Here is a 55398-nt window from a genome sequence, read left to right as displayed (position 1 = left end):
CGCTGGATCTCGTCAAACTTCAGGCCGAAGCGTGCGAGGTATTTGGTCAGCCGGTCCGCGTCGTTGCTGCTTTTCTTGCCGAGCCGGGAGCGGGCGAACAGTGCCCGTCCCGCACTGCTGGCGCTGGGGTGCTCGCGGCAGACTTTCAGAACGGCGGCAAGCTGGGCCTGATCGAAGAGATCCAGCTCTGCCGCAGCTTCTGCTCCCAGTGCGGCAGTGAGAATATCACCGGCTGCGTCTTCCTGTGCTGCCCCCGCCCATGCCGCCTTCAGGCGTGCCACTTCCGCGGCAACCTCCTCCACGGTGATGCGTCCTTGCGGGGCGAGGGTGGCCATGCGTGTCACCGAGGCGGAAAGGTCGCGGAAATTGGCGCTCCATGCCGCAGCCGGAGAGGAGGCGAATGCGAGATAGCGCTCGCGGGCTTCCTTGTTGAAGGTGACGTTCTGCCCCTCGCGCTCCAGAAAGCGGCGCAGCTCGAAGTCGAGGTTGGGCTCGATGTCCTCTGTCCGGTCACGCAGGGCGGGAAGCTGGAAGGTCCACAGGTTGAGCCGGGCCAGCAGGTCTTCCCGGAAGCGCCCCTTGCGCACCTCCTCGCGCAGATCCCGGTTGGTCCCGGCGAGAAGTTGGAAATCGGCCGACACTTCCTTGTCCGCGCCAACTGGCAGGAAGCGCTTTTCCTCGATGGCGCGCAGGCACATGGCCTGTTCGTCCAGTCCCAGTTCGCCAATCTCATCCAGAAACAGCACACCCTTGTCCGCCGACATGAGCAGGCCCGCCCGCTCGGACGAGGCGCCGGTGAAAGCGCCTTTCACGTGGCCGAAGAGGGCGGACATGGCCTGATCACCCCGCAGCGTGGCGCAGTTCACCTCGACAAACGGACCGCTGACCTTGCGTTGGGCCTTCTTCAGTTCATAGAGCCGCCTGGCCAGCTGGGACTTGCCCGCGCCCGTTGGCCCGGTGAGAAGCAGCGGCGCGCTGGAGCGCATGGCGACACGCTCGATCTCGTCGATCATCCGGTTGAAAGCGGTGTTGCGGGTCGAGATGCCGGACTTGAGGAAGGAGGCGGCTTCCGCCTGTTCCGAAGCAAAACGGGTGGCGATCTCGTCATAGCGCGAAAGGTCGAGGTCGATGATCGTGTGTGAGCCGGAGTAGTCCTGATCCGGCTCCCTGTCGCGCGGCGGGGAGAGTTGCAGCAGCCTTGCGGGAATGATGCGCGCTTCCGTCAGCAGGAACCAGCAGATCTGCGCCACATGGGTGCCCGTGGTGATGTTGACGAGATAGTCCTCCGCGTCCGGATCGAACGGATAGGCGCGGGCAAAGTCGCGCAGCTTTGTATAGACCTCAGAGAAATCCCATGGGTCTGACAGGTTGATGATGTTCTGCCGCACTTCGGTGGCGGGAGACACGGTGTCGATGTCCCGGATCACGGTCTGGGCCAGCCGGTCGAAATGGCTGTCGTGAACCAGCTCCACCCTGTCGAAGAAGAGGCCCGGCTGCTGCGTCAGGGCGACATTCGGCCGCCACCGCTTCCAGCGGTCGCCGCGGCCGCCCATGTCGAGGGTGGTTCCGAGGATGCTGATGGCAACGCGGCGTTTCATGATTTCTCCAAAAATATAAGTCTTATATTTTTATATACACTCTGATGGGTGTCTGGTTCCAGAGGGAATTTGCTCCGGACACTTGGGTAATTTTTTATCTTCATTAATTTCAATGGTTTATTGGATTTTCTGCGCTGTTTTCCAGCGTCTGGCACGAATTGGCACGATGCTTGAAATAGAGAGGGCAGTTACGAATTGATGAGGTGCTGCCATGGTGAACAAGGCAATCTTCAAGACCTATTTCGGTCAGCTTCTGCGCAAGACTGATACGGTCAATCACGCAGGCGCTCCGGCCCATGCCTTGAGTGCACGTGAAGCGCTGGCCCAGTACGCAGTGACCGGTACCTTCAGCGATACTTTCTACGCACAAGCGCAGGACCAGCTGGAGGATCTGCTCAAGCACGCTGCCGAAGCTGATCCGGAATTTCTGGCAAGGCTTGCCATCTATGCGGCGGAACAGGGCCACATGAAGGATATGCCGGTGATGCTGCTGGCGATCCTGTCGGGCCTTGAGAGCGATGCCTTTTCGAAGGCATTCCCGCGTGTGGTGAAGAGCGGCAAGATGCTGCGCGGTTTCGTGCAGGTCATGCGGTCCGGTGCTGCCGGGCGCAAGTCGCTCGGAAGCCGCCCGAAGCGGATGGTGCGTGCATGGCTTGAGAGCCGTACGGATGAGCAGCTGCTGCAGGCGATGACCGGCAACGATCCGTCGCTGGCCGATGTGATCCGCATGGTTCACCCCAAGCCTCAGGATGCAGCGCGTGCGGCATTCTATGCCTGGGCCATCGGCAAGCCCTATGACGTGTCGGCGCTGCCGGCGCCCGTGGCGGCTTTCGAGGCCTTCAAGCGCGATACCAGCCTGCCGCTGCCGCCGGTGCCGTTCCAGATGCTCACCTCTCTCCCTCTGACGAAGGAGCAGTGGGCGGAGGTTGCACTCAACGGCTCCTGGCAGATGGTGCGCCAGAACCTCAACATGTTTGCCCGCAAGGGGGTGTTCGAGGTGCCGGGCGTGGCAGAGCAGATTGCTGCAAGGCTCGCTGATCCGGCTGCCGTCCGCAGGGCACGCGTCTTCCCCTACCAGCTGCTGGTGGCGTGGAAGATGGTGAGCAAGGACGTGCCTGAGGTTGTTGCCGATGCGCTGCAGGATGCGATGGAGGTTGCCATCTCCAGCGTGCCCGAGGTGCCGGGCAATGTGGTGATCTGTCCGGACGTGTCCGGGTCCATGGGTTCGCCCGTGACCGGTTACCGTCCGGGCGCCACCTCCGTCGTTCGCTGCATCGATGTGGCGGCCCTCGTGGCTGCCTCCTTCCTGCGGAAGAACCGGAGGACCCGCGTGCTGCCCTTTGCCGAAGAGGTTGTTCCGCTTCACCTGAACTCCAGGGACAGCGTGATGACCAACGCGTCGAAGCTGGCGGCCATCGGTGGCGGCGGGACCGACTGTTCCGCGCCGCTGCGGCAGCTGGTGAAGGAAAGGGCGCGGGTGGATCTGGTCGTGTTCGTCTCGGACAACCAGTCCTGGATGGATGCGGGTGGCGGCGGCCAGACAACGGGCATGATGGCGCAGTGGACCCGTATCCAGCGCCACAACCCGGCTGCGCGGCTCGTGTGCCTTGATATCCAGCCCTATGTCCAGACGCCTGCGTCTGGTGCGGATGTGCTGAATATCGGCGGCTTCTCGGATGCCGTTTATGGAGCCATCAGCCGTTTTGCGGCCGGAAACTCCGGTCCGGAGGCATGGCTCCGCCAGATCGAGGCCATCGATCTTTGAGAATGCCCTGCGCCGCTGGTAACGGCGCAAGGTGCCGTGACGGATGCCGGATGGAACTACAGACTGTAACTCTCCAGGTCGCGGGTTCGAATCCCGCCGGGGCCGCAACCTTGTGGTCCTGTAGCTCAGCGGTAGAGCAGGCGTTCCTCCACCCCTAGCCGTCACGGGCCCAATTTGACACTGCATGGCGGATGCCGGAAGAAACTACATCGGTAACCCTTCGGGGCGGTGGGTTCAAATCCCTCATGTCATCCGGCCGCAAGGCTGGCTGTCAGAGTTTCTCCAATCTTGCCGCCATGTGCGGACTGCAGCGGCGAATGCCGAACGGAACTACAGCTGCCACCCTAGGATGGTTCAATGGGTTCGACTCCCATTCTGGCATCGCTCTCTGGCATGGGCGGGACCATCCGCGTTTCGTTCTCCCTTGTCGCCGCTACGCCCTGCTGCCGGTTCTCCGGCGGCAGGGCAGCAGCCCAGAACACGCGAACATGACAAACAGAAGGACTGCAAAGGCAGGAAAGATCATGACCGGTATCGTGAGTGGACAGGACCTCATCAACGCAGGCATGCCGCAGGGCAAATGGTTCCGCCCGGCGCTGGACGCCGCCAATCAGGTTCTGCGCAATGGTGGAACGATGGATGCGGCGCTCGAGGCTGCCCGCGCCTTCCAGCCCGGGCCTGTTCTGCCGTTGCAACTGGCGGGCAGCGTTCCGCTCCACATGAACATCCGGGCGGAGAATGATCTTGAAGAGGACAATATCGCCAAGGTGCAGGCGACCATGCAGGTGCTTGCGCGCACGCCCGTGGTGAAGGCTGCGGCGGTGATGCCCGATGCCTGTCCGTCCGGTCCCTCCGGGACCATTCCGGTTGGCGGGATCGTGGCGTCCGAGGCCATTCATCCGGGCATGCATTCGGCCGATATCTGCTGCTCCATGGCGATTTCGATCTTCCCGGGAACGGACCCGAAGGCCTTGCTGGATGCCATCCATTCGGTGACCCATTTCGGTCCCGGCGGACGTCCTGAGGATCAGCGGCTGAAGCCTTCGCAGGCAACGCTCGCTGCCTTCCAGAACAACCCCTATCTCGAAGGGCAGACGCTGGGCATCGGCATCGGGCATTTCGGAACGCAGGGCGATGGCAACCACTTCGCCTATGTGGGCACGATGAAGTCCACGGGCGAAACCGCACTCGTCACCCATCATGGCTCGCGCGGGCCGGGTGCCCGGCTCTACGAGCGCGGCATGTCGGTGGCGAACCGGTTCCGTCAGCTTCTGTCGCCGGAAACCCTGCAGCAGAATGCCTGGATTCCGGCTGATAGCGAGGAAGGCGAGACCTATTGGGCAGCGCTCCAGATTATCCGCACCTGGACGAAGGAAAACCACTTCGTGCTGCATGACATGGCGGCAGAGAAGCTTTCGGCCAAGGTGTCTGACCGGTTCTGGAACGAGCATAACTTCGTGTTCCGCAAGTCCGATGGCCTGTTCTATCACGGCAAGGGCGCTACGCCCGCCTTTGATGGCTGGGCGGCGGATGCGGGCGGTCTGACGATCATTCCCCTCAACATGTCGGAACCGGTGCTGATCGTGCGCGGCTCGAATGCGGCCAATGGCCTCGGCTTCTCGCCGCATGGTGCGGGGCGCAACCTGTCACGCACGGCGCATATGCGCCAGCTGGCGGAGGAATGTGGTGCCGATGCAAGGGGGCTCAGCCCTAACAACATCGCGGACATCATGGCCCGCGAGACGAAGGGGCTTGATGCCCGGTTCTTCTGCGGAAAGCCGGACGTGTCGGAACTGCCGGGTGCCTACAAGTCTGCGGCCAGCGTGCGGGCGCAGATTGCCGAATACGGTCTTGCCGAGGTGGTGGACGAGGTGATCCCGTTCGGCTGCATCATGGCGGGGGACTGGCAGAAGGACGCGCCCTGGCGCAAGCGCCGCCGCGGATGAGCTTTGATATGGCGGCTGGCGTCACTGGTTGATGCCAGCCGTATTCACATCGCCCTCCTGTAGCCACCTGAGGGCAATGGGCCAGAGGGTGGGGCGGAAGCGGGTGTGGAAAAAGTTGAAGTGGCCGATGGGTTCGCCGCCGCTGTGCTGCGGGCCCAGGCGCAGATGCTGCCGGGGGCTGGCGCTGTAGCAGGCTAGCAGCCGCTCCAGCGCCTCCGGCGTGCCGAAAGGGTCGTCATCAAGACCGATGGCGAGCAGCGGCGCGGTGATCCTTGCAAGACGGCGTGTCAGGATCTCGCCCTCCCGCTCGCCGCCAATGAACATGTCCTGCCGCAGGTGCTCGGCAAGCTGCGGCCCCATGCGGCTCCAGTCACGCACCACGCCTGCGGGCGTATCCTCCAGCCAGCCAAGGCGCTTGCCCGGAAAATAGCCGAAGAGCCGCGTCACCAGCGGCATGAACACGTGCCATTTCAGATACATGCGGCGGCGCTGCTGCGGATCGTAATCGCGCCAGTAGGCATGCTGCGCGCCGACAGTCAGCAAACGCGCGGCCCTGCGGGCGGAGGGGGCAAGGCCGATGGCCAGTCCGCCGATGGAATGGCCGATGAGATGCAGCGGCTGGCCCGGCCATTGCTGTTCCACCAGCTGCAGCCCTGCTTCCACGTCCAGATCGCCCCAGTCGGCCCAATCCGCCTGAAAGCCGCGCAAGCTTGCGGGCCGGGAAAAGCCGATGCCGCGATAGTCGAGCGTCAGCACCTCGAAACCATGCTCATGCAGATAGCCGGCAAAGCGCCCATAGTAGCTGCAGCGTACGGAGGTGGCGGGGGCGATGACGGCAACGGGACGGCGCGGATCCGGGACCGGATGGCGCCAGACGAGCCCGCCGAGCGGCACCCCATCGGGGGCACGCAGGCGAATACGTGCACCCTCTTTGGCGGCAGGTGCCGGCCGTATGATCTCCTGATGCTGCGCTTGGCAATTGTGCAAGGCCGGGTCTCCGGTTTGAAATTGCGGTCAACCGCAAGTCTCCGCCTGAAGCTTCTGCCTGTCGATTGACCATAGCTGCGGGAGGACTGAAGAGCATTCACTTGCGCTGGGCTGCATTGCGGGTTCCTCTCAGGGTGAGGAAACCTGTCAGGACGAAGCAATATGAAACCGGTTGTGACACTTGCCACCCTGCCGATGGAAACACAGGCCCATGGGGAGAGCTTTGAGGCGCGCAAGGCGGCGGTGGCCGCGCCGCTGGGCGCCACGCGGCTCGGCGCGCGCTATGTCGAGATCCCGCCCGGCAAAAAGGGCTGGCCCTATCACTGCCATCTGGCCAATGACGAGATGTTCGTCATCCTCTCCGGCCGCGGCATCTTGCGCTACGGCGAAGAGGAATTTCCGTTGGCGGCGGGGGATGTAGCCGTCTGCCCTGCCGGCGGGACAGAGACCGCGCATCAGCTGATTGCGGGGCCGGATGAAGCGCTGCGCTATCTGGCTATCAGCAGCATGCATGATCCCGACATTGTCGAATATCCCGACAGCGGCAAGATGGCGGTCTATGCCGGGGCCGCGCCGGGCGGCGATGCCAGGGCGCGCCGTCTTGCGCTCACCTTCCAGCGCCCTGCCGCCGCCGGATACTGGGATGGCGAGGACTGAGCATGCTTGCCAGGTTGCCGGCGCGTCCATCTCGCCGGGACCAGGCTTCAGCCGGCGCGGCGCAGATCGCCGGTTTCCGCCAGCAGCCATGTCCTGAGGTTGCGGATGCGCCGGTCGCGCTCCAGCGCAGGCGGATAGCACAGGTAATAGCCGGCCTCTGCCGCCACCCGGTGGGGAAAGATCAGGGACAGCCGCCCGGCGGCAATGTCCTCAGCCGCCAATTCCGGCCCGGCAAAGGTGATGCCCGGGCCATCCAGCGCCGCCTTGAGGCTGAGGCTGGTGGAATCGACGGTGATGATGGCGGCGGGCTGCACCGGGCCGCCGGGCAGGGAGGCATTCCAGCGGGCAAAGCCCTCGTGCCGGTGGCCGGAGATGAAGAGCGTGCTGCGGCTGACAAGCGCGCGGGCATCCTCTCCGGCTGTTCCCCGGCCCAGCAAGGACAGGGTTTCGTCGAAGAGATGTTCGCTCACCGTGCCGGTCCAGTGCCCCTTGCCATGGCGCACGGCGGCGTCGGCGCTGCCTGCGGCCAGATCGGCCACCTCCTGCGTGGTCTGCAGTTCCAGTTCAAACCCCGGCCGGGCCGCCGGATAGGCGGCAAGGCGGGGCAGTAGCCAGTGGGCGGCAAAGCCGGGCGGCAGCGACAGGCGCAAGGGGCCGAGCTTGCGCCCGGTCTGCAAGCTGCCGACGCTCTCTGCGATCTGGCGGAAGCCTAGGGAAAGCCCCGGGGTCAGCATCCGCCCGGCCTGCGTCAGCTCCAGTCTTGCGCCCGTCCGGCGCAGCAGTTCCACGCCCAGGCTGTCTTCCAGCAGGCGGATCTGGTGGCTGACAGCCGAGGGCGTGACGCCGATTTCTGCAGCGGCACCCTTGACCGAAAGATGCCGCGCCGCCGCCTCGAAAGCCCTCAGGGCATTGAGCGGAACGGGAAGGCGCACGGGGCCGCCGTGCAAGGCCTTGTTATCCTGCTGCATGGCTCTGATCCTGTCTCCGGTTCTGTTTGCTGTCCCGGAAGGAGGATCGTAGAGTTCGTGACACTCGTGGTAAAATGCAAAAGCGTCACGTGACGCAATTGGAGAGTGCCGATGCGCCTCAAGTCGCCCTGGAAGCCGCGCCTGTCCGGTGAAGCGCAATTGCCCTGCGACAGGCTGGCGGCGGCGCTGGCGGAAGACATTCTGGATGGAAAGCTGGCCGCAGGCGAGCGGTTGCCGCCGCACCGGGATCTTGCCTGGCAGCTGGGTATCGGGCTTGGCTCCGTGACCAAGGCCTATGGCATTCTGGAGCGGCGCGGCCTTGTTCATGCGCTCAAGGGCAGCGGCACTTTCGTGGCGGACACTGGCGGGCGCAAGGGGGCGGTGATCGACCTGTCGCAGAATGCTCCGCCCGCCGTCATGAGCGAACGCCTGCTCTCCCGCACGCTGACCGCTCTGGCCCGGCAGACTGAGCCGGCCCTGTTCAATTCCTATCCGCCGGTGCCGGGGCATGTGCGCTTCCGCACCGGCCTTGCCCGCTGGTTCGGGCGGCTGGGCACGGAGACCGGTCCCGGCCGCTTGCTGCTGACCGGCGGGGCACAGCACGCGCTCACCGTGTGCCTGTCGATGCTGTCCGGTCCGGGCTCCCTGCTGCTGGTGGAGGCGCAGACCTATCCCTGTCTGCTGACACTCGCCCGGTACTCCGGAGTGCGGCTGGCGGCCGTTGCCATGGATCATGAGGGCATGATGCCGGAAGCGCTGGACCGTGCCTTGCAGGCAGCCGGGCCGGATGTGCGGGCCTCGGTCTATCTGATGCCGACCATGCAGAACCCGGTGGCCACCTGCATGAGCCGCGCCCGGCGCGAAGATATCCTGGCAGTCTGCCGCCGCCACGGGGCGTTGATCATTGAGGATGATGTCTATGCGCTGGGCGCCGATCCCGCATTGCCGTCGCTCACCAGTCTGGATCCGGAGCGGGTGTTCTACATCAACAGCCTGTCGAAGACGCTCAACCCTTCGCTGCGCATTGGCGGGCTGGTGGTGCCTGCCGCCTGGCAGGAGCGGGCGGAAGCTTGCCTCTATGCCAATGGGCTGATGATCTCGCCGTTGAGCTGTCTGGTGATGGAGCACTGGATCATGGATGGCACGGCTCAGACCATTTGCGATGCCATCGGCGAAGAGGCGGCGCGCCGCCGGGTGCTGACGGCCAGCATTCTGGGCGATGCGCTGCCGCCGCACCCGAACCTTGGCTATCACGTGTGGCTGCCGATGGCAGATCAGGAGGCGCAGGCGCTGGCGGCGGCTGCCCGGGCACTGGGCATTCTCGTCACCGATCCGCTGGCAACCGCCGCCGTTCCGGAGAACGGGGCGGCAGGCGTGCGGCTGTGCATCGGCGCCCCGGCGCAGGCGGAGCTCGAAAGCGCGCTCAAGGCCATTGCCGGGCTTCTCGCCAATCTGCGCGGAGCCATTGCCGGGCCGCTGGCCTTTCAGGCATGAGATCCGGTTCTAGTCCGGCAGCTCCGCACAAAAGGCCTCCAGCAGCATCCGCCCCTGCGGCCAGTCTTCAAGGCCGCTGGCACCATTGATATGCCCGAGGGCGCCAGCCTCGATAAGGCCTGTGCCCCACTCCCGCGCACGGCGCCGGGCATGGTCCGGTGTGCCATAGGGATCATTGGCGCTTGCGATGATCAGTGCCGGAAAGGGCAGGGGCAGGGCTGGCGGGTTGGCAAAGCTCGCCGCTTCCCTTGCCGGGAAAGCAGGCCCGTCCGGATCCGGCACGGCCACGAGAAAGGCGCCGCGTACCTTGCTTCCCAGCAAGCGGGCGGCATGGGCGACGAGCAGGCAGGCCAGGCTGTGGGCAACAAGCACGGGCCGGGCTGGCGCCTGCAAGACGGCCGCATCCAGAGCCATTGTCCAGTCCTCCAGCTCTGGCGCGTCCCAGCTTGAGGGCCGGAAGCGGCGGAAGGATGTGTCCGCCGCCTCCCAATGGCTTTGCCAATGGGCTTCGCCGGAGCCGCCGATGCCGGGAAGGATGAGTTTGGGAAGAGTGTTCAGGGTTGCCATTGCGCAGTGCTCTCCGCATGAGACCGGAACACCGAGCATAAGCTTGTGCTTCACGCGGCAAAGTGACGGGTTCTCAGCTGGCGGCCTGCATTTCTCACGTTTCGCTGTACCAGAACCGGGGCAGCAGGGCGCAGAATGAGAGGGCGGTTAGCTGGACCAGTCCGTGGGCTTGTGAAAACCGGCCGAAATGGCGGGCGAGCGGAACACCGCACAGCCCGGCCGCAATGGCAGCGTCCAGAAGCAGAAACAGAAGCAGCATGCCCGCCCCGGCTGCTATGGGATGCCGCCGGATCGCCCGGTCCTGCCAGCCGCTGGCGAGCATTGCAAGGCAGAGAGCCAGAAAGACCGCCGCCTCCAGCAAGGCGCCGGGCAGCGGACCCGCATGGGCATCAAGCCAGAGGGCGCGGGTGAGGCCGGTGGCGATGTAAGCGGCGGACAGTGGCAGGCCATAGGCAAGAACGGCCTGCAGGCCATGCCCGGTCCTGTTCGGCGCCAGCCGGTCCATGGGTCAGCTCTCCCTTCATCCCGCCTTGGCCGGGGGCAGCAGCAGGCGGCGGGCATAACCGGCGGCAAAGGCGAGATAGGCCCCGGCCCAGGCGAGAGCCGCCGTGTCCAGCAGCGCGCGTGCCGCGTCTCCGGCGTGCGGCGAGGCGACGCGGGCGATCGTGCCCAGGATGACCAGCGCAAAGATGGCCAGATCCAGCCTGTCCGCTGTCAGCGGATGGCCCGAGTGGCCCCGGCTGGCGCGGGTCATGACGGCCAGCGTCATGATACCGATGGCGCCCGCCGTCCACAGATGCACAGATGCCGTTGCATCGCCAATCTGCGGCAGCAGCACGGCGCAAGGCACAGCCAGAAAGCCGAGGGCAAGAATGAGGTGGCCGATATGGAGGATCAGCAGCAGCGGCTCACGCCTTGCCGCAAACCCGCACCAGCGTGTCAGCCGCCAGATCTGCCCCGCTCCCGCCAGCAGCATGAGGACGGCCGTTGCCAGAGCGTCGGGTAGCACGGTCCAGAGCGCAAGCGCGGCGCCACTCAGCACCATCACCGCAGCGTCTGCCTTGTTGAAAATGACCGGCAGTTTCGCCGCCTTGCGGGCGTTGAGCCAGTTGCGGGTAAAGGCGGGGATGATGCGCCCGCCGATCATGAGAATGAGCAGGATCACCAGCGACAGGCTGGCCCTGAGCGAGACATCTGCCACGCCGGTCTGTGCGGCTTCCAGATGAAAGCCGAGGTCCGCCAAGGCCAGCAGGCCGATCACGGCGACGATCTTCAGATTGCGCAAATTGCGGGCGGCGATCACCTCCCGTGCCATCACGGCGGCGAGGGCGAGGGGGAAGAGCACATCCAGCACGGCCACCGGAAGGGGCCCAAGACCGGCGCCGCATGTGACGGCCACCCGCCCCGCCAGCCACAGCAGTACCAGCGCCAGCAGCAGCGCGCCCGAAACCGGTGGACGGCTGGTCCAGTTGGCCACCGCCGTCAGGCCAAAGCCTGCGATAATCGCCATCACGCCGCCGAAGATCAGCGTGTGCACATGCCAGTCCCTTGGCACGAACAAGGTGGGCAGGGAGAAGAGGCCTGAATAGACCGGCACCCACATCAACACGGAAGCTGCCATGGCAAGGGCACCAAGAAAGAAGAACGGCCTGAAGCCGCCGGAAAGCCAGTGCGGACTGGTCATGTGATGATCTCCCTGGCGGTGCCTTGCGGGATTTTGAATGCGTCTCAGCAACTGCGTTCTGTGGGGACAGCCGGTCAGGCACCTGTTTCTCTGTCCCTTAAAAACTGCCGGATTTGCACTTCAGGTTCGGACATCGCCCGCAATGATGCATTTGCTTTCCGGCAGGGTGCCTCCGCCCCCCTCCCCCTGGTGGGGAGGGGTAAGGGTGGGGGCTCTGAGCCTGCAAGGACTTGAAAAAATGGATCTTTTCCTGAAGCGGCCTCAAGAGGAACCGCTGCCCCTAGTCAATGAGTTGCCTGCCAGACGGAAAGGCTTTCCCCCCCACCCCCTTGCCCCTCCCCACCAGGGGGAGGGGAGCTGAAACGCCGTGCCTGAGTGACCAGACTGTGGACGTTCCCCCAGCCGTCACCGGCTTCAAGCACGATGTGTGCACGCAGGACCTCGAGGATGGTTGAAAGGCCATGCCGTCAGCCGTTCAAAGCCCGCCGAGCAGGGCTTCGAACTTCTTGCCGGCCTTGCCGGGTGTCTTGACGGTCTTGGCGGTTTCCAGATTGACCGGGGCGCCGACGATGACGGCGGCGACCATGCCCATGCCCAGATGCGGCTTGCACTTGATGCCGTAGACGCCTTCCTCAGTGAAGGTGACGGTGACGTCCTTGCCCATCTTGCCGACGAAGGGTTCGGCGCCGTCCGGCAGCATGCCGGGGATGGTTTCAGCGTTGTGGCCGGCATCCGTCGCCTTGAAAGTGACGGTGTCGCCGGGAGCGATGGTGATCAGTTCCGGCTCGAAGACCATGGCGCCGGCCTCGCCCTTGTTCAGCATCTTGACTTCATGATCGGCCGCTGCGGCGATACCGGTGAGGCTGAGGACCGTGGCCGTGGCGAGGATGAGGGACTTCATGGACATGATACTCTCCAAAGTTGAATTTTAAATTCAGGTATGTGGAAGAAATAGCCTCCGGCACGGCGGGCGACGTTGAGCCAGGTCAAACTGGATGACGGTTGTTGTGCGCTGCACAGGCTTTGCGCGGGCGGTGCCGGCTGGAGAGAATAAGTGCCGCTGCGTAGAGGCCGAGTGCACCCATGGTGAGCCAGCCGGATGCATTGCGCAGGCCGTCCTGTTCCAGCAGATTGCCCGCCACCCGCAGCGCCGTTGCACCCTGCAGAAGCGCAAGCGGCAGGTAGAGCGCGGCCGAATAGCGGATGCGCAGGCCTGCGACGGCGGGCAGGATGATGGGGGCGTGGGCAAAGACCATGGACAGCACGAAACCGAGGCCTATGGCATGCAGCGCAATGTCGTGTCCCGCCGCGGACGTTCCCGGCGGCAGCATCAGCAGCGCCGCTGCGGCTACAAGCAGCCAGCCATAGCCGCACAGAAGGGCGGCGGCGGAATAGCGGGCAAGGCCTTCGCCCCTTATGGTGATCAGCGCCACGTCATTGACCGTCAGCCACAGGGCAAGTCCGGCGAGTGCCGTTCCCGTCAGCCAGGGCGTTCCGGCAAAGGGCTCACCCGTCAGCAGCCCGAGGCAGAAGACGGCGACCAGCAGGACCAGCAATCCGGCCTGCAGAGGCCCGCGCTGGCGCAGGCGCGACAGTTCGATCCGTTCGGCCGTGATGGTGAGGATGAGGAAACCCAGCCAGATATAGGCAGCAAGGGCCGGGTCGCCGGTGAGAAGCCACACGCCCGTGCCGATGGGCCAAAGCACTGCGGCCACCAGCAAGACGGCGCTGAACAGGGTGTGCAGCGCCAGCGCCGCCTGCGCGCTCAGCACGGCAAGGCCTGCCCCGGCAGCGAGGAAGGCGAGGGCGGCTGACTGCGGTTCGAACCAGATCAGGACGGCCCCGAACCCAGACACAGCGGGAACGGCGAGGGCTGCAGCCGAGCCTTGCGCCACCGCCCGCTCCAGCGCAATCAGGGTGCCGAAGAAGCCGCAGAGCATGAAGACCGAATGCCGGTCCGAAACTGAAAGGGCAAGATCGAAAAGCCCCAGCCGCGCCAGTCCGGCGCCAAGGCCGGTGACAAGGCTCGCCAGCGCCAGCACGGCGGTGAGAAGGCGGATTGCTTGCACCATGGAGCGGGGCATGGTCAGCTCCACAGCCTTGTCCGCAGCTGCTGCCACAGGCCGGCCCCGGTATCAGAGGCGGGCACAGGGTTTTCGCCGCCGAAGCGCTGGCGCACATGCGGGGCGGCGAGGTCCGGCGTCCAGCGGAAGGCGCGGTCGAGCGTGACTTCCACTTCCGTCTGCGGCGCGGCAATCTCCTCCACTGCGATGGCTGCGGTTTCGGCGATCAGCCCGCCCAGCGGACAGGTGGGCGTCGTCATGCCAAGGGTGATGCGGATGCGGCCGGGCGTGCAGGCAATGTCCCGGACAAGCCCGAGATCCACGATGCTGACGCCCAGTTCCGGATCATCGACGGTGGTGAGGGCTGCGAGGATGGAAGCTTCGCCGGTCATGAGACAATGACTCCTGCGGATGGATATTGCAGGAAGTGTGTGGCAGTTGCTGCTCCGCCTCTTTGTGCAGGCACAAGCTTTGACGCAGCTTGTCAGCCGTCCTGCCGTGGAGCGCCCGGCTGCATTGCGGCCAGAAGCTCAAGGCTTGCCACCCCTTGCGCGGCGGCAGCGGCAATCTGGCGGAAGGCATCGGCGAGAACGGCAAGATCGGCGGCATCCAGTTCGGCCGCACCGGGGGATTCAAGGTCCTGCAGATAGGGCAGGAAACCGGCCAGCTGGCGGGTGCGCTCCCTTGCGCTTTCCAGCAGGCGGCGGCGGGTGCGGCGGATTTCGAATTCGGTGAAGACGGCGACCGTCCGCTCCACCTCCTCCTGACAGGCACAAGGCAGGCCCATGTCCTGCAGAACATGGGCGAGCCGCTGCAGCAGGGCGGTGTCTGCCGCAGCGGCCTGGGGCTTGAGGTCCGGCTCTAGAAACCCAGCCATTGCCGCACTCCCGTTTCCTCGCGCACCAGCCGGATGCCGAGGTTGGCGGGCGGCACGCCCACCGAGCAGGCCCCGGCCTTGGGGTCGCGGAAGAAGGTTGTCATCAGCGCCCGGTGGCGGCCTTCGGCCACCCGGATGCCGCAGTTCTCCGTCTCCCGCACCTCTCCGCCGGGCAGCACATGGTGGCGGCGGTAGCAGGTGGACGTCCATTCCCAGACATTGCCGGCAAGATCCAATAGGCCATGCTCATTGGTGCCGAAGTGTCCGGCCGGCATGGGTTTGGGGTCGATTTCTTCCTGCAGTTTCGATTCAATATCGTAGACCGCAATCCAGCGCCTCGACGGGTTGGCCGGGTCGCTGATCTCCGTATAGGCGTCGTCCTTGAAGCGCGATCCGGCGGCGAGCGCCCATTCGCGGTCGGTCGGCAGGCGCCACGTCTCTCCGGTCTTGGCCGACAGCCAGGCGGCATAGGCTTCCGCATCGATGAAATTGACGCCGGTGACCGGCAGATCCGGCGCGCCCTGTGTGCCGAGCGCTAGGCAGGCGCCGTCGGCCACGCAGGCATCATAGGCGCCGCGCGTCACCTGCGCCCGCATGATGGTGAGCGGGGCTTCCAGCGTCAGCGGCACACGCGGGCCGTTGACCGGCGTGCCCCGGTCCAGAAACTCGCCGGGCTCCCGGTAGGCGAGGGCGGCCTCTTCCAGCCTGACCGTCTCCGGTGCGGGATGCGGGGCCTTTGGTGCGGCGGCAAAGCCCTGCAGCAGAGTTAGGAGGGCAAGGCCTGCAACGGCGGCGCTGGTGTATCTGATCAAGGTCATGGATGACCTCCTGATCGCCAGAGAGGGAGAGAAGAGGGAAGCTGCGGCAGCCCGGAGAGGCGGGCTGCCGCAGCAGGCTGTCAGTTGCTGGGGATCGGGCCGGGGGCCGAGACCTGCATCATCAGGTCATTGTCCCAGTCGCCTTCCACCTTGAAGTGGGCCGCTGCCCCCAGTTCCATGGCCTCGATGAGGTTGTGGTTCACATAGGCGTAGATGCCCGGCTGCAGGAACTTGTAGGTCGCCACGGCGGCGCTGCCGCCTGCCACGAACCACGTCTCCAGCCCCTTTTCCGGCGGATTGTCGAACTTGCCGCGCTCCCAGACATGGTCGCCGTGGCCGCCGATGAGATGCGGGCGGGTGTCCCGGTTGGCCGAGCTGTGGATCATCAGCACGGTCTCGCCGACATTGGCCTTCATGGCCTTCTCGCCCGTCAGCGCGCCAACGGCGCCGTTGAACACGACATGGGTGGGCACCAGCCCCTTCATCACCTCGACCGTATCGGCATAGGCCTCGCCGGGGCTGTCATAGTCCACGTATTTTCCGTTCTCGTCTTTCGGCACGTAGAGATCGAACTCGCCGATGGTATAGGCCCGGTCATAGTGGATCGGGTTGCCTGCCTCATCCTTCAGCCCGTCACGCGGCAGCACCAGAATGGTGCCCGACATGCCGCTGACCACATGCCAGGCGACCATGCCCGTAGGCGCGCAGTGATAGACGAAGGCACCGTTCTTCGTGGCCTTGAAGCGCAAGGTGGCCTGTTCGCCGGGGTTGACGAAGGTCAGCTGCGCGCCGCCGAGGGCACCGGTGGCCGAATGGAAGTCGATGTTGTGCGGCATCGAGTTGGTTTCGGGGTTGATCAGCGTCAGCTCGACATAATCCCCTTCATGCACCACCATGGTCGGGCCGGGCATCGAGCCGTCGAAGGTCATGGCCTGGAAGGTGGTGCCTTCGCCGTCGATGACGATCTTCTTTTCCTCGATCGTCATGGTGAACTGGACGACCTTCGGTCCGCCCTTGGCCACCTGATCATGTTCCATGACGAAGGGCGGGGCGACGAGTTTGGCTTTCACGCGCTCGAGGCCAACGGTCATGTCGGTCTGTGCGGCTGCGGCCTTCAGCGTGGGGTTGGGGCCTTCTTCCGCATGGAGCGGCGCTGCGATCAGAAGGGCGATGGCGGCTGCACCACACAGGGCTTCACGGCGGGTCAACATGGCATTTCCTTTCATTCAGGTTGCCTTGGGTGTTGACTGGATTACAGAACAAAGGGCAGTAGAGGTGTTTGCGAAAAGGCAAACAGTGCAGCGGTGGTTGCCAAGGATGCCATTTGGTCGCAGTTGATGAAACAAGTCATTGCTGCGGCTTTGAAAAGTGATCTGGAGAAATTCAATGGCCGTGCATCGACTGGATCGCTCGCTCATTCGCAATCTAAGTATTTTCCAGTACATGAGTGATGCGGATCTTGATAACGTCCTTGCCATGGCCAGCGTGCGGCAGCTGCCGGATGGGGCCACGGCTTTCATGCAGGGCATCGAGGCGACGGAGTTCTTCTGCCTGCTCAGCGGCCGGCTGAAGGTGATCCAGACCACGCCGGACGGCCAGCAGGTGGTGGTGCGGCACGTCAATCCGGGCGATATCTTCGGCATCGCGCGGGCGATGCGCCGTCCGGATTATCCGGCAACGGCCACCGCCATCGTCGACAGTCTGGCGCTGGCCTGGCCCTCGAACCAGTGGGAGGCCTTCATCGCCCGCAGCCCGACGCTGGCGCTCAATGCGCTGCAGACCGTGGGCCAGCGCCTGCAGGATGCGCACACGCGCATTCTGGAGCTTTCGACGGAAGAGGTGGAGCGGCGCGTTGCCCATGCGGTGCTGCGGCTGGTGCGTCAGGCCGGCAAGAAGACGGAAGAGGGCATTCTCATCGACTTCCCGGTGACCCGGCAGGACATTGCGGAAATGACCGGCACGACGCTGCACACGGTCAGCCGGGTGATGACGGCCTGGGAGGCCAAGGGGCTTGTCCAGTCCAGCCGCAAGCGGGTTGTGGTGGTCGACCCGCACCGGCTTTACCTGCTGGCTGAAAGCAGCGGCGACTGAGCCCGGCCGGGCAGAGGCGCTCCGGAGTTTGTTCCCCGACAAGGAAGGCAGCATGCGAAGCTTCTAGCTGTTGAGGCCTCAACCTCTGTCATGGAGCCTCTGATGACCCTTTCCGCTGTCCAGCACGATCCTGTTCCTCCGGTCACCGTCGACCTGCGCCCCCTGCCGCGCCCGCAGCGCCACATGCTGGTCTTCCGCCAGTTCGAGGCGCTGATGCCGGGCGAAAGCTTCGAGCTGATCAACGACCACAATCCGCTCGGCCTGCTGCATCAGTTCGAGCATTATCTGCCGGGCCAGTTCACCTGGACCTACCGGGTGGAAGGTCCCGCCGACTGGCACGTCATCGTTGGCCGCCTGCGGGACGGCGAAGTTGCCGAGGTGGATCACAGCCATTCGGACAGCTGCGGCTGCGGCTCTTCTGGCCGGGGCGGCTGTGGCTGAGACAGGAATACCGTTGGCCCGGTCCGCCAGTGCGGGCCGGGTTCAGCGCAGCTGCGGGCCCTGGCGCATGGCCGGGGGCAAGGGATGCTGGCCGAAGTCGACGAGGCTGCGGCGCAGAATGGTTCCGGCGGCATCGGCGATCAGCGTCAGGCGCTTGTTGCCGTGGAAGAACAGGCAAGCGAACCGGCCCTCGTCTTCATCGCGCCCCTCATGCAGACGGCAGGTGATGCCCCCCGCCCGCATCAGGCGCAAGGCCTCTTCCGGCGGCATCTGCAAGCCGGCGGCGATATCCTTCAGGTCGATTTCCGGTGCTTCGCGTGTCATGGCATCTTTCCTCTGGTGCCGAGGATAGCCCGGTTCACGTCGCTCAGAAACTCCTCAAGCGGCACATGGTGCTCCTCGCAGGCCTCCCGCACATCATGCAGATGGGCAATGGGGCAGCCGATGCACCGCATCTTGCGGCGGATGAAGACGGGGATGGTTTCCTTGTAGGTCTCCATCATCCCGTCCAGGATGGTTTCCGCGCAGATCGGGCCCCTCAGGATCGTGACCATGTTTCTGCCTCCCTGGCTGATGCGAGGCTTCCTTCGGGTGGATGCCTGCAGCCTTCATGCTGCGCCTGCAGGCGGCGGGTGACGTTGCGCGGGCGCAAAGTTTCAGCTTGTTGCAAGCTATCCCACCAGCTGCCGGTAAATGGCTGGAAGCGCCGAGGGCAGACGGTCCGGATGGGTGATGATGGCATAGGCGCCCCGGCCGAAGAGCCAGGGGAAATAGTCCCGCGCCTCTTCGTCCACCGTCACGCCGAACACCTTGAGCCCTTGCTTGCGTGCTTCCCGGATGGCCGCGCGCGTGTCCTCGATGCCATAGCGGCCTTCGTAATAGTCGATGTCATTCGGTTTGCCGTCGGTCAGCAGCAGGAGCAGCCGGTGGCGCTGCGGGCGCTGGGCCAGTTGTGCGCTCACATGACGGATGGCGGCGCCCATGCGGGTGTATTGCCCCGGCTTCAGCCCCTCGATCCGCCGCAGCACCCGATTGTCCACGGCATCGCCGAAGGCCTTCACCGTATCCACCTGTACGGCGCTGCGGCGGCGGGAGGTGAAGGTGAAGATGGCATGCTCGTCCCCGCAGGCATCCAGCCCTTGCGTCAGAGCCAGAAGCGCGGCCTTCTCCACGTCGATCACCCGGTGGGTGCCGAGCGAGGCATCCGTCGACAGGGATACGTCCATCAGCACGGCCATGGACAGGTCCCGTTCGATGGCCCGCCCGGCGAGAAAGAGGTTTTCCGAGCCCGCACCACCGGCCTTGCGGTCGGCGGCAGCGCGCACCAGAGCCGAGAGATCAAGGTCTTCGCCATCCGGCTGGCCATGCAGCACAACGCGGCGCGGGCGCAGTGCCTCGAAGTGGCGCCGCACGGCCCGGATCTGGCGCTGCATCTCCCCCGTAGGCTGCCAGCCTTCGCTGTCTTCCTTGGCCCGTCCGGCGATGACCCGGCAGTGATCCGGGCGCAGCATCTGCTTTTTCCAGTCCCATTCGGGATAGGTCAGGCCCGATGTGAGGCTGGTTTCTTCGGCCTCTGCCGGGGCCAGGTCGAGGTCCAGCTTCAGCCTTGCGGCCGTGCGCTGGCGGTTGCTGCCGATGGTCAGGTCGCTCATGTCTTCGGCGGCCTGTCTGGCGCCGTCCTCATCGTCCTCATCGACGCGGCGGTTCACGTTGACCATCTCGGCCAGCGAGAAGATCGTCTCGAAGCGGTGGAAGCAGAGCGGATCGCCCCGGTCGCTCTGATCGGTCTGCCGCCGCTCGGCCTGCCGCCGGCGCGCGTCGGCGGAAACGGATCGCCCGTTTGCCTCGTCCCGTTCGTCAGGCTGGGCCGCGCCTGCGGTCAGGCGGATTTCGCCGAACAGGGGCACCGGCAGGAAAGGCCGGTAGCCGCGCGGGGCATGGAACTGGCGAAGGTCGGCATCCGGTTCCTCGATGACGGCAAGAAGGCTGGTGTCCGGCGGGCGGCGGCCGCCGAGAAGGGCGCAGATGGCCTCTTCCAGCCTTGCTTCCACGGGCGGCAGGCGGCGTTCGGGCCGGACGGAAAGTGCAGCGGCGCGCAGCCGGTGAAACAGGGCCCTCAAGCCCGGCCATGTGTTCAGCGCTTCCCGCGTGGCGGCAACGGCAGCGCGCAGGGAGAGAAGGTCGCTGACGAAGAGATCCTCATGGGCGGCCACCGGCTCCGCGTGGGCAAACCAGGCGGCGAGCCACTCGTAGAGCGCGGCATTGTCTTCCTTCTGCGGAAAACAGTCGATCACCGGCGGCAGACGCAGCGCTGCGGTGTCCAGAACGGCACGTTCCAGCTTTTCCTGTCCCAGTCCCATGCGGCGCAGCAGGCTGAGCCGGTGGCCGGATACGGCGGGGGCCGCTTCCGCAATGCGGATGGCGCCGCTGCCGCCAAAAGCCCGGAACAGCACGCCGAGCCGCAGGCGCATGTCTGCGAGCGGCACGCCCGCTTGCGGGTAACGGGGCTGGGTGGTGAGGCTGCCCACCAGCGCGTGCCAGTGGGAGCCGACGAATTCCTCCGGTTCGAAGATCGACATGTCTCACCCCAGTGCGAGTTCCGCCACCCGTGCCAGCGCCGCCTGCACATCGGCATCATCGCTGAGCGGCTGCAAGAGGGCAGCTTCCAGCGCGGCGGCGGGTTTCACGCCTGCGCGGATCAGAGTGGCGGCATAGACGAGAAGCCGGGTGGAAGCGCCTTCCTCCACGTCCTGGCCCTTCAGATCGCGCAGGGCATTGGCGACGCGCACCAGCGGCACGCAGCGGTCCTTCGGCAGGCCGCTTTCGGCCGAGACGATGGCCGCTTCCGTGTCCGGATCGGGATAGCCGAACTCCAGCGCGATGAAGCGCTGGCGGGTGGAGGGTTTCAGGGCCTTCAGCACATTCTGGTAGCCGGGATTGTAGGAAATCACGAGCATGAACTCCGGCGGGGCGCTCAGCATCTCGCCGGTGCGCTCCAGCGGCAGAATGCGCCGGTCGTCGGTGACGGGGTGCAGCACCACGGTCACATCCTTGCGCGCCTCCACCACCTCGTCGAGATAGAGAATCGCGCCCTCGCGGATGGCGCGGGTCAGCGGCCCATCGGCCCAGACGGTTTCCCCGCCCTTCAGCAGATAGCGGCCAGTGAGGTCGGCGGCGGTCAGGTCGTCGTGACAGGCAACCGTATAGAGCGGGCGGCCAAGGCGTTCGGCCATATGGGCGACGAAACGGGTCTTGCCGCAGCCGGTCGGCCCTTTCAGCAGCACCGGCAGGCGGTTGCGGTAGGCCTGCTCGAACAGCAGGCATTCGTTGCCGGAAGGGGCGTAGAAGGGCGCAGCGGATGCTGCTGGCATGGAGTGCGGGACGGTCATGAAGATCTCCTTGCTTGCGTCTCTGGGCTCGCGTCTCTGGGCTCACGGCTTTGGGATCACGGCTCTGGCGTGAAGGGGGCTCCGGGCGCGGCCCACCACCGCGCCCGGAGCAAGGCTCATTCTGCAGGCTGGACTGCTGTCTGAGCCTTTCGCTGGGCGGCCACCCGCCGGTCACGGACAGGGCCGAAGACGGACCAGAGGAACATCAGCGCTGCAATCAGCACCAGCACGCCGGAGCCGAGGCGCACCCAGTAGAACGGGGCGATCTCGTCCTGCACGTCCATGTAGGACATGCCCATCACCCGCTGCAGATGCACCTGCACCGCACCGGCGAAGGTGAGGGCAAAGGTCATCACCATCATGGCGCCGCTCATGATCCAGAAGGAGATGATGTTCAGCGTCTGGTGATAGGGCGCCTTGCCGCGCAGATAGGGCATGGCATAGCTGATGAGTGCGAGGTTCAGCATCACATAGGCGCCATAGAAGGCGAGGTGCCCGTGTGCGGCCGTCACCTGCGTGCCGTGGGTGTAGTAGTTCACGAAAGACAGGGTGTGCAGGAAGCCCCAGACGCCGGCCCCGAAGAAGGCGCCCACCGTGCAGCCCAGCGACCACAGCATGGCCGCCCGGTTCGGATGGTCCTTGCGGCCCTTGAACACCATGGAAAAGGCGAAGATGACCATGGCGAAGAAGGGGGCAATCTCAAGGGCGGAGAAGATCGATCCCACCCACTGCCAGTAGCCCGGCGCGCCGATCCAGTAGTAGTGGTGGCCGGTGCCCAGCAGCCCCGAGAACAGGGCAAGGCCGACGATGGAATAGAGCCACTTCTCGATCACTTCCCGGTCGACGCCGGTCATCTTGATCAGCAGGAAGGCAAGAACCGAAGCCATCACCAGTTCCCACACGCCTTCCACCCACAGATGGACGATGTACCACCAGTAGACCTTGTCCAGCGACAGATTGTCCGGCGCATAGAAGGCAAAGAGCCAGAAGACGGCGATGCCCCAAAGGCCCAGCAGCAGCACGCTGGTGACGGCGGTGCGGCGGCCCTTCAGCACGGTCATGGAGACGTTGTAGAGGAAGATCAGCGCCACCACGACGATGGCGATCTTGATCCAGAGCGGCTGCTCCAGGAACTCGCGCCCCTCATGGATGCCCTGCGTATAGCCGATGACGGCGGCAAGCGCGCCGAACATCAGCAGGCCAAGCTGGATATAGGCCAGAAGCGGGCTTTCGATGTCCCGTTCCACCTCTTCCGGCACCAGATAATAGGCGCAGCCGAAGAAGCCCATCAGCAGCCACACGATCAGCGCGTTGGTGTGGATCATGCGGATGATGTTGAAGGGCATCAGTTCGGACAGGGTGTTCGGCAGCACATAGACCGTGCCGGCGAGAGCGCCCGCGGCGATCTGCACGCCGAACAGGATCATGGCACAGACGAAGTACCAGTAGGCCACTCTTTGGGAAGCGTATTTCATGATTGTCCCTCCTCAGCCCGCGTCATTGGGCGGCCAGCCCTGGGTGTCGATGCGGCTGGTCCATTCGAGGAAATCGACGAGGTCGTTCAGTTCCTGATCGGTCAGGTGAAACTGCGGCATCTGGCGGCGGCCCTCGATGCCGGAAGGCTGGGCCTGCATCCAGGCAATCAGCCCCTCGCGGGCGGCCTGCGGATCGTCCTTGCCGCCATAGCGGACCCAGACGTTGCCGACTTCAGGCGCGAAATAGGCGCCTTCGCCGAGGATCGAGTGGCAGTTGACGCAGGCGTGCTTTTCCCACACGTGCTTGCCGCGGATGACGCCCTCGGTCAGTGTTGCCTCGTCCGTGGACTTGGTGACGATGTGCCAGTGGCTCTGGGCGGTGAGCCCGACGAAGACAAGGAAGAAGAAGATCGACCCGCCGTAGAAGATGTTGCGTGCGGCCGATTTCGTGAAACGCCCGGCAGGCGGCCGGTGCGGTTCATGAGGTGATGACATGCTGTGGTCTCCCGTTATTGGCGATTGCCAGCGGTGGGCTCACAGCTAAGGTCTTCGGGGGCGGGGGACGTTGTTGCGGAACAAACTTCAGCGTCCTTGCAGGTTGCATATCACTTTGCGCGGACGCAAACTGGCCACTCGCCCGCAATGCTAAGCCTTATCCCGCAGATGATTTTCAAGAGGGACAGACCCCATGCCCCTGCCCAAGATTGCCATTGTCACCGTCTCCGACCGGGCGAGTGCGGGCACCTATCAGGACCTCAGCGGACCGGCCATCTTCGACTGGCTGAAGGAAGCGGTGCTGCCGCCGTTTGAAGTGGTGTGCCGGCTCATTCCGGATGGTGCGGACAGCGTCGCGGCAACGCTTCAGGCGCTGTGCGATGTGGAGCGCTGCAGTCTCATTCTCGTGACGGGCGGAACGGGCCCAGCACCGCGCGACCAGACGCCGGAAGGCGTCAGCCTCATTGCCGAGCGGCATCTGCCGGGCTTCGGCGAGACCATGCGCCGGGCCAATCTTGCCGAAGTGCCGACGGCGATTCTCTCCCGTCAGGAGGCCGTGACGCGCGGCGCCAGCCTCATCATCACGCTGCCGGGCAAGCCTGCGGCCATTGCCACCTCGCTCAATGCCATCTTTGCCGCCGTTCCCTATTGCCTCGACCTCATCGGCGCAGCCCGAATCGACACCAACCCGGAGGTGGTCGCGGCCTTCCGTCCCAAGGGGGCGTGAACTTCCCGTCCGCCAGATTGATGCGCATCAACCTTCGGGGGCAGGAGGGCTGCTAAGCCTTGCCGGTCTTTTGCAGTCTTTTGCCCGGGCCCTCATGCGCACGCTTCCTCCCTTTCCCGATCTCCGCTCCTTCCTTGGCTGGTGTGCCGGGGAAGGCACATTCCGGCGCATTGCCTCGCCTGTCGCTCTGGCCGAGGAAATGACGGCGGTGCACCGGCAGGTGCTGCTGAAGGGCGGGCCGGTGCTGCAGTTTGACCAGCCGGTGCATGCAGACGGGCGGATCAGTCCGGTGCCGGTCGTCGCCAATCTCTTCGGCACGCGGGAGCGGGTGGCGGCGGGGCTGGGCGTGGGGCTTACGGATATTCCGGCGCTGGGCCAGTTTCTGGCGGCCCTGCGCAATCCGGTGCCGCCGGACGGGGTGCGGGATGCGCTTTCGCGCTGGCCGCAACTGGCCGCTGCCCTGCGCAACCGGCCGAGGCTGACCAGCCGTGCACCGGTGCAGGACGAGGTGATGAAAGAGCCCGATCTCTCGCTTCTTCCCGTGCAGACCTGCTGGCCGGAAGACGGCGGGCCGCTGGTGACCTGGCCGGTGGTTCTGACCCGACCGGAAGGTTCTTCGCTGACGGATACGGCCGCCTATAACGCAGGGGTCTACCGGGCGCAGGTGCTGGACAGCGGCAGGATGATCCTGCGCTGGCTCGCCCATCGCGGCGGTGCCGCCCATCACCGCAGCTACATGAACGCTGATGCCGGGCGCGGCAAGCCGATGCCGGTGGCGGTGGTGCTGGGGGCCGATCCCGCGCTGTTGCTGGGGGCTGCCTTGCCCCTGCCGGAAACCGTTTCGGAACTTGCCTTTTCCGGGGTTCTGCGCGGCGCGCGCACCCGTCTTGTGCCTGCCCGTACCATCCCCATGCTGGTTCCGGCGGATGCGGAGATCATCATCGAAGGCTGGGTGCAGCCGGGCGATACGGCGCCCGAAGGCCCCTTCGGCGATCACACGGGCTACTACAATTCGGTCGAGCCTTTTCCCGTCCTGACCGTCAGCGCCATCACCCACCGGCGCGATCCGCTGTATCTCTCCACCTGGACCGGCCGTCCGCCGGATGAGCCCTCGGTTATCGGCGAGGTCTTCAATGATCTGGCCCTGCCGGTCATCCGCCAGCAAATCCCGGAAGTGCGCGATCTTTGGCTGCCGCCGGCTGCCTGCTCCTACCGCATGGCCGTGGTCAGCATCGCCAAGCGTTATCCGGGGCAGGCGCGGCGGGTGATGATGGCCCTGTGGGGCATGCTGCCGCAGTTCAGCTACACCAAGATGGTCGTGGTGGTGGACGAGGATATCGATCCGCGCAATTGGGATGACATCGCCTGGGCGCTCGCCACCCGTTATGATCCGGCCCGCGACAGCATGATCCTCGACCGCACGCCGATGGATTACCTCGACTTTGCCTCACCCCTCGATGGACTGGCGGGCAAGATCGGGCTTGATGCCACGGTGAAGACCGGCTCTGAAACCCAGCGCCCCTTTGGCAAGGTGATGAAGCTGAGCGCTGCGGCCGAGGCTGCCGCTCAGCGCATTCTGGCGGCGGAGGGCCTGTCATGAGCCACGTGGTTCTGGGCGTCTCGGGGGCATCGGGCGCGGCATTGGCTCTGGCGGCGGCGCGGGAACTTGCGGCCCGGTCCATCCGCTTCGATCTGGTGACGAGCCCGGCAGCGGAGCGCACGCTGGCGCTGGAATGCGGGGCAGGCGCATTGGAAGGCCTCTCCGCTCTGGCTGCCTGCCGCCATCCGGCTGATGATGTGGGCGCGCGCATTGCCTCCGGTTCCTTCCCCGTGGACGGCATGATCGTGGCGCCCTGTTCCATGCGCAGCCTTGCGGCCATTGCCCATGGGCTGGATGACAATCTGCTGGTGCGTGCGGCCTCGGTGCAGCTGAAGGAGCGCCGCCCGCTGGTACTGCTGGCGCGCGAAGCCCCGCTCACGCTCGCCCATCTGCGCAACATGACGCTGGTCACCGAAATGGGCGGCATCATCCTGCCGCCGGTTCCAGCCTTCTATCTGCGCCCGGCAGGCCTTGACGAGGTGACCGCCCAGATTGCCGCCCGCGCCATCGATCTCCTGCGCCTCGGCCCGCCGCGTGCGGCGGCGTGGACGGGGGCAGAGGCGCGGCCTACACATGACGAGGTCAGGGCCGCTGGCGCTGGCGGACTGCGGAGGACTGAGGAATGAGTGCTGTTCTTGGCGCCGGCGAGTTCATTCTTGCCTTCATGGTGTTCCTGCTCGCACACCGGATACCAACCATTCCGGTGGTCCGCTCAACATGTGTCGCAACACTGGGGCCGCGCGGCTTCACCCTGGCTTATTCGGCACTTTCCCTGCTGCTGCTGGCCTGGGTGATTGGTGCGGCCGGGCGTGCCCCTTACGTGCATCTTTGGGACACGGTTCCAGCTCTCGCCTATTTCGCGCTCGCCCTGATGCTGGCCGCGTTCCTGATTGCGTCGCTTGCGCTCGGGCGCCCAAATCCGTTTTCCTTCGGGGGCATGAACAACGGGCAGTTTGATCCCGCGCTGCCGGGCATTGTGCGATTGACGCGCCATCCGCTGCTGGTGGCGCTTGCGCTCTGGTCGCTTGCGCATCTCGTGGTCAAGGGCAATGCCGCGCATGTGCTGATGTTCGGCAGTTTCCTTGCGTTCTCGTTTCTGGGCATGCGCATGCTGAACCGGCGCAAACAGCGGCAGATGGGCGGGCGCTGGCAGGATCTTGATTCAGCCGTTGCCGCAAGGCCTTTGCTGGCTTGCCTTCTGCCGCTGCGGGAAACGGTGCTGAGAGGCTGTGTGGCCGTCGCGCTGCTTTACCTGATGCTGCTGCTGCATCCGGTCCTGTTCGGCGTTGATCCGCTGCATGCCTATTTTCTGGGGTGAAAGAGGCTGCAGTCCCCGGCTGCCTCAGGACGATGGATCGTCGATAAGGGGCGCGGGCCTTGCAAAGCGCTCCAGCTCTGCGCGCTTTTCGATCACCACGCGGCTGCCGTCGATATGCACGCCATAGGGTGACAGGGCCTTGATGGCGCGGGACATGTTCTCCGGCGTCATGCCGAGGAGAGACGCAAGCTTCCGCTTCTCCAGGTCAAGCACATAGGCATCGGCACCGTTGCGGGCGGCACTTTCCTGCAGAATGTAATTGGCAAGCCGCTCCAGCGAGGTTCGCAGTTTCAGCGTCTTGGTGTGCTTGATCGAGGCCCGGTAGCAGGTTGCAAGCTCACGCACGACCGCACGGGCGAAACCGCTGTCGGCATCAAATATGCGGCGCACGTCCTCGGAAGGCAGCATGACGATGCGTGAGCGCTCAAGGGTTTTCGCCGACATCAGATAAGGCGCGTTGCGGATGGTGGCTGCCAGGATGAAGGTTGAGACCGGCCGCACGATGCTGATTGTCGTCTCCTTGCCGGACCATGTGGCGTAAAGCTCGACGCTGCCGTCAATGATGACATGTAGAAAATCGCTGCTGTCGCCTTCATGGATCAGATCCACCAGAGGCGGGAAGGACTGCACATAGGCGCCACGCATGACGGCTTCGAAATTTTCGTCCTGCATGCTGTGGAACAGGTCGAGTTGCCGGATTTCGTCCAGATAGGCTGTTTTCATGTCGCGCCTCAATTTTCTTCGCAAATAGTGTCTCGTTGATTGATAATTGTCAATCACAATGTCAAACTAAAATTATTGGTCTGTATTAAATCGTCAATTGCATGTATTAATAGTTTTTGTTTCTCGTTTATTTTGGCCTTCTTGTGAAGTGTTTTGATGCAGGTCAAGTTTATGATCTGCAGTCATTGGCAGTCTCCCCTCGGCATCACGACGCGAATAGATGCCGGAACCGGGAGAGTTTCCTGTGATTACATCCCCCTCCGTAACGGGTGGGGCGCAGAATCGTGCGCTTGCACTCAGTACCATCGCCTTCACGGCCTGCTTTGCGGTCTGGACGATCTTTTCCATCATCGGTGTGGCCATCAAGACCGAGCTGGGTCTCTCCGAGTTCCAGTTCGGCCTGCTCGTGGCGACGCCGATCCTCACCGGCTCGGTTACGCGCCTGTTCCTCGGCGTCTGGACCGAGAGATTCGGCGGGCGGCTGGTGTTTTCCGCCCAGATGCTGCTGACGGCAGCGGCCACCTGGATCCTGACCTTCGCCAGCACCTATCCGATGTATCTGCTGGCCGCGCTCGGCATCGGCCTTGCCGGCGGCTCCTTCATCATCGGCGTTGCCTATGTCTCGCGCTGGTATGATGCGGGCCATCAGGGCACGGCGCTCGGCATCTTTGGCGCGGGCAACGTGGGGGCGGCGGTCACCAAGTTCATCGCGCCCTTCGTCATGGTGGCCTATGGCTGGCAGGGTGTTGCCCATGTGTGGGCGGCAGGTCTGGCGCTCATGGGCATCGCCTTCTATCTGCTGGCGGAAGATGACCCGCAGCTGGTGGCGCGCCGCAAGTCCGGTGTGAAGGCACCGTCCCTTGCCGAGCAGTTTGCGCCTCTGAAGAACCTGCAGGTCTGGCGCTTCTCGCTCTATTACTTCTTCGTCTTCGGCGCCTTTGTCGCGCTCGCCCTGTGGATGCCGCATTATCTCATCTCCGTCTATGGCGTGGATGTGAAGACGGCCGGCATGGCGGCTGCGGCTTTCTCTCTGTCCGCCTCCCTGTTCCGCGCCTATGGCGGACACCTGTCGGACCGCTTCGGCGCACGGTCGGTCATGTACTGGACCTTCGGCTTCTCGCTGGTCCTCCTGTTCATGCTGTCCTATCCGCCAACGGACTACGTTATTCGCGGCAAGGACGGGCTGATCACCTTCTCCACCCAGATGGACCTGTGGCCCTTCGTCATCACCATGTTTGTCCTCGGCTTCTTCATGAGCCTCGGCAAGGCGGCGGTGTTCAAGCACATCCCGGTCTATTATCCGCAGCATGTGGGCGCGGTCGGCGGCCTGGTCGGCATGATCGGCGGCCTCGGCGGCTTCATCCTGCCGATCATCTTCGGCGCGCTGCTGGATGTCACGGGCATCTACACCAGCTGCTTCGCGCTCCTCTTCCTGCTTGTGGCCGTGTCGCTTGGCTGGATGCACATGTCGATCCGCCGGATGGAGCGTGCAGCCCATGGCGCGGAACTCGACAAGCTGCCCGCCCTGCCGGAAATGCAGGAAATCCACCAGCCGGACCGCACCGTCATGAAGAAGGTGCTGGATGACTGGCGGCCGGAGGACCCGCAGTTCTGGCAGGAAAAGGGCCGCGCGATTGCCCGCCGCAACCTGTGGATCTCGATCCCCGCGCTGCTGCTGGCCTTCTCGGTCTGGATGGTGTGGTCCGTCGTGGTCGCCCGGCTTCCGGCCATCGGCTTCAACTTCACGCCCTCGCAGCTGTTCTGGCTGGCGGCCCTGCCGGGCCTCTCGGGGGCAACGCTGCGCATCTTCTACAGCTTCATGGTGCCGATCTTCGGCGGGCGGCTGTGGACGGCGCTGTCGACGGCCTCGCTGCTGCTGCCGGCCATGGGCATCGGCTATGCGGTGCAGGACCCCTCGACGCCTTACCTCATCTTCCTGGTGCTGGCGCTGCTGTGCGGCTTCGGCGGCGGCAACTTCGCTTCCTCCATGGCCAACATCGCCTTCTTCTTCCCCAAGGCGGAGAAGGGCAACGCGCTGGCCCTGAATGCCGGGCTCGGTAACCTCGGTGTCTCGGTCATGCAGTTCCTGGTGCCGGCCGTCATCACCACGGGTGTCTTCGGTGTCCTTGGCGGGGCGCCGCAGACCCTGAGCGATGGCACGCAGCTGTTCATGCAGAACGCCGGTTTCATCTGGGTGCCCTTCATCCTGGCGGCCACCGCTCTGGCCTGGCTTGGCATGAATGATATCGCCGATGCCAAGGCCAGCTTCCGCGAACAGGCCATCATCTTCTCGCGCAAGCAAAACTGGCTGATGTGCATCCTCTACACTGGCACCTTCGGCAGCTTCATCGGCTATTCGGCGGGCTTCCCGCTGCTGACCAAGCTGCAGTTCCCGGAGGTGAATGCGCTGCAGTTCGTCTTCCTCGGGCCGCTCGTCGGTGCACTCAGCCGCGCTGGTACGGGCTGGATCAGCGACCGCTTCGGTGGCGGGCGGGTGACGCTGTGGACCTTCGCAGGCATGATCATTGCCGTCTTCGGGGTGATCAGCTTCCTGCCGCAAGGCGGTGAAGGCGGCAGCTTCACGGGCTTCTTCGCCTGCTTCATGGCGCTGTTCTTCCTCACCGGTGTCGGCAATGCCTCCACCTTCCAGATGATCCCGGCCATCATGGCCTCGGAAATCCCCCGGCTGATGCCGGAACTGGATGAGGCGAGCCGCCGCCGTCAGGTGGAGCGGGAAAGCGCTGCCATCATCGCCTTCACCAGTGCGGTTGCGGCCTATGGCGCCTTCTTCATCCCCAAGGCCTACGGCACCTCCATCGAGATGACCGGCGGTCCGGTGGCCGCGCTCTGGGGCTTCCTCGCCTTCTACGTGATCTGCCTCGTCATCACCTGGGCCGCCTACACCCGGCCCGGCGGGCTGCTGCACGCCATCGAAACCCGCCGTGCGGCGCCCCGTGCCGCCCACCCTGCATGACCGGTCCTGAAAGGAAAGCCAGATGAGCCATCTGCTCGACCGATTGAACTTCTTCCAGTCCAGACAGCTGGACACCTTCTCGGAAGGCCACGGCCAGACGACGCGCGAAGACCGCGGCTGGGAAGAGACCTACCGGAACCGCTGGCGCCACGACAAGGTCGTGCGCTCCACCCACGGGGTCAACTGCACGGGCTCCTGCTCGTGGAAGATCTACGTCAAGTCCGGGATCGTCACCTGGGAAACCCAGCAGACCGACTATCCCCGCACCCGGCCGGATCTGCCGAACCATGAGCCGCGCGGCTGTGCGCGCGGCGCTTCCTACAGCTGGTATCTCTACTCGGCCAACCGGGTGAAGAACCCGCTGATCCGGGGCCGCCTGATGCGCGCCTGGCGGGAGCTGCGCAAGACCATGAGCCCCGTTGCAGCCTGGACGAAGCTGCAGCAGGACCCGGTGCTGCGGGCAAGCTATGTCACCACGCGCGGCAAGGGCGGCTTCGTCCGTGCCTCCTGGGACGAGGCGACGGAGATCATCGCCGCCGCCAATGCCTATACCGCAAAGACCTGGGGCCCGGACCGGATCTTCGGCTTCTCGCCGATCCCGGCCATGTCCATGGTCAGCTATGCCGCCGGCTCGCGCTACCTGAGCCTGCTGGGTGGCACCTGCATGTCCTTCTATGACTGGTACTGCGACCTGCCGCCCGCCAGCCCCATGACCTGGGGCGAGCAGACGGACGTGCCGGAATCGGCCGACTGGTACAATGCCGGCTTCCTGCTGCTGTGGGGCTCCAACGTGCCGCAGACCCGCACGCCGGATGCGCATTTCTACACGGAGGCCCGCTACCGGGGTGCCAAGTCTGCGGTCATCTGCCCGGACTATTCGGAAGCGGCCAAGTTCGGTGATGTGTGGCTTGCGCCCAAGCAGGGCACGGATTCTGCGCTCGCCATGGCCATGGGCCACGTCATCCTGCGCGAGTTCCATCTCGACCGGCAGGCGGAGTATTTCGAGGATTATGCCCGCAAATACACCGACATGCCGATGCTGGTGCGGCTGGAGGAAAAGGACGGGCGGCTGATCCCCGGCCGGTTCCTGCGCGCCGATGATTTCGACGGCAAGCTGGGCGAGACCAACAATCCGGACTGGAAGACGGTCGCCTATGACCGCAAGTCCGGCCGGATGGTCGTGCCGAATGGCTCCATCGGCTTCCGCTGGGGCGAAACGGGCGTCTGGAACCTTGAGGAACGGGCCGGGGGCGAAGACACGGACCTGCGCCTGTCCTTTGTGCTGGAAGAGGATCAGGATGATGTGGTCAGCGTCGACTTCCCCTATTTCGGCGGCAAGGCCAGCGGGCCTTTCGAGGTCTGCCAGCATCCGGATGTGCTGACCCGCGCGATTCCGGTGAAGCGGCTGAAGCTGGCGGATGGCGAGGCGCTGGTGGCGACGGTGTTCGACCTGTTCTGCGCCAACTACAGCCTCGACCGTGGCCTTGGCGGCAGCTGGGCAACTTCCTCCTATGACGAGGACATGCCCTGCACCCCGGCCTGGGCCGAGCGCATCACCGGCGTGCCGCGCGACAAGATCATCCATGTGGCGCGGGAGTTTGCCCGCAACGCGGAGAAGACCCGTGGCAAGTCCATGGTCATTCTGGGGGCCGGTCTCAATCACTGGTACCACATGGACATGAACTACCGCGGCATCATCAACATGCTGGTGATGTGCGGCTGCGTCGGCCAGTCCGGCGGCGGCTGGTCGCATTATGTGGGGCAGGAGAAGCTGCGTCCGCAGACCGGCTGGGCACCGCTTGCCTTCGCGCTCGACTGGGCCCGCCCGCCGCGCCACATGAACTCCACTTCCGCCTGGTATGCCCATACGGACCAGTGGCGCTACGAGACGGTGACCGCCTCCGAAATCCTCTCGCCCACGGCACCTGAGGGTGACTGGAATGTCAGCCTCATCGACTACAACATCCGCGCCGAGCGGATGGGCTGGCTGCCATCCGCCCCGCAGCTGAAGCAGAACCCGCTGGAGGTGGGCCGTGCTGCGATGGCCGAAGGCATGGAGGCAAAGGACTATGTGGCGCGCGGCCTCAAGGATGGCTCGCTGCAGATGTCCTGCGAGGACCCGGATGCGCCGGAAAACTGGCCGCGCAACCTCTTCGTCTGGCGCTCGAACCTGCTGGGCTCCAGCGGCAAGGGGCACGAATATTTCCTCAAGCACCTTCTGGGCACCGATCACGGCGTGCTCGGCAAGGATCTGGGCGAGGAAGGCGGCGTCAAGCCGGTGGAAGCCGTCTGGCACGGCGAGGCGCCAAAGGGCAAGCTCGACCTCCTCGTCTGCATCGACTTCCGCATGTCGACGACGGCGGTCTATTCCGACATCGTGCTGCCGACTGCCTCCTGGTACGAGAAGGACGATCTGAACACCTCGGACATGCACCCCTTCATCCATCCGCTGCAGGCGGCGGTGGACCCTGCCTATGAAAGCCGTTCCGACTGGGAAATCTTCAAGTCCATCGCGAAGAAATTCCAGGAGGTCGCGCCGGAGGTGCTCGGCAAGGAAACCGATGTGGTGGCCCTGCCGCTGCTGCATGACACGGCGGCCGAACTTGCCCAGACCGATGTGCGGGACTGGAAGAAGGGCGAATGTGACCTCATCCCCGGCAGGACGGCTCCGGCCTATATCACTGTCGAGCGTGATTACACCGCCATCCACGACCGCTTCACCGCCCTTGGCCCCCTCATGGAAAAGGTGGGCAACGGCGGCAAGGGCATTGCCTGGGATACCAAGCACGAGGTGCATCACCTCAAGGCGCTGAACGGCGAGCACCGGGACGGCACGGCCAAGGGCCTTGCCCGCATCGACACCGCCATCGACGCCTGCGAGGTGATCCTGATGCTGGCGCCGGAGACCAATGGCGAAGTGGCCGTGAAGGCCTGGGACGCCCTGTCCAAGGCCACGGGCCGTGAGCATGCGCATCTGGCGGCGAAGAAGGAAGACGAGAAGATCCGCTTCCGCGACATCGCCGCCCAGCCGCGCAAGATCATCTCCTCGCCCACCTGGTCGGGCATCGAGAGCGAGGAGGTCTGCTACAACGCCGGCTATACCAACGTGCATGAGCTGATCCCCTGGCGCACGCTGACCGGCCGTCAGCAGCTTTATCAGGATCACCTGTGGATGCGCGCCTTCGGTGAGGGCTTCTGCCAGTACCGGCCGCCGGTGGACCTGAAGACCATCACCCCGGAGGTGAATGACAGCGCCCGCGATGGCCGGCCGCATATCGTGCTGAACTTCATCACGCCGCACCAGAAGTGGGGCATTCACTCCACCTATTCCGACAACCTCCTGATGCTGACGCTGAACCGCGGCGGCCCGGTGGTCTGGCTGTCGGAGCGCGATGCGAAGAAGGCGGGCATCGCCGACAATGACTGGGTCGAGGTCTACAACTCGAACGGGGCGCTGACGGCCCGTGCGGTTGTCTCCCAGCGCATGAAGGACGGCACGCTCTTCATGTATCACGCCCAGGAGAAGATCGTGAACACGCCGGGCTCGGAGAAGACCGGCTTGCGCGGTGGCATCCATAACTCGGTCACCCGCGCCACGCTCAAGCCCACCCACATGATCGGCGGCTACGCCCAGCAGAGCTACGGCTTCAACTACTACGGCACCGTCGGCTCGAACCGGGACGAGTTCGTCATCGTCCGCAAGATGAACAAGGTCGACTGGCTTGACGAACCCGCCAGCGCAACCGCCATCCACAAGGAGGCTGCAGAATGAAAATTCGCGCTCAAATCGGCATGGTGCTGAATCTCGACAAGTGCATCGGGTGCCACACCTGTTCCGTCACCTGCAAGAACGTCTGGACCACCCGCGACGGCGTTGAATACGCCTGGTTCAACAACGTGGAAACCAAGCCCGGCACCGGTTATCCGACCGACTGGGAAAACCAGAAGCGCTGGAACGGCGGCTGGACCCGCAGCCGTTCCGGCAAGCTGCAGCCCAAGCAGGGGGCGAAGTGGCGCATCCTCGCCAATATCTTCGCCAACCCGGACCTGCCGGAGATCGATGACTACTACGAGCCCTTCGATTTCGACTACGACCACCTGAAGTCCGCGCCGGAAATGAAGGCCTTCCCCACCGCCCGCCCGCGCTCGAAGATCACCGGCGAGCGGATGGAGAAGATCGAGAAGGGGCCGAACTGGGAGGAAATCCTCGGCGGCGAATTCTCCAAGCGCAGCAAGGACTACAATTTTGAGGGCGTGCAGAAGGAGATCTACGGCGAGTACGAAAACACCTTCATGATGTATCTGCCGCGCCTGTGCGAGCATTGCCTCAATCCGGCCTGCGCAGCCTCGTGCCCGTCCGGCGCGATCTACAAGCGCGAGGAAGACGGCATCGTCCTGATCGATCAGGAAAAGTGCCGCGGCTGGCGCATGTGCGTCTCCGGCTGCCCCTACAAGAAGGTCTATTACAACTGGTCCACCGGCAAGTCGGAGAAGTGCACCCTGTGCTATCCGCGCATCGAAAGCGGCAATCCGACCATCTGCTCGGAAACCTGCGTCGGCCGCATCCGCTACATCGGTGTGATGCTCTATGACGCGGACCGCATCCTTGAAGCAGCTTCCGTGGAGAACGAGCAGGATCTCTACGATGCCCAGCTCGGCGTCTTCCTTGATCCCAATGACCCGGCGGTGATCGCTGAAGCGCGCAAGGCCGGCATTCCGGAGGACTGGATCAAGGCCGCGCAGGAAAGCCCGGTGTGGAAGATGGCGATGGACTGGAAGGTGGCCTTCCCGCTCCACCCGGAATACCGCACCCTGCCGATGGTCTGGTACATCCCGCCGCTCTCGCCGATCCAGAACGCCGCCCAGGCCGGCAAGATCGGCACCGATGGCGAAATGCCGGACGTGCGCTCCCTGCGTATCCCCGTGCGCTACCTCGCCAACATGCTGACGGCGGGCGACGAGGCGCCGGTGGTGCAGGCACTGGAGCGGATGCTGGCCATGCGCGCCTACATGCGTGCCAAGACCATCGACGGCATCATCGATGAGGGCATCGCGGAAAAGGTGGGCCTCTCCGCCGCCATGATCGAGGACATGTACAAGATCATGGCCATCGCCGATTACGAGGACCGTTTCGTCATCCCCACCACGCACCGCGAACAGGTGGAAGAGGCCTATGACCTCAAGGGCGGCTGCGGCTTCACCGATGGCAACGGCTGCTCGACGGGCATCTCCAAGACCTCGCTCTTCGGCGCGTCCAAGCGGCCGCTGCGCATGCCGGAGGAGGTGCAATGATGGACCGTTCCCTGAAAGCCCTCTCGCTGCTCCTGACCTATCCTTCCACGGAGCTTCAGGCCGCAATGCCCGAGATCACAGCGGTACTGGTGGCAGACAGCCGCCTTACCGCCTTGGCCCGGCGCGAGCTTTCTACCTTGTGCGGCGGACTGGCAGAGGGTGACATCTACGATCTGCAGGAGACCTATGTCGGGCTCTTCGACCGCAGCCGCAGCCTGTCGCTGAACCTGTTCGAGCATGTGCACGGCGAAAGCCGCGACCGGGGCAGCGCCATGGTGGATCTGCTGGAGACCTACCGGGCCGGCGGCTTCGAGCCGGTGACGGGCGAACTGCCCGATCACCTGCCGGTTCTGCTGGAGTTCCTGGCGGCCCAGCCTGCTGCGGAAGCACGCGCTATCCTGGCTGATGCCGCTCCGATCCTGGCGGTGCTGCAGCGCCGCCTGTCGGGCCGCGAAAGCCCTTATGCAGCCGTCTTTGCCGCGCTTGAGGCCCTGTCCGGCACGGCCGCGGCAGCTGAAACCGTCGAGGCGCTGATGGCGGCGCCCGAGGATGATCCGCAGGATCTCGCAGCCCTTGATGCGGTCTGGGAGGAAACGCAGGTCACATTCGGCCCGGACCCCAATGCAGGCTGTCCGCAGGTCCGCGACATGCTCTCCCGTATGGATCAACCGGCCCGGCCCGCAGCGGCTGGCGCTGCCGGATGATGGAGGCTCACATGCACAATTTTGTCTTCGGCATCTTTCCCTATATCGCCCTGTCGGTGCTCGCCATTGGCTCTATCGCCCGCTATGAGCGCGATCCCTTCACCTGGAAAAGCTCGTCCAGCCAGCTTCTGCGCCGCAGGCAGCTGGTCATCGGCTCGGTGCTGTTCCATGTGGGCGTGCTGGTCATCTTCTTCGGCCATCTCTTTGGCCTGCTGACGCCGATCTGGATCTTTGATGCGCTCGGCATCAGCCACGGTGCCAAGCAGATCCTGGCCGTGGTGGCCGGTGGTGTGGCCGGCGTCATGGCGCTTGTAGGTGGCCTGATGCTGCTGCACCGGCGGCTGATGGACCCGCGCATCGCCGCCAATTCCAGCTTCGCCGACACGGGCATCCTGATCCTGCTCATGGCCCAGCTGCTGCTGGGGCTCGGCACCATCTTCGTTTCGCTGCAGCATCTGGACGGGCACGAAATGACGAAGTTCATGGCCTGGGCGCAGGGCATCTTCACCTTCGAGGCGAATGCGGCGGCTCACATTTCGGATGTGAACTGGATCTTCAAGCTGCATCTGGCGCTGGGGCTGACCATCTTCCTGCTCTTCCCCTTCACCCGCCTGGTGCACATGCTGTCCGCGCCGGTGCGCTATCTGTGGCGGCCGGGCTATCAGGTGGTGCGCTCGCGCCGCCAGTTGCCCCACGTGCCGGGAGAGTGACCATGGCCAGCGTTGCCGCCCCCGTCATCACGGTCAACGGAACCGTCATTCCCGCCAGTCGCATTGCGGCTGAAGCGCAGAACCATCCGGCCGCCTCAGGGCGTCCGGGAGATGCCTGGCGCGCTGCTGCAAGGGCGCTCGCCATCCGCCAGCTGCTGCTGGACGAAGCCCTGCGGCGCGGCGTTGCCGCCGAGCCGGAAGATCTTGGCGGCGCCCGCCGAGAAACGGAGGAAGAGGCCCGCATCCGTGCCCTTCTCGACGTGGCGCTGGAGGTAACCCCGCCATCCGAAGCCGAAGTGATGGCCGAATGGCAGGCGCATCCGGAGCGCTACCGTTCGCCGGATCTCTGGGATGCCTCGCATATCCTGTGTGCCGCCGCTCCCTCCGATGCCAAGGCGCGGGCGGCGGCGGAAGACCGGGCCGGGCAGATCCTCGCCCGGCTGGAGCGCGACCCGGAGGCCTTCGCTGTGCTGGCGCGGAGCGAAAGCGACTGCGGCTCGCGTGAGGCAGGCGGCGCCCTTGGGCAGGTCTCCACCGGCCAGATGGTGCCGGAGTTCGAGGCGGCGCTTGCTGCTGTGCCCGAGGGCGGGCTGTCGCGGGAGCCGGTGGCGAGCCGTTTCGGCTTTCACATCATCAAGGTCCATGCCCATGCACCGGGCCAGCCTCTGCCCTTTGCTACGGTCCAGCCTGTCATCGCAGAAGCGCTGGAGTGGGCGGCCTGGGCGCGGGCCTCGCGCGATCTCGTTGCGCAGCTTGTCGGCGCGGCGCGGATCGAAGGCATTGCCATGGAGGAAAGCTGATGGGCCAGTCCGAACCTCTCCCGCCTGCCGGCAGTCACGGGAATGGCTGCGGCTGCTGCGGCGGGTCAGCTCACCCTCCGGCCGTGGCGCTGGATGCGCTGATGGCGCGCAACCGGCTCTGGTCGGCCCAGCGGCAGGCGGCGGAGCCGGGTTACTTTGCCCGCCTCGCCAGCCATCAGGCGCCCGAGTTCTTCTGGATCGGCTGTTCCGACAGCCGCGTTCCGGCCAATGTGGTGGCGGGGCTTGATCCGGGCGAGGTTTTCGTCCACCGCAACGTCGCCAATGTGGTTCATTCCTCCGACATGAACCTCCTGAGCACGCTGGAATTTGCCGTGGAAGCCCTGTCGATCCGCCAGATCATCATCTGCGGCCACTATGGTTGCGGCGGCGTGCGGGCGGCGACGGAGGATCTGCCGCATGGACTTGCCGATCACTGGCTGGAGCCGGTCCGGCGGCTGGAGCGGTTGCATGCGCTGGACCTTGCCTGCGAGCCGGACCTTGCCGCCCGGCGCGACCGGCTGGCGGAATACAACGTCATCGAAGGCGTCCGCCGCGTTGCCGAAACGCCGATTCTGCAGCGGGCCTGGGCCCGGGGCGAGGATATCGCCATCCATGGCCTGATCTATGATCTGTCGGACGGGCTCTTGCGCGATCTTCACTGCTCCATGGCCCGCCCGCAGCAGGTTGCCTTGCAGGCCGCCGCACATGAGGTGTCGCCATGAAGGAGGCCGTGATGGATTTTCCGCTCGCCTATATCCTCGCAGAGGAAGCCGGGTCCGTTGACCCGGTTCTGCTGGAAGCCTCTGTCCGCCTCAAAGCGGCAGGGGTGAGGCTTGCCGGAACGGTGGCCCTGCCGTCCGCTGCGGAGGCTGGCCATCCGTGCGAAACGGACCTGCTGGTGCTGCCCGATGGGCCGCAGATCTGCATCTCGCAGAAGTTGGGCCGCCACTCGCGTGGCTGCCGGCTGGACCCGGCAGCGCTGGAGGAGGCGGTGATGCAGGTGCAGCTCTCCTGTACCGAAGGGCCAGCCGGAGCCTTCCTGCTCAACAAGTTCGGCAGGCAGGAGGGCGAGGGCAGGGGCTTCCGCGATCTTATCGCCGAGCATCTGGCGGCAGGCCGGCCGGTCGTCACCGGCCTCAACGGGCTCAACCTGCCAGCCTTCGAGGCCTTTGCCGAAGGCCTTGCCACGCGGCTGCCCTGCGAGGTGGAGGCGGTGGTGGAGTGGGTGCTGGCCGTTGCCGGTGAGACGCAGCTCAGCCCCGCCGTTCCAGAGCCAGCCTGAGGCCGGAGGCAATCAGGATTGATCCGGTTAGCCCGCCGATGCCGCGTGTGGAGACCGGGTGGCGTTGCCGGGCTGAGCCGCGTCAGCTCAGGCTGACGAGGCTCGCCTGCGGCACGGCTGCCAGCGCGGTATCAATCTCCTGCGGCGTCATCAGGCAGAAGGCGGTAGAGAGCGCGTCGGCCAGAGCTGCGGTTGGGGCGGTGACGCTGACCTGCGTCCAGCCCTGCCGGGCGGGCAGGCCGCTGCGCGGATCAAGGATATGTCCCGTGGTGCCTGCCTGATCAAAGGTGGTGCCCAGCGGTGCGGATGTGGCGAGCGCCCGGTCCCGCAGCCTGTGCGATCCCCGCCCGCCTGCCAGCGTCACGTCCCAGTCCCCGCCGCCGGGCTGTCCGCCGAGTGCGCGGATTTCGCCGGTGTCGATCAGAATGTCCGTCAGGCCTTCGCCGCTCAGCCATGCCGCAATCCGATCGGCGATATAGCCCTGGGCGATGCCGTTGAGGGTGAGGCCGGCGCCCTTGCGTGTCAGGCGGATGGCATCTGCTTCCAGCCCCACCAGCGGCCAGCCGGTGAGGGCAAGGCGCTGCGCCAGTTCGGCTGCATCGGGTGTCCTGCCTTCAACCGAGGCCTGCGCATAGGCGGCCCAGAGCGGCTGCACCGTAGGGTCGAAGGCACCGTCCGTTGCCCGCCAAACCGCACCAGCAATGCTCAGGCATTCCAGCAGCTCCGGCGCCGGGTCCCTCAGGATGCTGTCACGGTTGAGGCGGGAAAGGGCGCTGCCGGACCGGTAGAGGCTGAAGATATTCTCCAGCCGGTTCAGTTCCGCCTCGATGCCCGCGAACAGGCTGTCTGCCTGCGGATGGGCCAGCGTGATGCGGGCGGCGCTGCCGATGGCCGTGCCGCGCCAGATGCTGACCGGCACGGGCGAGGCTGCGGCCAGCGCCGGATGTGCCGCAACGGCGGCAGCGGACACAGCGCTGGCGGAAATGGTAAGAAAGCGGCGGCGTGACAGGGCGGTCATGATCCCGTCTCCTTCAGTTCAGCGTTGCATTTTCCGGCGGCAGGAAGTTGCCGTCCGCGTCCGTCGCAAATTCCACCGGCGCCAGAATCTCTTCGTCCGGAATATCCTTGAGCATCACCAGCTGGCCGCCATGCCCGGCCGCAAAGGCTTCGGCTTTCTCGCGGCTGGCAAAGGGCACCAGTTCCGGCGCGCCCATGCCGCCCTGCACCGTGGCGCCGGTGACATAGACGGCGGCATCAACGGCGATCCAGTTGTCCGCGCCCGGCTCGTCCCAGCTTTCGGCCTTGCCCATGTCGCTCACATAGATGGCGGTGATGACGCCGCTCTGCTCGGGCATGCGCTGATAGGCGATGGCATCGCGCACCTGACTGAAGAACAGCGGCTTGCCGTCCATGCCCGCCAGATGCACCTGCGCCTTGGGGCCGGGGTGCTCCAGCAGGTTCATCTGGCAATAATGGCCGAGCGAGGCGGCCGTCATCGCCACCGGCTCCGGCAGCGAGGTGGCGGCTTCCGGCTGGCAGGCCGCCAGAAGCAGGGCAAGCGGCAGAAGGGCAAACTGCAGGCGCGGGCGGGAACATGTCTGGCGGGAACATGTCTGGCGGGTCATGGGGTGATCCTCCGGAAGGCGGCGATGGCCGCGGCAAAGGCGGCCAAGGCCCAGAGTACGAGGGAGAGAAGCGGCTGGGCCGGGGGAATGGCGTCCGCTGCACCGCTGATGCCGGAGGCGGCGGCGGTGGCCTCGGATGCTGCGAGGTTGAACAGCCGGAAGGCGTCGGCGGGGTTGGCCAGCAGCGCCAGCGGGAAGATGCGGGTGGTGAAATAGCCGCCGCCATCTGCGGCAACACCGGCCAGCAGTGCCAGATCATAAAGCACGATCATGACGAGCCACAGGGCGATGACCAGAGAGGCCGCCGTGCCGGGCCGCCGGGCCAGTGCGGACACCGTGTAACCGGCGCCGAGGAACACTGCGCCCAGCAGCAGCGATGTCCATGTCAGCCGCCACAGGGCGGGAAGGCCCCGCACGGCGTCCGCTCCGCCGGAAAAGGCCATGGCGGCGGCGATGCCGTAGCCCGCAACAACGGCGAGCGCGAGGATGACGAGATGGGCGGCGAACTTGCCTGCCACCAGCTGCCAGCGCTTGACCGGATAGGCGAGCACCAGGGCCAGCGTGCCGCGCTCCACCTCTCCGGCAATGGCGTCAAAGGACATGAGCAGGGCGATCAGCGGCACCAGATAGACGCCGAGCGAGGTGAGGCTGGCGACGGTGACGCTCAGCCTGTCCGCGCCCAACTCCCCCATCGGGGCGGAGCCTGCCGCCGAGAGAACGGCGGCAAAGAGCACCATGATGGCCATGGCGACCGCGACCCAGCGGTTGCGCAGGGCGATGCGGAATTCCGCCGAAGCGGCGGCGAGAAGGCGGCTCATCCTTCGCTCCTCTTGCTGAAATGGGTGTAGATGTCCTCAAGGCTGGGCGGGATGATCTCGACATCCTCGACAAGCGCGCCCAGTTCCGTCACGGCCCGCAGCACCGCAAGCTTGCGCTCCGGCGCGCAGGAAAGATCGAGCCGCGCGCCGCCGGTCACGGTTGCGGCGGTCATCTCCCCCTCCGCCAGCCTTTCAGCCAGCGCAGCCGTGACCGTGTCCCGCTGGCCGGGCGCAAGGGTGAGGTGGAAGCGCACCGGCAGGCGGGCGGAGAGCCGCAGGGCCGCCAATGTGTCATGGGCCATCAGCCGCCCTTGCGAGAGGATGGCGATCCGGTCCGTCCGCGCTTCGACTTCGGTCAGGGCGTGGGAGGAGTGGAGGATGGCCGTGCCTTCCCGTGCCAGCTCGTCCAGGATGGCGTAGAACTCCTGCCGTGACAGCGGGTCAAGTCCGCTGGTCGGCTCGTCCAGCACCATCAGCTGCGGCCGCCCGATCAGCGCCTGCGCCAGGCCGACACGCTGGCGCATGCCCTTGGAATAGGTGCCGATGCGCCGGTTCATCGCCTGCGCCAGCCCCACCCGCTCCATCAGGGCAGGGGCCTTGGCGGCCGGCTCGCCGCGCAGGCGCAGATAGAGGCTGATCTGCTCGCGCCCGGTCAGCGCCGGATGAAAGGCGGCGTTCTCCGGCAGATAGGCCGTCACCTCCCGCGCCTCCTGGCTGCCGGGGCGGTGGCCATTGACCGTCACCGTGCCGCTGTCTGCAGGCAGCAGCCCGAGCACGATCTTCATCAGGGTCGATTTGCCCGCGCCATTGTGGCCGATCAGGGCCACCCGCTCGCCCCGCGCCACGCCGAGACTGGCGGCAGCAAGGGCGGTCAGGGACCCGAAGGTCTTAGTGAGCTGCGAGATCTTCAGGATCGTCATCGGCTTGCTGTCTCTGGCTTGCGGCTTCAAGCGCGCGCTGTTCGAGCGCGGCGTTTTCTGCGCTCACGGGAATGGAAAAGGGCCGGGTCAGCGGCGCACTGTCGGTGACACCGCCGGGCAGGATGGCGGGGAAGGATTCCTGGCTCCAGCGCACCAGCTGCACCGCCGGGGAGCCGAGCAGCAGCTTGGCGGCCGGCTGGGACCAGAGGATATGATCCATCAGGTCATTGGGGCGGAACACGCTGTCGGCGATGCCGTCGCCGTTGAGGTCAAAGGCAGTGTGGTCGGACCAGTAGTTGCCCCGTCCCGCCTCGCTCCATTCCACATGCCGCGTGCCGACATATTTCACCTGATTGCGGTTGCCGATGAAGGCATTGCCGGTGATGACGTTGCGCTCCGATCCGGCGGTGAAGTGGATGCCTGTTTCGCAGCCCTCGAAGCGGTTGCCGGAAATGCGGTTCTTGTGGGCGTTGTAGATGAAGGTGCATTTCTCGGCCCGTCCGCCGCGCACCAGATTGCCGGAGACCACCGCATTGTTGGCATAGTTCAGCATCAGCCCGTGGCGCCGGTCGGCCAGCGACTGGTTGTCCGTCACCGTGATCCTGTTGGAGAACATCAGCGCAAAGCCGAGCGTGTTGCCGATGGAGACATTGCCCGAGATCTCGCTGTTGTTGGTGTACATGTAATGGACCGCAAAGCGCAGATCCCGCATGCGGTTGTTGCGGAAGATGTTCTGCTTCGAGGCATTGGCGAAGATGCCGTCCCGCCCCCAGCGGATGTCATTGCCTTCCACGATTGTGCCCGGCGCGTTCCACACATAGATGCCGTTGCCCCGGTCATTGACACGGCCGCTCTGCCGTCCGTCGATCCGGTTGCCGGTGACAAGGCTGTCCGCCGCGCCATGCAGGGTGATGCCGTGCAGATTGCCCGTCAGATGATTGTTCGCGATCCGGGCGTTGCTGGCGGTTCTGGCCACGAAAATGCCGCTGCTGATTGCGGTGGCATCATCGCCCGAGCCGCTGATGGCAAGGCCTGTGACCGTCACATCCGGGCCTGTGATGGTGACCGTGTTGCCGGTGCCGTCGCCGGTGAGGCGGGCGCCTGGCTTGCCTTGCAGCGTCAGGGGGAAGTCCAGCGTGACGGGGCCGGGATGGTCTCCCGGCTCCAGCACGAGGATATCGCCGGGGCTTGCCCCGGCGATTGCCTGCGCCAGCGCGCCCGGCACGGGCGCAACCTGCCGCGTTTCCGCTGCCGCCGGAAGGGCGGCAGCAAGACAGAACGCCAGCAGGAGGAGTGCCGGGACGCGCTGCATCTCAGGCTTCCTTCGGCTCGACGAACATGCGGCCGCGCATTTCCATGTGCAGCGCATGACAGAACCACTGGCAGTAGTACCAGTAGACACCCGGCTTGGCGGCGGTGAAGGTCACCGATGCGGTCGCCTGCGGCGCCACTTCCATGGCGATACCGTGGTCCCCCAGGCAGAAGCCGTGGGTCAGATCCTCGATGTCGTCCATGTTGGTCACATAGACGGTCACCTCATCGCCTTCCTTCACGGTGAAGCTTTCCAGGCTGAAGGCCGGGGCAACCGAGTGCATGTAGACGCGCACCTTGTTGCCGTCGCGGATCACGTCGGCGGCGTAGTCGATGTCCACGCCATCGGCCTCGGCCTGCTTGCGGGCATCTTCCCAGAATGGGTCGTTGCGGTCCCACACATGCACCGGGTTCACCACGGAGCGGTGCACGACGATGGAGTCATGCGGCTCGGCGAAGGTCGGCCCGTCATGAAGCAGCGTCAGCTTGTCGCCATCGATGGCAAAGAGCTGCTCGTTCTCCGGCTTCAGCGGCCCCACATTGATGTAGCGGTCCTTGGAGAACTTGTTCATCGACATGAAGTACTTGCCGTCCGCCTCCAGGGTCTCGCCCATGGTGGTGGAGTTGTGGCCCGGCTGGTAGTGCACATCCGTCTTGGAGATGATCGGGTCAACCTTCTCGCCGGCAAAGGCACGCACGGCCTTTTCGATGTTCCAGTAGACCACCTGGCTGTCGAGGAAGAGCGTCGTGTAGGCGTTGCCCTTGCCATCGAAGGCGGTGTGGAGCGGCCCGAGGCCCAGTTCCGGTTCGGCCACCACCGCCGAGCGCGGATCGGCATCCGTCTCGAACAGGGCGTCCAGCTTGCGCACATCGATCACCGACACGGTCGGAGACAGCTTGCCGCCGATGCACAGGTGGATCTTGTCCGGGGCCATGTTGCAGCCATGCGGATTGTTCGGGATAGGGATGTAGCGGGTGTACTTCTTGTTCTGGCCCTTGCGGCCGTCGATGACCTTGACGCCGTTCAGCTCGGTATAGTCGCCGGCAGCGATGCCCTTTTCGATCTCGGCCAGATTGAACACCACCACATGGTCGCGGTCGGAGGCGGTCATTTCCGCCAGAGTGGTGCCCATCTCGGAGTTGTAGGAGGTCGAGAAGGCGTATTTGCCGTCATAATCGGCATCGGTGTTGTCGAGGTTGCCTGTTACCATCACCTGCCAGGCGATGGTCATGTCGTCCGCATTGATGGCGGTGTAGAAGTTCACGTACTGGGACGGATCATCGAGGATCTTGCCATCGTTGACCATCGGGCCCTCGTCTTCGCCATTGCAGAAGACATAGTTGGTGCGCGGCCACTTCTGCGGGCGCAGGCCGTGGATGGCCTTGGCATTGGGGATTTCGATGATCTTGTCGGCCCGCATCACGTCGCAGCGCACGCGGGCAACGCGGGTGTTGGCCTTGTCGTTCATGAACAGGAAGCGGCCGTCATACTTGCCCTCGGTGAAGGACATGTGGACGTGGTGCAGATCGCCGTTGTCATGGATCTTCTTGCCGTTGGCGGCGAGGAATTTCTTCGTCTTCTCGCTCATGTTTTCGGTCAGGACCTTGAGCGACTCGTTCGTCTGGCCCCAGCCGGTGGCCGAGCAGCGGTTGAACACCGGCACGCGGATCAGCTCGCGCATGGACGGAATGCCCAGAATGCGCAGCTCGCCCGTCTGGCCGGAGGACCAGAAGCCGTAGTATTCGTCGAGCTCGCCCGGGCCGACATGGCCGGAGGCCGCGCCGCTGCTGCGCGTGCTGCCGGAGGCGGCTGCCGCTTCGCCGGTGCTGGTCATCAGCGCGCCGGTGCCGCCGGCCGTCAGGGCAATGCCCCCTACCGCCACCGATCCCAGGGCCGCGCCGCCTGCGGCGGTGGCGCCCATCAGCTGGCGGCGTGTGAGGCCGCCGGTTTCATTCGTATCAGACATGTGCTTGTCCTTTTTGCTGGCTTGGCGTGTTGATCACGGGCTTGTGGCCCTCGGACGGGGCCGGGCGTTCGCCCGTGCCGGCCGCTGCCCGCCGCTTCAGCTTGCGCATGACGACGGGGCATCTCGTTTCGGACTGGTAGAGCACCTGGCAATTCATGCAGTTGACGCATTCATTGGGGTTGATCTCACCGGTCGGATGAATGGCCTGCACCGGGCAGGTGTTGGCGCAGGTCTGGCAGGGGTTGCCGCACTCGTGGTAGCGCTTCAGCCAGTCGAACATCCGGACACGGGCCGGAATGGCGAGGGCGGCGCCCAGCGGGCACAGGTAGCGGCAGTAAAAACGCTCGACGAACAGCCCGGCCACCAGCAGCGTGCCGGCATAGAGGACGAAGGGCCAGCCGCGCGCGAATTTCAGCACGATGGCGGTCTTGAACGGCTCGATTTCCGCCAGATGCTCGGCCTGCTCCAGCGAGGCGAGGGAGACGCCGAAAAGGCCGAGGAAGACGATGTATTTCACCGCCCACAGCCGCTCGTGCAGGCCCCAGGGCAGGGTGATCTGCGGCACGCGGAAGGCACGGGCAATGCGGTTGGTCAGCTCCTGCAGCGCGCCGAAGGGGCACAGCCAGCCGCAATAGGCGCCCCGGCCCCAGAAGATCAGCGCGGCGGCCACCGAGAACCACAGGATGAAGGTCAGCGGATCGAGCAGGAACGCTTCCCAGGTGAAACCGGACTTCACCGAAGCGGCCAGCGCGAAGATGTTGACCACCGACAGCTGCGCATTGGCGTACCAGCCGAGGAACACCAGCGTCACGGTGAGGAAGCTCATCCGGAACCAGTGCGTCAGCCGTGCCGACCGGGTGAGTAAGGTCTGGAAGAAGAAGGCAAAGGTCAGCACCGCCAGCATGATGGTGACACCGGCGATTTCCAGCGTCTTGCCGCGCCAGATGCGCTGCCACAGCTGCGCCTTGGCGCTGGCTTCGTCCTCAATGCCTGCCTGCGGCGTGTCAGAGGCCACGGGCGTGGATGCGGCCGGGCTTTCGGACGGGGCAGGGCTCAGCGTCTTGATGAAGGACGCCGGGGGCTGCCAGCCGAGATCAAAGGTGGTGAACAGCTTCTCGATCGGCCCCACATTGCGCTGGACCAGAAGCTGGATGCGGAAGGGCTCTGCCGGGTTGAAGCCGGAGTCTGCCGGAATGCGGAAGATGTCGCGCTCGCTCAGCTCCGGCGCCCCGGCAAGAGCCAGCGGGCCTGCACGCTTGTGGTCCCTGTCGCGGAAGCGGACGGACATGTCGCCCTGGATCAGATGCACCCGGTCGAAGATGCCGCCGCGCACATAGCCGGAGCCCTTGAAGGAATAGCGGCCTCTGGCGGCCAGCAGCAAGGCGCTGTCCCCCGGCTTCAGCCAGGCATCGATGGCGGCCTTTTCGCCCGGCTCCAGCAGGCTTTCGCCAATGCCGGGAATGCTGACGAGCGTGGCATAGAGGTCGATGAAGGTGGCATCCGCGGGGCCTTCCTCCGGGCGCTCTGCAGCGCGCTGGTCGGGCAGGGCGGCAAAGGCGGCATTGACCTGCCCCACGTCCAGCGACAGGCGGCGGAGGGTGCCGTCTCCTGTTTGCGTCAGCCAGTCGTCAGCGGCTTTCACCTCCGGATCGATGACACGCAGCGGGCCTGCGGCGGGAGCTTCGGTGGAAAGCCCGCCGAGGCCGAGGCTGCGGGCCACCTTGATGCTGGCGCGCACGACGGAATCGTCGATCACCATCACCGTGACCGTGGCGCCGGAAATGATCTTGAGATCGTGGCTGGAGCCGCCGGATGCGGCTTCCTTTGCGATGTCGAGGCCCTTGTAGCCCTCGATCAGCTCCACCATCCGCGCTTCGGGAATGCCGACCAGGACGATGGGCTCGGAATACTTGAGAAGCTTCACGCCCTTCAGCAGCCCATCGGTGCCGATGGCCACCATCACGTGGATGGGCTTGCCGGAATAGCCTGTGGTGCCGGCAAAGTCGGAGGTGACGAAAGCATAGGCGATCGTTTGTCCCCCGCGCAGCACGGGCGCGGCGGCAAGATCCGGCCGGACAGGGCCAAAGGCATCTGCCCCTTCCACCAGCGAGGCCGGGGTGACCTGCGGCAGGAAGTGGGAAAGCTGTGAGCTGTCCTTGATCTGTTGGGCCATCACCGGCCCGGCCGGTGTGATCAGGAGCAGGAAGGCGGTCAGCAGTCCGGCGAGCAGAGTGCGGACGAATGAGGGAGGGGCCGCAGGGGAGGTGCGGAAGCGCAAGTCTGTCATCGGCCTGTCCTTGGCGGTGCGCGCTGGGAGGCGCGCGTCAGCACCGAACCGGGTGCAAACGCGGCGGCCCATGCGGGCGCGGGCTGGCTGGAGGCGGGGGCGGGAAGGGAAAAGACCGCAGGCGTGTTTCCTGCCGAAGAAGAACACAGGGTGCAGCCGAGGCATTGGCCGTCGCAGCAGGGTGCCGGGTGGCTGGTTCTCGCGTCTTCGTCCAGCACCTGCCCGTGCTCATCCATCCTGACGATGCGCATGCCATCGTCGGTGCAGATGACGAATTCGATGACCTTGGCACTTTGGCCCGTATGGGACCCCCCCGCCTTTGCCCCCATGCCAAAGCCCGTCAGCACTGCCACGGCCACCAGCAGGCAGGCGAGCAGGACGGAAATTACGGGCCGGGGGACACGGGTGTTCATAGCCCGAGTTAGGTCAACCGGGCTCGAGAGTTCTTTGATTCTCGTCAATCAGATTTGAAAAAATCAATCGAGTTGATTCTTTCATGTTTCTGAATGTTCGTGTTTCTGACGCTTGCGCCGGTCCGCTGGCTTGCAAGCGTCTATTCAGTCCGGGGCGTTTGATAGCGCCGGAGGAAGCGCGTGTCGGTGTGATGCTTCCAGAGCCGCACCCAGCGGCCGGATACGGCAAGGCCCCATTTGTCGGCAATCGCCCGCCCGCCCGGAAGGGAGATGAGTGCGAGCCAGGCGCGCTGAGGGCGGTAGGGCTTCAGCGGTGTGCCCGTGAGGCTGCGGTGGATGTTCTGCGCCAGTACAGGGCCCTGCCGGACGGCAAAGACCCCGGCCTTTGGCCTCGGTTCGGGCAGGGAGGCGGCATCTCCGGCGGCGAAGACATCGGGATGCGAGACAGACCGCAGCGTGGCGTCCACCCGGATGAAGCCGGCCGCATCGAGGGCAAGTCCGCTGCCTTGCAGCCAGCCAGGTGCTCCGCTGGAGGTGGCCCAGACCACCTCATCGGCCGCGAGCTGCCTGCCGTCGCCCGCCGTCAGCCGGCCATCTGAAAAGGCAATGGCATCAAAATCCGGATGATGGCTGATCCCGGCCCTGTGCAGCTCTCGTTCCACCATCCGCTGTGCAAGTTTGCTGCGCTCCGGCAAAGGGCGGTGCGAGCGCCCGGCCAGTGCGATCTGTACTCCGCGATGGGCGAAGCGCTGCTGCAGGGAAAAGGCCAGTTCAACACCTGCGACCCCCTGGCCAACCACGGCGATCCGCAGCGGCGCTTCCGTGCTCGCGGCCAGTGCGTCCAACTGCGCCAGTGCCTGCGTGAAGCGGGAAATCGGCTTCACCGGTATGCCGCCGGATAGGTCTTGCGGGAGCCGTGGCGTTGAGCCTGTGTCGATGGACAGGAGGCTGTACTCAAGGGTGCCTCCGTCTGCGAGCGTCACCGTCCTTGCTGCGGGATCGATGCCGGTGGCGGCGGTTTCAAGGAACGTCACACCGCAGCGCCCGCACAGGTCCGCCAGATCGATATGGAAATCCTCGAAGCGGTACTCTCCGGCGGCATAGCCGGGCAGCATGCCGGAATAGGGCGTGTGGCGGGCCGGAGACACGAGCGTGACCTTGTGGGGCAGGCGCATGCCGCCCAGATGGCGGACAACCTCTACATGGGCGTGGCCGCCGCCGAGAAGCACAACTGGGGCAGGCTCTTGTGCTGCATCAGGCATCCAGGGCTCCCGTGTGTCCAAAGGCGGTCAGACCCTCCATTTTCGGCTTAGCCTCGGCCCGCCCCGTGTTTGCGGATCAGCTTCACCAGTGTGGGAAGAAGGGCAAATGCGGCCAGCAGGAAAAAGGCAAGGGTGATCTCGCGCGTCACCAGATCGGAGAGTTGCGCCTCACGGCCGGATGCCTTTGCGGCCACAAGCACGCTGTCCACGCCCTGACCCAGATAGGCATAGGCGAAGGTGCCGGGCAAAATCCCGAAGAACGTCGCCGCTACGAACCGGCCAAGGCTGATGTCGAAAAGGGCGGCGGCTATGTTGACCATGAAGAACGGGAAAACCGGGGCAAGGCGGATGGCGAAGAGGTAGCCAAAGGCATTCTCCCGGAAACCGTCTGCCAGCGTCTTCATGACGCCTCTGACCCTGTGGCGCAGGAAGCCGCCGAAGGCCGAACGTGTTGCGAGGAAGAGAAGCGAGGCGCCAATCGTTGCGCCGGCGGCGACCAGCGCGCCGCCCGCAAGCCAGCCAAAAAGAAAGCCGCCGAACACGGTCAGGATCGATGCCGCGGGAAAGGAAAAGGCGACGGCGAGAATATAGACCGTCAGGAACAGGGCGGCAGACCACAGCATATGGGCCTCCACATAGGCCCTGAGCGCCGCCCGCTGCCCGGCAAGATAGTCAAGGCTCAGATAGTCTTGCAGTCCGAGCGCGTAGCCGGTCACGAGGCCCGCCACAACCAGCACGGCAGGTGCGAAGCGCCCCGGCCACGAAGCTTACTGTGCCTGCAGAGGAGTGGCTCTTTCTCCGCGCGCGGTGAACTGCAGGAGGGCGGCCAGCAGGCCGACAATGATCAGGGACAGCCAGCTGATCGAGTAGCTGCCGCTGAGCTGGTAGCTTAGGCCCCCGAGCCAGGCGCCGAGAAATGCACCCACCTGGTGGCTGAGGAACATCACGCCAAAAAGAGTGCCGAAATTCGCCGGGCCGAACAGGCCGTTGATGAGCCCGCTGACGGGCGGAACGACGCTCAGCCAGAGGAAGCCCATTGCCGCAGCAAAGATCAACGCGGTTTCCACACTGACCGGGAAGGCGAAGAACGCCGCAATGGCCAGGGTGCGCAGCAGGTATATCAGCGCCAGCACAAGAACATTTCCCCAGCGCTGGCAAAGATAGCCGGCGGCAAGTGTGCCTATGGCATTGCAGATCCCGATCAGGGCGATCGCCGTGGCACTCACGGACGGCGGCAGCCCGCAGATCGCGATGAAATTCGGCAGATGGGTCGCAATGAAGATCAGCTGGAAACCGCAGGCAAAGAAGGCGGCCGTGGTGATGACGAAGCTGCGGTTGGCCAGAGCTTCGGCAATGGCCCGGCGCGCATTGGGCTTTTGCGGATCCTGATGCCCCTGTGCCTGATGCCTCTGTGTTTGCGCCGCGCCGCGCCGGAACAACAGGGCAAGGCCCGCCATGGTGGCGGCCAGCAGGGCAAGGCCGCCGAGCGCGGCCTGCCAGTTCCACTGGCTGATCATCGCCTGAGCCGCCGGGGCAACAATAAAGGTGCCGAGTGAACCGGCCGCTGCAAGGATGGAAACGGCCGTTGCCCGGATGGCAGGCGTGGCGAGGCGCGAGATGATGCCGACGAGGACACCATGCGAAGTTGCCGCGACCGCCAGCCCGACCAGCAGGCCGCCGCCAAGATAAAGGCCGGCCGGACCTCCGGTGGCGGTCATGTAAAGGCCGGCACAATAGAGAACGGCGGCAAGCGCCACGACCAGACGCCCGCCGAACCGGTCGCAGATTGCGCCCATGAATGGCTGGCCGATGCCCCAGGCAAGGTTTTGGGCGGCCATCGCGAAGCCGAAGGCGGCGGCCGTGATGCCGGTGGTGCGTACCATGGGCTCCATGAACAGGCCCAGGCTTTGGCGCAGCCCCATGGACAATGACAGAATCAGCCCTGCGGCAACGAGTGAAATCACAAGGGCTGGTGTCCATGGCCCGCTGGCGGTCTTCTGCATTCTGGCGCTCCCCTTTGAGAGAACGCTGACGGTAAGGCCGGGCCGGAAATAGGAAACTCACTAGCCGGTATACATGCCGGTTTCTGCCAGTGCCGGCTGTTTCCGCTCCTGTCCCGGCTGGTCCTTGAGGTCCAGCAAGACGAGCGCTGCCGCCGCCTCCCCGGCGGTCAGGGCGCAGGAAACATCGCCATGAATGAGGATCTGAGAAATCGTCCCTTCGATCAGCAGCACGATCTGCCGGGCCAGTTTTTGCGGGGTGTTTACGCCCCCGTCCCGCAATTCCTGTTCCAGCCAGGCCTCGAAACGCCGTTTGTGTTTTGCCGCCATCAGCACGGCGGGATGCCCCGGCAGCCCGGCCAGTTCCACGGCCGCTCGGGTAAATCCGCAGCCGCGCCATTTGGGCTTCCGGGCGTGTTCGGCCAGACAGGCAAAGATCCGGGACACCCGTTCGGCCACCGGCAGAGCGGGGTTTCCCATCCAGCCGCGGTACCGTTCCACCGTCGGGGTATCACGTGCTTCCAGATAGGCGGCGATCAGCGCGTCCTTGCTTTCAAAGTGGTAGTATAGCGTACGCTTCGTGACGCTGGCGGCTTCTGCGATCGCGTCAACGCTCACGCTGCGCAGGCCGTGCTCATAGAACAGCACTTCGGCGGCTTCGATAATTCTGGCGCTTGTTGTTTTCGTCATTCAGAGCTTCCTCTGGAAGGACTTTACAATACCGGGCCTTTCGGCACTGACGCAGCATGCCTTGAATTTGCTCTCGCGCCACGCGGGTCTTGCCAAGTCTGCCTGGACCTGTGGCAGATCATAGGCCCGGTTTGAACATGGGTCTATCAGTGGAAAAGAGCGGGCAGTTGTCTCCGTGGCCGGATGGACTGCACTCCGATGGGCCGCCATGGGGCCCGTTGCGCTGCCGGCGTGAAGGGGCGGCCCGCGGGATGTGAGGCCATAGGCAGATCCCGCTGAGATGGTCTCAGCGGGATCTGATTTCAGCAGGTCTGGTCCATCATGCTCTGGTTTCAGAGCCTGTTGTAGACGTCCGCGAGGCTGCTCAGATCCCAGTTGCCGCCGGTGAGGATGGCGCAGACCTTTTCACCCGGCTCTATGCTGATAGATCCGGCGAGCAGGGCGCCGATGCCGATGGAGGCGGCGGGTTCGGCAATCAGTTTTGCATCCCTTGCCAGCACCTGCATGCCCTCGACGATGTGCGCGTCGTCGACGAGGACGATCTCGTCGACGTATTTCTCGATGATGGGATAGGGGTTGCGGCCGGGAACACTGAGCCGCAGGCCGTCTGCGATGGTGTCCAGAAGCGGCAGGGAGGTGGGCTCACCGTTCAGACGGCTGTGGTAATATTTCGGGGTCAGGGCGGGCTCGGCGCCGATGACGCGCACCGAAGGCTTGAGTTCCTTCAATGCGGTCGCCACGCCCGAGATGAGACCGCCGCCGCCCACCGGCACGATGACCGTGCTGACATCGGGCAGATCCTCAAGGATCTCGCAGGCCATCGTCCCCTGGCCGGCCATCACCAGCGGATCCTCGAAGCCGTGCACGACAGTGTAATTGTTGCGCTCCGCGATATCGTAGACCTGCTTCCAGCGGGAGGCGTTGTCCCCGTCAAACAGGATGATTTCAGCGCCCAGAGCCTCAGTGTTGGTGATCTTCAGCTTGGGAGTGGTGACCGGCAGCACCAGCACCACCTTCACGCCCAGCATCTTTGCCACATAGGCCAGCGCCTGGGCATGGTTGCCCGATGAACTGGAGATGAGGCCCTTCGCGGTTTCCTCCCGCGGCAGCGACAGCACCTTGTTCAGGGCACCCCGGATCTTGAAGGCGCCTGTGACCTGCAGGGTTTCCGGCTTGAGGTAAAGCTCGCAGCCCAGCTTCTTCTCGATCTTGTCCGCCCGCAGCAGCGGGGTGTGGCGAATATGCGGCTTCACCCGCTCTCTTGCGTCGTGAATATCCTGGAGCGTCGGGTAGTTGCGCATGCTGGTGTTGGCCTTCTGACAGTCCGGAGGGCGGGGGGATATGGATTACTGGAAGAAGCTGAACCAGGTGCCGGCGTTGCGCGCGACGGCGTTGTCATAGATCTTCCGGGCGGCGGTATTGTCCTGAATGGCCATGCCGGTGGAATCGAAAATGGTGATTTCGTCGTCGCTCTCGCGGCCCGGCTTGTGCCCCAGCAGGATTTCGCCGATCTCGCCGTGGATCTGCTCCTGCGTGATGATGCCCGCATTCAGCGGATGCCAGGTTTCGCCCTTGCTGATGCACTGGGAGAGGGAGTCCACAACGATGCGGGCGCCGCGGAAAATCTCAGGCTCGAATTCCTGCTTGCCGTGCTGATCCGTGCCGATGGCGATGATGTGGGTTCCGGGCTTCACCCAGCCCGCTTCCACCACCGGCCCCGTGCCCCGGGTCGCCGTGATCAGGATGTCGGCCGCTGCCACGGCGTCTCTGGCGCAGGAGGCAGCGGTGACGGGGATGCCGAACTCCCGCTCGATCTCGTCCTTGAAGGCGGCGAGCTTCTCCGGTGTCCGGCACCAGGCGTGGATTTCGCCAATCGTCATCACTTCGCGGATGGCGCGGATCTGCATCCGGGCCTGATTGCCGGTGCCGATCACCGCCACCGTCCGGGCATCCTTGCGCGCCAGTGCCTTCACGGAGACTGCGCCTGATGCGCCCGTCCTGAGGCCTGTGAGAAGACTTCCGTCCATGACGCAGGCCAGCGCGCAGCTTCTGGCATCAAACAGGAGAACGGTCCCCATGCCGCTCGGCACGCCGTGCTCCGCCGGGTTATGCGGGAAGCCGCCAGAGGAGGCTTTCAGCGTGATGGTTTCATTGGCCTGATTGTATCCTGCCTTGAAATCGATCTCTCCGCGCGGGGCAGGCAGATGCAGGCCCATGTAGCCGGGCTGCTGCACGAGGCCGCTGTTGAAGGCCTTGTAGGCCTCTTCCACGGTGCCGATGACCTCCGCCATGGAGATCAGGCCTTTGACGTCTTCCTTCGTAAGCAGCAGTGTCTTCATCACGCGGTCCTGCCCGGAGCAACCAGCCTTGCCGAAGACCGCGCTCCTGCAGCAGAAGGCGGTCTGGCCTGTTGGGGCGCAGTGTTGCATCGCAGAGGAGGCAGAAAATGCTGATTGAGACCGTTCAGCCAAATATCCGGCGGGCGGGTGGCCGCCCTGCCGCATTCAATCGCGGCTTAGTGCCAGTGGCGGCATTTTGAGGTTTTGCCGATGCCGGGGTTGAAGGTGTTGGTGGGGTCGAGGCTGCGGTAGAAGTCCCGCAGCGCGGGCTTTGCCTCATAGAGATGGCCGACATTGTGCTCGGCCGGATATTCCGCGCCG

The 55398-nt window shown here is 65.0% G+C and carries 52 protein-coding genes (2 of these 52 running past the window's edge); 18 read left to right on the top strand and 34 right to left on the bottom strand.

The genetic code is table 11. The annotated features are described in order from the left end of the window. Window positions 1-1598: the 5' portion of an RNA repair transcriptional activator RtcR gene (rtcR, locus tag AC0CMF_RS17095; protein WP_374628792.1), read on the bottom strand. 19 nt of this gene lie to the left of the window's left edge; 1598 of the gene's 1617 nt are visible here — the first part of the coding sequence; its start codon is at window positions 1596-1598; its stop codon lies beyond the left edge, outside the window. 211 nt (window positions 1599-1809) lie between these two features. Between rtcR and AC0CMF_RS17090 the strand changes: the two genes are divergently transcribed. Then, on the top strand, window positions 1810-3363 hold the full coding sequence (locus tag AC0CMF_RS17090; protein ID WP_374628791.1) for an RNA-binding protein: 1554 nt from the start codon (window positions 1810-1812) through the stop codon (window positions 3361-3363). A 524-nt stretch (window positions 3364-3887) separates the two neighbouring features. After that, the gene (locus AC0CMF_RS17085) at window positions 3888-5309 is read left to right on the top strand and encodes an RtcB family protein (RefSeq protein ID WP_374628790.1); all 1422 of its coding nucleotides are present in this window, start codon (window positions 3888-3890) and stop codon (window positions 5307-5309) included. 21 nt (window positions 5310-5330) lie between these two features. Here AC0CMF_RS17085 and AC0CMF_RS17080 read toward each other — a convergent pair whose 3' ends face one another. Then, a complete protein-coding gene (locus AC0CMF_RS17080) occupies window positions 5331-6296 on the bottom strand; it encodes an alpha/beta hydrolase family protein (RefSeq protein WP_374628789.1) in 966 nt (321 codons plus the stop codon). A 162-nt stretch (window positions 6297-6458) separates the two neighbouring features. Between AC0CMF_RS17080 and AC0CMF_RS17075 the strand changes: the two genes are divergently transcribed. Further along, a complete protein-coding gene (locus AC0CMF_RS17075) occupies window positions 6459-6953 on the top strand; it encodes a cupin domain-containing protein (RefSeq protein ID WP_374628788.1) in 495 nt (164 codons plus the stop codon). Between the two features lie 47 nt (window positions 6954-7000). Here AC0CMF_RS17075 and AC0CMF_RS17070 read toward each other — a convergent pair whose 3' ends face one another. Then, entirely contained in the window at window positions 7001-7921 is a 921-nt protein-coding gene (locus tag AC0CMF_RS17070) for a LysR substrate-binding domain-containing protein (protein ID WP_374628786.1), read from the bottom strand. A 111-nt stretch (window positions 7922-8032) separates the two neighbouring features. Between AC0CMF_RS17070 and AC0CMF_RS17065 the strand changes: the two genes are divergently transcribed. Further along, window positions 8033-9415: an aminotransferase-like domain-containing protein gene (locus AC0CMF_RS17065; RefSeq protein ID WP_374628784.1), complete on the top strand. Its 1383-nt coding sequence runs from the start codon at window positions 8033-8035 to the stop codon at window positions 9413-9415. Between the two features lie 9 nt (window positions 9416-9424). Here AC0CMF_RS17065 and AC0CMF_RS17060 read toward each other — a convergent pair whose 3' ends face one another. The 9 genes from AC0CMF_RS17060 to nirK form a co-directional block, all read right to left on the bottom strand. Continuing rightward, window positions 9425-9982 (bottom strand): RBBP9/YdeN family alpha/beta hydrolase, encoded by a 558-nt coding sequence (locus tag AC0CMF_RS17060; protein WP_374628782.1) that lies wholly within the window; start codon window positions 9980-9982, stop codon window positions 9425-9427. Between the two features lie 94 nt (window positions 9983-10076). Continuing rightward, window positions 10077-10487, bottom strand: a complete 411-nt coding sequence (locus AC0CMF_RS17055) for a hypothetical protein (RefSeq protein WP_374628781.1) — start codon at window positions 10485-10487, stop codon at window positions 10077-10079. Between the two features lie 15 nt (window positions 10488-10502). Continuing rightward, on the bottom strand, window positions 10503-11666 hold the full coding sequence (locus AC0CMF_RS17050) for an NnrS family protein (RefSeq protein ID WP_374628780.1): 1164 nt from the start codon (window positions 11664-11666) through the stop codon (window positions 10503-10505). Window positions 11667-12141: 475 nt separating this feature from the next. Then, the gene (locus AC0CMF_RS17045; RefSeq protein ID WP_374628779.1) at window positions 12142-12573 is read right to left on the bottom strand and encodes a pseudoazurin; all 432 of its coding nucleotides are present in this window, start codon (window positions 12571-12573) and stop codon (window positions 12142-12144) included. A gap of 79 nt (window positions 12574-12652) precedes the next feature. Beyond that, window positions 12653-13786, bottom strand: coding sequence for a hypothetical protein (locus AC0CMF_RS17040; RefSeq protein ID WP_374628778.1), 1134 nt, complete (start codon window positions 13784-13786; stop codon window positions 12653-12655). After that, window positions 13753-14121 (bottom strand): metal-sulfur cluster assembly factor, encoded by a 369-nt coding sequence (locus tag AC0CMF_RS17035; protein ID WP_374628776.1) that lies wholly within the window; start codon window positions 14119-14121, stop codon window positions 13753-13755. The genes AC0CMF_RS17040 and AC0CMF_RS17035 overlap by 34 nt, the downstream gene beginning before the upstream one ends. A 92-nt stretch (window positions 14122-14213) precedes the next feature. After that, window positions 14214-14606 (bottom strand): hypothetical protein, encoded by a 393-nt coding sequence (locus AC0CMF_RS17030; protein ID WP_123195019.1) that lies wholly within the window; start codon window positions 14604-14606, stop codon window positions 14214-14216. Further along, window positions 14591-15424 (bottom strand): SUMF1/EgtB/PvdO family nonheme iron enzyme, encoded by an 834-nt coding sequence (locus tag AC0CMF_RS17025; RefSeq protein WP_374628775.1) that lies wholly within the window; start codon window positions 15422-15424, stop codon window positions 14591-14593. Before AC0CMF_RS17025 ends, AC0CMF_RS17030 begins: the two co-directional genes overlap by 16 nt. 80 nt (window positions 15425-15504) lie before the next feature. After that, window positions 15505-16635 carry a copper-containing nitrite reductase gene (nirK, locus tag AC0CMF_RS17020; RefSeq protein ID WP_374628774.1) on the bottom strand — a complete coding sequence of 377 codons (1131 nt, stop codon included), beginning with the start codon at window positions 16633-16635 and terminating at the stop codon, window positions 15505-15507. Between the two features lie 175 nt (window positions 16636-16810). Between nirK and AC0CMF_RS17015 the strand changes: the two genes are divergently transcribed. Both AC0CMF_RS17015 and AC0CMF_RS17010 read left to right on the top strand, forming a co-directional pair. Continuing rightward, window positions 16811-17515: a Crp/Fnr family transcriptional regulator gene (locus tag AC0CMF_RS17015; protein ID WP_058898994.1), complete on the top strand. Its 705-nt coding sequence runs from the start codon at window positions 16811-16813 to the stop codon at window positions 17513-17515. Window positions 17516-17617: 102 nt separating this feature from the next. Continuing rightward, entirely contained in the window at window positions 17618-17956 is a 339-nt protein-coding gene (locus AC0CMF_RS17010) for a DUF2249 domain-containing protein (RefSeq protein ID WP_122521509.1), read from the top strand. A 42-nt stretch (window positions 17957-17998) separates the two neighbouring features. Here AC0CMF_RS17010 and AC0CMF_RS17005 read toward each other — a convergent pair whose 3' ends face one another. The 6 genes from AC0CMF_RS17005 to AC0CMF_RS16980 form a co-directional block, all read right to left on the bottom strand. Continuing rightward, on the bottom strand, window positions 17999-18280 hold the full coding sequence (locus AC0CMF_RS17005) for a DUF6522 family protein (protein WP_019965923.1): 282 nt from the start codon (window positions 18278-18280) through the stop codon (window positions 17999-18001). Further along, window positions 18277-18510 carry a DUF1858 domain-containing protein gene (locus AC0CMF_RS17000; RefSeq protein ID WP_122520807.1) on the bottom strand — a complete coding sequence of 78 codons (234 nt, stop codon included), beginning with the start codon at window positions 18508-18510 and terminating at the stop codon, window positions 18277-18279. Before AC0CMF_RS17000 ends, AC0CMF_RS17005 begins: the two co-directional genes overlap by 4 nt. 117 nt (window positions 18511-18627) lie before the next feature. Next, window positions 18628-20535 (bottom strand): nitric oxide reductase activation protein NorD, encoded by a 1908-nt coding sequence (locus AC0CMF_RS16995; protein WP_374628771.1) that lies wholly within the window; start codon window positions 20533-20535, stop codon window positions 18628-18630. A 3-nt stretch (window positions 20536-20538) separates the two neighbouring features. Next, a complete protein-coding gene (locus tag AC0CMF_RS16990) occupies window positions 20539-21345 on the bottom strand; it encodes a CbbQ/NirQ/NorQ/GpvN family protein (protein ID WP_050473030.1) in 807 nt (268 codons plus the stop codon). 116 nt (window positions 21346-21461) lie between these two features. Beyond that, the gene (locus AC0CMF_RS16985) at window positions 21462-22820 is read right to left on the bottom strand and encodes a cbb3-type cytochrome c oxidase subunit I (RefSeq protein ID WP_374628770.1); all 1359 of its coding nucleotides are present in this window, start codon (window positions 22818-22820) and stop codon (window positions 21462-21464) included. 12 nt (window positions 22821-22832) lie between these two features. Beyond that, entirely contained in the window at window positions 22833-23315 is a 483-nt protein-coding gene (locus AC0CMF_RS16980) for a c-type cytochrome (protein WP_050473032.1), read from the bottom strand. 193 nt (window positions 23316-23508) lie between these two features. On the opposite strand from AC0CMF_RS16980, the gene mog reads away from it, so the two are divergent. The 4 genes from mog to AC0CMF_RS16960 all read left to right on the top strand — a co-directional run bounded on the left by mog (window position 23509) and on the right by AC0CMF_RS16960 (window position 26960). Then, window positions 23509-24042 (top strand): molybdopterin adenylyltransferase, encoded by a 534-nt coding sequence (gene mog, locus AC0CMF_RS16975; protein WP_058898999.1) that lies wholly within the window; start codon window positions 23509-23511, stop codon window positions 24040-24042. 94 nt (window positions 24043-24136) lie between these two features. After that, window positions 24137-25642, top strand: a complete 1506-nt coding sequence (locus AC0CMF_RS16970; RefSeq protein WP_374628769.1) for a UbiD family decarboxylase — start codon at window positions 24137-24139, stop codon at window positions 25640-25642. Continuing rightward, complete coding sequence (locus AC0CMF_RS16965) at window positions 25639-26268, top strand: UbiX family flavin prenyltransferase (RefSeq protein ID WP_374628768.1); 630 nt, start codon at window positions 25639-25641, stop codon at window positions 26266-26268. The genes AC0CMF_RS16970 and AC0CMF_RS16965 overlap by 4 nt, the downstream gene beginning before the upstream one ends. Continuing rightward, complete coding sequence (locus AC0CMF_RS16960) at window positions 26265-26960, top strand: NnrU family protein (RefSeq protein ID WP_123195011.1); 696 nt, start codon at window positions 26265-26267, stop codon at window positions 26958-26960. Before AC0CMF_RS16965 ends, AC0CMF_RS16960 begins: the two co-directional genes overlap by 4 nt. Before the next feature lie 24 nt (window positions 26961-26984). Here AC0CMF_RS16960 and AC0CMF_RS16955 read toward each other — a convergent pair whose 3' ends face one another. Beyond that, window positions 26985-27683, bottom strand: a complete 699-nt coding sequence (locus AC0CMF_RS16955) for a cyclic nucleotide-binding domain-containing protein (protein ID WP_019965913.1) — start codon at window positions 27681-27683, stop codon at window positions 26985-26987. A 220-nt stretch (window positions 27684-27903) separates the two neighbouring features. Here AC0CMF_RS16955 and AC0CMF_RS16950 point away from each other — a divergent pair, with 220 nt between their 5' ends. The 8 genes from AC0CMF_RS16950 to AC0CMF_RS16915 all read left to right on the top strand — a co-directional run bounded on the left by AC0CMF_RS16950 (window position 27904) and on the right by AC0CMF_RS16915 (window position 39445). Beyond that, window positions 27904-30657, top strand: a complete 2754-nt coding sequence (locus AC0CMF_RS16950; RefSeq protein WP_094463056.1) for a nitrate/nitrite transporter — start codon at window positions 27904-27906, stop codon at window positions 30655-30657. 22 nt (window positions 30658-30679) lie between these two features. Further along, the gene (locus tag AC0CMF_RS16945; protein ID WP_374630373.1) at window positions 30680-34429 is read left to right on the top strand and encodes a nitrate reductase subunit alpha; all 3750 of its coding nucleotides are present in this window, start codon (window positions 30680-30682) and stop codon (window positions 34427-34429) included. Continuing rightward, window positions 34426-35949, top strand: a complete 1524-nt coding sequence (gene narH, locus AC0CMF_RS16940; protein ID WP_026355996.1) for a nitrate reductase subunit beta — start codon at window positions 34426-34428, stop codon at window positions 35947-35949. Before AC0CMF_RS16945 ends, narH begins: the two co-directional genes overlap by 4 nt. Then, window positions 35946-36653, top strand: coding sequence for a nitrate reductase molybdenum cofactor assembly chaperone (gene narJ, locus AC0CMF_RS16935; protein WP_374630372.1), 708 nt, complete (start codon window positions 35946-35948; stop codon window positions 36651-36653). Before narH ends, narJ begins: the two co-directional genes overlap by 4 nt. 11 nt (window positions 36654-36664) lie before the next feature. Continuing rightward, the gene (narI, locus tag AC0CMF_RS16930; protein WP_374630371.1) at window positions 36665-37363 is read left to right on the top strand and encodes a respiratory nitrate reductase subunit gamma; all 699 of its coding nucleotides are present in this window, start codon (window positions 36665-36667) and stop codon (window positions 37361-37363) included. 2 nt (window positions 37364-37365) lie between these two features. Further along, entirely contained in the window at window positions 37366-38163 is a 798-nt protein-coding gene (locus AC0CMF_RS16925) for a peptidylprolyl isomerase (protein WP_374630370.1), read from the top strand. Between the two features lie 101 nt (window positions 38164-38264). Then, window positions 38265-38885 (top strand): carbonic anhydrase, encoded by a 621-nt coding sequence (locus tag AC0CMF_RS16920; RefSeq protein ID WP_094463166.1) that lies wholly within the window; start codon window positions 38265-38267, stop codon window positions 38883-38885. An 11-nt stretch (window positions 38886-38896) separates the two neighbouring features. Then, complete coding sequence (locus AC0CMF_RS16915) at window positions 38897-39445, top strand: DUF2478 domain-containing protein (protein ID WP_374630369.1); 549 nt, start codon at window positions 38897-38899, stop codon at window positions 39443-39445. Window positions 39446-39527: 82 nt separating this feature from the next. Here the strand turns inward: AC0CMF_RS16915 and AC0CMF_RS16910 are convergent, their stop codons facing one another. The 15 genes from AC0CMF_RS16910 to dld all read right to left on the bottom strand — a co-directional run. Then, on the bottom strand, window positions 39528-40463 hold the full coding sequence (locus tag AC0CMF_RS16910; protein WP_374630368.1) for an FAD:protein FMN transferase: 936 nt from the start codon (window positions 40461-40463) through the stop codon (window positions 39528-39530). A 13-nt stretch (window positions 40464-40476) separates the two neighbouring features. Beyond that, complete coding sequence (locus AC0CMF_RS16905; protein ID WP_374630367.1) at window positions 40477-41070, bottom strand: nitrous oxide reductase accessory protein NosL; 594 nt, start codon at window positions 41068-41070, stop codon at window positions 40477-40479. Further along, window positions 41067-41888 carry an ABC transporter permease gene (locus AC0CMF_RS16900; RefSeq protein ID WP_123195004.1) on the bottom strand — a complete coding sequence of 274 codons (822 nt, stop codon included), beginning with the start codon at window positions 41886-41888 and terminating at the stop codon, window positions 41067-41069. Before AC0CMF_RS16900 ends, AC0CMF_RS16905 begins: the two co-directional genes overlap by 4 nt. Continuing rightward, a complete protein-coding gene (locus tag AC0CMF_RS16895) occupies window positions 41885-42808 on the bottom strand; it encodes an ABC transporter ATP-binding protein (protein ID WP_374630366.1) in 924 nt (307 codons plus the stop codon). Before AC0CMF_RS16895 ends, AC0CMF_RS16900 begins: the two co-directional genes overlap by 4 nt. Further along, entirely contained in the window at window positions 42777-44120 is a 1344-nt protein-coding gene (locus tag AC0CMF_RS16890; RefSeq protein ID WP_374630365.1) for a nitrous oxide reductase family maturation protein NosD, read from the bottom strand. The genes AC0CMF_RS16895 and AC0CMF_RS16890 overlap by 32 nt, the downstream gene beginning before the upstream one ends. Window position 44121: 1 nt before the next feature. Further along, entirely contained in the window at window positions 44122-46086 is a 1965-nt protein-coding gene (gene nosZ, locus AC0CMF_RS16885; protein ID WP_374630364.1) for a TAT-dependent nitrous-oxide reductase, read from the bottom strand. After that, a complete protein-coding gene (locus AC0CMF_RS16880) occupies window positions 46079-48373 on the bottom strand; it encodes a 4Fe-4S binding protein (protein WP_472482239.1) in 2295 nt (764 codons plus the stop codon). Before AC0CMF_RS16880 ends, nosZ begins: the two co-directional genes overlap by 8 nt. Next, window positions 48370-48786, bottom strand: coding sequence for a DUF2946 family protein (locus AC0CMF_RS16875; protein WP_157757126.1), 417 nt, complete (start codon window positions 48784-48786; stop codon window positions 48370-48372). Before AC0CMF_RS16875 ends, AC0CMF_RS16880 begins: the two co-directional genes overlap by 4 nt. A gap of 140 nt (window positions 48787-48926) precedes the next feature. Next, window positions 48927-50048, bottom strand: coding sequence for an FAD-dependent oxidoreductase (locus AC0CMF_RS16870; protein ID WP_472482237.1), 1122 nt, complete (start codon window positions 50046-50048; stop codon window positions 48927-48929). Window positions 50049-50095: 47 nt separating this feature from the next. Next, window positions 50096-50764: a TVP38/TMEM64 family protein gene (locus tag AC0CMF_RS16865; RefSeq protein WP_472482235.1), complete on the bottom strand. Its 669-nt coding sequence runs from the start codon at window positions 50762-50764 to the stop codon at window positions 50096-50098. A gap of 51 nt (window positions 50765-50815) precedes the next feature. Further along, complete coding sequence (locus AC0CMF_RS16860) at window positions 50816-52051, bottom strand: MFS transporter (protein WP_374630362.1); 1236 nt, start codon at window positions 52049-52051, stop codon at window positions 50816-50818. A 60-nt stretch (window positions 52052-52111) separates the two neighbouring features. Further along, window positions 52112-52738, bottom strand: coding sequence for a TetR/AcrR family transcriptional regulator (locus AC0CMF_RS16855; RefSeq protein ID WP_374630361.1), 627 nt, complete (start codon window positions 52736-52738; stop codon window positions 52112-52114). A 332-nt stretch (window positions 52739-53070) separates the two neighbouring features. Continuing rightward, window positions 53071-54039 (bottom strand): threonine ammonia-lyase, encoded by a 969-nt coding sequence (locus tag AC0CMF_RS16850; protein ID WP_374630360.1) that lies wholly within the window; start codon window positions 54037-54039, stop codon window positions 53071-53073. Between the two features lie 45 nt (window positions 54040-54084). Continuing rightward, window positions 54085-55077: an ornithine cyclodeaminase family protein gene (locus AC0CMF_RS16845; protein WP_374630359.1), complete on the bottom strand. Its 993-nt coding sequence runs from the start codon at window positions 55075-55077 to the stop codon at window positions 54085-54087. Between the two features lie 176 nt (window positions 55078-55253). After that, window positions 55254-55398 carry the final stretch of a D-lactate dehydrogenase gene (gene dld, locus AC0CMF_RS16840; protein WP_374630358.1) on the bottom strand. Its footprint extends 1541 nt past the window's final position, so 145 of the gene's 1686 nt are visible here — the last part of the coding sequence; its start codon lies beyond the right edge, outside the window; its stop codon occupies window positions 55254-55256.

It is taken from the genome of Pannonibacter sp. CBAS1226, from assembly GCF_055685825.1.
The sequence above is the reverse complement of the archived record's forward strand: the minus strand, read 5'-3'. Positions and strand labels throughout refer to the sequence as shown.

Excerpts from the sequence above, each read along its gene's own strand:
- AC0CMF_RS16895 (WP_374630366.1), bottom strand. The coding sequence starts at position 42,808 with ATGACGATCCTGAAGATCTCGCAGCTCACTAAGACCTTCGGGTCCCTG.
- AC0CMF_RS16925 (WP_374630370.1), top strand. The coding sequence starts at position 37,366 with ATGGCCAGCGTTGCCGCCCCCGTCATCACGGTCAACGGAACCGTCATT.
- AC0CMF_RS16900 (WP_123195004.1), bottom strand. The coding sequence starts at position 41,888 with ATGAGCCGCCTTCTCGCCGCCGCTTCGGCGGAATTCCGCATCGCCCTG.
- AC0CMF_RS16965 (WP_374628768.1), top strand. The coding sequence starts at position 25,639 with ATGAGCCACGTGGTTCTGGGCGTCTCGGGGGCATCGGGCGCGGCATTG.
- nosZ (WP_374630364.1), bottom strand. The coding sequence starts at position 46,086 with ATGTCTGATACGAATGAAACCGGCGGCCTCACACGCCGCCAGCTGATG.
- AC0CMF_RS16845 (WP_374630359.1), bottom strand. The coding sequence starts at position 55,077 with ATGAAGACACTGCTGCTTACGAAGGAAGACGTCAAAGGCCTGATCTCC.
- AC0CMF_RS17030 (WP_123195019.1), bottom strand. The coding sequence starts at position 14,606 with ATGGCTGGGTTTCTAGAGCCGGACCTCAAGCCCCAGGCCGCTGCGGCA.
- narI (WP_374630371.1), top strand. The coding sequence starts at position 36,665 with ATGCACAATTTTGTCTTCGGCATCTTTCCCTATATCGCCCTGTCGGTG.
- narH (WP_026355996.1), top strand. The coding sequence starts at position 34,426 with ATGAAAATTCGCGCTCAAATCGGCATGGTGCTGAATCTCGACAAGTGC.
- AC0CMF_RS17015 (WP_058898994.1), top strand. The coding sequence starts at position 16,811 with ATGGCCGTGCATCGACTGGATCGCTCGCTCATTCGCAATCTAAGTATT.
- AC0CMF_RS16860 (WP_374630362.1), bottom strand. The coding sequence starts at position 52,051 with ATGCAGAAGACCGCCAGCGGGCCATGGACACCAGCCCTTGTGATTTCA.
- AC0CMF_RS17060 (WP_374628782.1), bottom strand. The coding sequence starts at position 9,982 with ATGGCAACCCTGAACACTCTTCCCAAACTCATCCTTCCCGGCATCGGC.
- AC0CMF_RS16995 (WP_374628771.1), bottom strand. The coding sequence starts at position 20,535 with ATGTCGATCTTCGAACCGGAGGAATTCGTCGGCTCCCACTGGCACGCG.
- AC0CMF_RS17005 (WP_019965923.1), bottom strand. The coding sequence starts at position 18,280 with ATGACACGCGAAGCACCGGAAATCGACCTGAAGGATATCGCCGCCGGC.
- AC0CMF_RS17085 (WP_374628790.1), top strand. The coding sequence starts at position 3,888 with ATGACCGGTATCGTGAGTGGACAGGACCTCATCAACGCAGGCATGCCG.
- AC0CMF_RS16855 (WP_374630361.1), bottom strand. The coding sequence starts at position 52,738 with ATGACGAAAACAACAAGCGCCAGAATTATCGAAGCCGCCGAAGTGCTG.
- AC0CMF_RS16850 (WP_374630360.1), bottom strand. The coding sequence starts at position 54,039 with ATGCGCAACTACCCGACGCTCCAGGATATTCACGACGCAAGAGAGCGG.
- AC0CMF_RS16970 (WP_374628769.1), top strand. The coding sequence starts at position 24,137 with ATGCGCACGCTTCCTCCCTTTCCCGATCTCCGCTCCTTCCTTGGCTGG.
- AC0CMF_RS16905 (WP_374630367.1), bottom strand. The coding sequence starts at position 41,070 with ATGACCCGCCAGACATGTTCCCGCCAGACATGTTCCCGCCCGCGCCTG.
- AC0CMF_RS16870 (WP_472482237.1), bottom strand. The coding sequence starts at position 50,048 with ATGCCTGATGCAGCACAAGAGCCTGCCCCAGTTGTGCTTCTCGGCGGC.
- AC0CMF_RS17010 (WP_122521509.1), top strand. The coding sequence starts at position 17,618 with ATGACCCTTTCCGCTGTCCAGCACGATCCTGTTCCTCCGGTCACCGTC.
- narJ (WP_374630372.1), top strand. The coding sequence starts at position 35,946 with ATGATGGACCGTTCCCTGAAAGCCCTCTCGCTGCTCCTGACCTATCCT.
- AC0CMF_RS16945 (WP_374630373.1), top strand. The coding sequence starts at position 30,680 with ATGAGCCATCTGCTCGACCGATTGAACTTCTTCCAGTCCAGACAGCTG.
- AC0CMF_RS16960 (WP_123195011.1), top strand. The coding sequence starts at position 26,265 with ATGAGTGCTGTTCTTGGCGCCGGCGAGTTCATTCTTGCCTTCATGGTG.
- AC0CMF_RS17070 (WP_374628786.1), bottom strand. The coding sequence starts at position 7,921 with ATGCAGCAGGATAACAAGGCCTTGCACGGCGGCCCCGTGCGCCTTCCC.
- AC0CMF_RS16890 (WP_374630365.1), bottom strand. The coding sequence starts at position 44,120 with ATGCAGCGCGTCCCGGCACTCCTCCTGCTGGCGTTCTGTCTTGCTGCC.
- AC0CMF_RS16955 (WP_019965913.1), bottom strand. The coding sequence starts at position 27,683 with ATGAAAACAGCCTATCTGGACGAAATCCGGCAACTCGACCTGTTCCAC.
- AC0CMF_RS16915 (WP_374630369.1), top strand. The coding sequence starts at position 38,897 with ATGGATTTTCCGCTCGCCTATATCCTCGCAGAGGAAGCCGGGTCCGTT.
- AC0CMF_RS17050 (WP_374628780.1), bottom strand. The coding sequence starts at position 11,666 with ATGACCAGTCCGCACTGGCTTTCCGGCGGCTTCAGGCCGTTCTTCTTT.
- AC0CMF_RS16950 (WP_094463056.1), top strand. The coding sequence starts at position 27,904 with ATGCCGGAACCGGGAGAGTTTCCTGTGATTACATCCCCCTCCGTAACG.
- AC0CMF_RS16985 (WP_374628770.1), bottom strand. The coding sequence starts at position 22,820 with ATGAAATACGCTTCCCAAAGAGTGGCCTACTGGTACTTCGTCTGTGCC.
- AC0CMF_RS17045 (WP_374628779.1), bottom strand. The coding sequence starts at position 12,573 with ATGTCCATGAAGTCCCTCATCCTCGCCACGGCCACGGTCCTCAGCCTC.
- AC0CMF_RS17090 (WP_374628791.1), top strand. The coding sequence starts at position 1,810 with ATGGTGAACAAGGCAATCTTCAAGACCTATTTCGGTCAGCTTCTGCGC.
- AC0CMF_RS17000 (WP_122520807.1), bottom strand. The coding sequence starts at position 18,510 with ATGGTCACGATCCTGAGGGGCCCGATCTGCGCGGAAACCATCCTGGAC.
- AC0CMF_RS16920 (WP_094463166.1), top strand. The coding sequence starts at position 38,265 with ATGGCGCGCAACCGGCTCTGGTCGGCCCAGCGGCAGGCGGCGGAGCCG.
- mog (WP_058898999.1), top strand. The coding sequence starts at position 23,509 with ATGCCCCTGCCCAAGATTGCCATTGTCACCGTCTCCGACCGGGCGAGT.
- AC0CMF_RS16990 (WP_050473030.1), bottom strand. The coding sequence starts at position 21,345 with ATGACCGTCCCGCACTCCATGCCAGCAGCATCCGCTGCGCCCTTCTAC.
- nirK (WP_374628774.1), bottom strand. The coding sequence starts at position 16,635 with ATGTTGACCCGCCGTGAAGCCCTGTGTGGTGCAGCCGCCATCGCCCTT.
- AC0CMF_RS17055 (WP_374628781.1), bottom strand. The coding sequence starts at position 10,487 with ATGGACCGGCTGGCGCCGAACAGGACCGGGCATGGCCTGCAGGCCGTT.
- AC0CMF_RS17035 (WP_374628776.1), bottom strand. The coding sequence starts at position 14,121 with ATGACCGGCGAAGCTTCCATCCTCGCAGCCCTCACCACCGTCGATGAT.
- AC0CMF_RS17025 (WP_374628775.1), bottom strand. The coding sequence starts at position 15,424 with ATGACCTTGATCAGATACACCAGCGCCGCCGTTGCAGGCCTTGCCCTC.
- AC0CMF_RS16980 (WP_050473032.1), bottom strand. The coding sequence starts at position 23,315 with ATGTCATCACCTCATGAACCGCACCGGCCGCCTGCCGGGCGTTTCACG.
- AC0CMF_RS16875 (WP_157757126.1), bottom strand. The coding sequence starts at position 48,786 with ATGAACACCCGTGTCCCCCGGCCCGTAATTTCCGTCCTGCTCGCCTGC.
- AC0CMF_RS16910 (WP_374630368.1), bottom strand. The coding sequence starts at position 40,463 with ATGACCGCCCTGTCACGCCGCCGCTTTCTTACCATTTCCGCCAGCGCT.
- AC0CMF_RS17065 (WP_374628784.1), top strand. The coding sequence starts at position 8,033 with ATGCGCCTCAAGTCGCCCTGGAAGCCGCGCCTGTCCGGTGAAGCGCAA.
- AC0CMF_RS17075 (WP_374628788.1), top strand. The coding sequence starts at position 6,459 with ATGAAACCGGTTGTGACACTTGCCACCCTGCCGATGGAAACACAGGCC.
- AC0CMF_RS16880 (WP_472482239.1), bottom strand. The coding sequence starts at position 48,373 with ATGACAGACTTGCGCTTCCGCACCTCCCCTGCGGCCCCTCCCTCATTC.